We start from the raw sequence: 57,246 nt of genomic DNA, 5'->3' as shown, positions 1-57,246 counted from the left end.
AGCTTGAAAAGGCGATAAAGGAATTCTCTATGAATTTAAAAGAGAAAACTTGCTTAGATATTGGAGCATCAACTGGCGGTTTTACTGATTGTATGCTGCAAAATGGAGCAAAAAAGGTATTTTCCATAGATGTAGGCTATGGTCAGTTTGCATGGAAACTTAGAACGGATCCAAGGGTCGTTTGTATGGAGAGAACTAATATCAGATATGTAACTCCAGAGGATTTAGGAGAAGCTGCAGATTTTGCATCAATTGATGTATCTTTTATTTCACTTAAAAAGATTATGCCTGCAGTTGTTTCATTACTTAGTGATAATGGAGAAGTAATTGCACTAATAAAACCTCAATTTGAAGCAGGAAAAGAGAAGGTTGGTAAAAAGGGTGTTGTAAGAGAAAAAAGTACTCATGAAGAAGTCATAACATCAATTACTAATTATTTATGCGATGAAAACTTAAATATATTAGATTTAAGTTTTTCTCCTATAAAAGGTCCAGAAGGTAACATGGAATTTTTAATATATTTTACTAAAAATTCAGAAGTTCAAAGTAATTTTAATCTAGAGAAAATCAAAGAAATAGTAGATAGAGCACATAATGAACTTTAAAATAGATTGGAGATTTTATGAAAAAAATAGGGGTAATCATTAATCCTTCAAAAGACAAAGACGGAAAGATATTGGATGAAGTTGTTACAAAATTAAATAAAGCATATGAAAATTCACAGGTGCAAGTGGCTTATAATTCAGAAAATCTTTTAGACAAATTAGATGAGGATTTAGATTTGCTTGTCGTATTAGGTGGAGATGGAACTTTGATAGGGGCGTCTAGAAGGCTAAACGGATATATTAAGTGTCCAGTTATAGGAATAAATATAGGAAACTTAGGATTTTTAACATCTGCAGATATTACTGACTTAGATAATATAATTGATAAGCTTAAAAAAGAGGATTATTTTATTCAAGATAGAATTATGTTACAAGGAAGTCTTTTAAAAGATGGAGAAGAATTTACTCGAATAGCGCTAAATGATTTAGTAATTGCTAGAGGAACCCTATCCAGAATGGGAAAGTTTACGATTTTTGTTGATGGAGTTGAATTTACATCTTTTAAAGGAGATGGAATAATTGTTGCATCTCCAACTGGATCTTCAGCATACTCATTTTCTGCAGGCGGTCCACTAATTTTTCCTACGTTAGATATAATACTTTTAACCCCTATATGCCCACATACAAAGAATATGCACCCAATTATCTTAAAAAGCAGTTCGGAAATAACTATTTTAAGTGAAAGCTATGATGAGGAGATATATCTTTCGATAGATGGACAGAAAGCTATAAAGCTAGACAAAGAGCAACAGGTTAAGATAAAAAAATCCGATAGTAATTGTAAGGTACTTTTATTTAATGACTATGATTATTTTAAATTACTTAAGACTAAACTTTTAAATACAAATAATTATTGTGAAGGTGATAATGATGAAATCTAATAGACATCAGAAAATACTTGAGATTATTAAAGAGGTAGATATAGAAACTCAAGAAGAATTAGCAGAAGCATTGAAAGATGCGGGGTTTGATGTAACACAAGCTACAGTATCTAGAGACATTAAACTTTTAAAATTAATTAAGGTGCAAAGTTCATCTGGAAGATATAAATACGTTATGCCTACCAATGATAAAAATTCAATAGTTGATAAGCTTACATCCATATTAAAAAATTCTGTTTTACATGTAGAAAATGTAGATAAGATTGTAGTAGTGAAAACCATATCTGGTTCTGCAAATGCTGCAGCAGAAGCGTTAGATACATTAGATTATAAAGATATTGCTGGAACAATTGCAGGAGATAATACGATTTTCATACTTGTTAGAACAATTGAAAATGCGGAAGAGATTGTAAGTAGTTTAAGAAAGTTAATTAATGAGTAAATTGTAAGGTGGTGTAGGATGCTATTACAATTAAGTATTAAAAATTTTGCATTAATTGAAGAAATGACAGTGGATTTTTCATACGGATTTAATATAATTTCAGGTGAAACAGGTGCTGGAAAATCTATTTTGATTGATGCGATAAACTTTGTATTAGGTGGAAAATTTAATAAGGATATTATCCGTACTGGAGAAGAAAAGGCTTATGTTGAAGCAATTTTTTCAGTAGAAAATGAAAAAGTAAATGAAATTTTACATGAAAATGGTGTGGATATAAACGAAGTAATAATAATTTCTAGAGAGTCATTTATAAATGGAAGAAGTATTACTAAAGTTAATGGCAAGAGTATAATTATATCGAATTTGAAAAAAATATCTGAGAGGATTATTGATATACATGGACAACATGAGAATCAAAACTTATTAGATAAAAGTAAACATATTACTTACTTAGATAGCTTTGGTGATGATAGCTTATATAAACTTATAGAAGATTATAGAGAACTAAGAAGTAAGAGCTTAAATATTGAAAATGAAATACGAAAATTAGTTGGTGTTGAAGATAAAGACAAACTAATTGATTATTTAAAGTATCAAATAAGTGATATTGAAGAGGGAAAATTAAAAGAAAATGAAGAAGAGGAGCTTAAAGAAAAGTTAAGTGTATTATCTAATGCAGAAAAGATACGTTTAGCACTAAATAGCTCATATTCTCTTTTGAAAGATCAAATGGATGGTAAATCAATATTAGATAATATAAGTCATGTTGTACAAGAATTGACAAGTGTAGAAAAGCATATTTCTAAAATAAAAGAAATAAATGAAAGCATTAATGAGGCATTTTATTTATTAGAAGAAAACTCTAGAGAAATAGGTGCTCTTCTAGATAATGTTGTTTATGATGAAGATGAGTTATCTTATATAAATGAAAGACTTTACAAAATAGCTGGGTATAAAAAGAAATATGGCCCTTCAATTGCAGAGATTTTAGCTTATTATAAGAAAATTAAAAAACAATATGATGACATGATAAATATTGAAGAAAAGGTAAAATTATTAGAACAAGAAAACAATAAAATAATTGAAGAATTACATAAAATAACGGATAAAATTAGGACAAAGAGAATAACATTTGCAAAATACCTAGAAGAAAAAATATCGAGGGAATTGAAGTTTTTGGGCCTTGAAAAATGTACCTTTAAAATAGATGTAGAAGAAGATAAAAACTTTAACTATAAAGGAAAAGATATCGTTACGTTTTTAATTTCTACAAATATTGGAGAGCCTTTGAAGTCTTTAGATAGGATAGTATCTGGAGGAGAATTATCGAGAATAATGCTAGCTTTGAAAGCTGTATTTGTTGAAAAGGATAATATTGAAACAATAATATTTGATGAAATAGATACTGGAATAAGTGGAAGAATAGCACAGGCTGTTGGTGAAAAAATATATGAAATTTCGAATAGGCATCAGGTTTTATGTATCACTCATTTACCACAGATTGCATGTTTATCTGATAGTCATTACTATATAACTAAAGAAGAAAAAATGGGCAAAACTTATTCAAATATCAAGATTTTAAGTAAAGATGAAAAAATTAATGAAATAGCTAAGATGATTGGTGGAGCTGAAATTACTAAGGTTACCATCGAACATTCAAAAGAAATAATAAAAATGGCTGATGCGTTAAAGGATAAAATGGAAATAAAAAATGAATAAAATTAGTAAAAATAGCCAAAATAGAACTGATAACATTGTTATCAGTTTTATTTTTTAGAAAATTTAAGGCATAACTATAATATTTTTGACTTTATAACAAAGTTATCACAGCATATTGTAATCTATACAAGGGTAATTTAAAGATAGAGGCGAAAGGAGGAGAAAAAATGAAAAATCAAAAAAAATCATTGAAAAATTTAGTTTTCGCTCCCCTAATACTTCTATTAATGGTTAATTTAAATATAGGAAGTGGGATAAATAAGAGTTTATTTAGTTCATCTACTGATAATTCTCAAATGGCATTCTTACCAACTGATGCCGGAATAAATAATAAGCTAACAAGTTCACTAGATAGCTTAACAGTTAATAAAGTAAGCTTAAAAGATTCTGATAAAATTCAAGTTTATCCTGGAGGTGTCCCTGTAGGAATAAAGCTATCCTCAAAAGGTGTATTGGTAGTAGGTTATTCAGATATACAGATTGATGAAAACAAAGTAGTATCGCCAGCTAAAGAAGAAGGAATAGAAATAGGTGATGTAATATTAAGAATAAACAATGAAGAGGTGGAAGACTCACAAGATCTAATAAGAAAAGTAAGTAATAGTAGGGATGATAAGTTAGATTTTGAGATAAGTAAGTCGGGAAAAAAGATAAATAAAGAAATAACTAGAGTTAAATCTTCAGTAGACAATAAGTATAAAATTGGTTTATGGGTTAGAGATTCAACAGCTGGTGTAGGTACGTTAACATTTTATGATAAGAAAACCAATAAATACGGAGCACTTGGCCATGCGATTATTGATGGAGATACTAATTCGATTATAGAAATAAAAAGTGGTAGTCTACTTAAATCATCAATAATAAACTTAAGGAAAAGCGAAAAGGGTGCCCCAGGTGAATTGAGAGGAATTTTTGTTGAAGAAAACGAACCACTAGGCACAATAAATCAAAATACATACTGTGGAATATTTGGAGAATTAAAAGAAAACAATCAGTATATAAGCAATAAACCTATGAAAATAGCATTAAGAAATGAAATAAAAGAAGGTAAAGCACAAATTCTTACTACAATTGATGAAAATGGTCCTCAATTGTACGACATTGAAATAAGTAAACTACTTGTTCAAGATAAACCTGGTCCAAAAAGTATGATAATTAAGGTAACAGATCCAAAATTACTAGCGAAGACAGGTGGAATAGTTCAAGGAATGAGTGGTTCACCAATAATTCAAAATGGAAAGTTAATAGGAGCTGTAACACATGTGTTAATTAACAATCCTGAGGTTGGTTATGGTATATATATAGAATGGATGCTTCAAGATTCAGACATATTAAAATAATATAAAAGGTTCATATGTAAATATAAAATACATATGAACCTTTTATATTTCTGAAGAATATTTAATAGAGTAATTTGTACAATTTTTATAAAAATATAGTAATAATTTTTTAATATATGTTATAATTTAATTAAAACAGCAGTAATTCAATAAAAAAATAAATTTTTATTATAATTTAGAAGGAAACTAATAACCTTTGTCGAATAATATTAATGTAAAATTATGGTAGATAAATTGAAAGGAAGAATGTTATGCAAAACTCAAAAATATCAGTTTTAATAGCAGATGACAACAAAGAATTCTGTAATATTTTAAATGACTATCTATTAAACCAAAGGGATATTATTGTTACAGGTATCGCTAAAGATGGAATAGAGGCTTTAAAGTTGATCCAAGAAAAGAAGCCAGATTTGGTAGTTTTGGATATTATTATGCCTCATCTTGATGGACTTGGAGTATTAGAGAGGTTAGGAGCAATGGATTTAGATCCAATGCCAAGAATTATTGTATTAAGCGCAGTTGGACAAGATAAGATAACTCAAAGAGCTATTACTCTAGGTGCAGATTACTATGTAGTAAAGCCTTTTGATATGGATGTTTTCACTAAGAGAATAAGACAAATGTTTAATAATACAATCTCAAGTGAAGATGTTAAAAAGAAGATGCCAGTAGCAGAATCTCAAGAAGTAAAATTAGAAACTAAAAAAGAACCAATTGATCTAGAAACAGAAATAACAAATATAATACATGAAATAGGAGTTCCAGCTCATATTAAAGGGTATATGTATTTAAGAGAAGCAATCACTATGGTTGTTAATGATATGGAATTATTATCTGCTGTGACAAAGGAATTATATCCATCTATTGCGAAGAAGTATAATACTACTGCTTCCAGAGTAGAAAGAGCAATAAGACATGCAATTGAAGTAGCTTGGGGAAGAGGTCAAGTAGATACAATTAACAAGCTATTTGGGTATACAATACACAACGACAAAGGCAAGCCAACAAATAGTGAATTTATAGCAATGGTAGCTGACAAGCTAAGACTTAAAAACAAAGTAAGTTAAAAAGTAATGCATAGCAATTTTTTAGAGGGTATGAGTGCTAGGATAAAAAGCAATAATTATTAAAATAAATCTAAATTTTGCAACATAATTTGAGAATATAAGAGAAAAACATCCCTTGTTGTCTTAGTTAGTTAAATAATTGATTAAGAAAATATGGGATGTTTTGTTATATGATAACAAAGAAAATATAATAGCTGTGTTTAAAATATTACCTTTAAATGTAATTATTATTTTATTGATGTAAGTCAATTAATAAAAATGATAAAAAATGTTGATGTTTTACCTTTTTAGGATTAAAATAAAATAGCTAAAATTAACTGTGCATAGTTTATATGTGTATATTTTATAAAAAATATAGTTACAAATGATGTTTAAAATTACAACAGATGAAGTCAAAAGAATAAAGGTGGAGGAAATATGGCATATAACGTAATTGATTTAATAGATAAAGCAATTGTAATTGATAAGAGAAGAATAAAAATGTACGAAAATATAGCTAACGAGAATGCTGATGTTTCTTCTATAAGAGTTATATCAAAGGTATTAATTAAACAAGTTAAAAAGACTATCGAGTATTATGAAGCTATTAAAGAGGAAGCTAAGAAATTGGAATTAGATGAAATCGATTTTTATGTTTATGACAAAATAGCTTTCATAATTAATGAATTCAGTAAAAAGCTTGATATACCAGAAATTCATAATGTAAATGAATTTTTGTTATCTTCTCTTAATCTTAACAAAGATCTTAAAGCATTATTTATAGACGTTCAAGGAAGATTTGTAAAAAACGAAAAGGATGTAAAATCTGAAACATACAGAATATTGTCGTTAACGATAAAAAATAAGGAGAAACAGATTAAGGCTTTAGAAGAACTTATAAAACATTAAATTATAAAGATTATTGATAAGATTAAGCGAATAATATATAAGTATAAAAGGGAGGGATTTTTATGGCTGTAAAATTAATAATGGACAGCGGCAAGGAATATGTTTTAAGTAATGAAAATATAACTGTATCTGATATTATAGATATTTGCTATGAAAAGGAAGAAGTTAAAGATGAAGCTGGAAATGTAATGTCAATTATTAAAGAAACTAATAAGTTTTTTAATATAGATATGAACACTGCGATTCATACTAGTCATATTTCTTCTATTGAACAATTATAGAAAAAATAACAGCATAAGTTAACGTTTTAATATTAATAAGAATAAAGTATTTGGCTATAGTTAAGGAGAAAAGTTATGGATTTAATAGAAAAAACATTAAAAACTACATTAATACATAAGGGTAGCTTTTTAGTTTATGAAAATGTTGAAGTACTATTACCAGATGGAAATATTGCTACAAGAGATATTTTAAGACATCCAGGGGGAGTAGCTATCATAGCATTCACTGAAGATAATAAAATTCTTTTAGTAGAGCAATATAGAAAACCATTAGATGAAATAACATTAGAAATTCCAGCAGGAAAAATAGATAAAGGTGAAGATCCTTTACATACTGCAAAAAGAGAGCTTGAAGAAGAAACTGGATACAAGTCAGATAATATAGAATTTTTAGGGAAAATTGCAACCGCACCTGGTTTTTGTGATGAATATTTATATATATATTCAGCTAAAGAGTTAAGAAATGGAATTAAGCAAGGTGATGAAGACGAATTTATTAATGTTAAAGAGTATTCTTTAGAAGAGCTAAAAGATATGATAAAACAAGGAATAATTAAGGATGGTAAAACCTTAGCAGCATTATTATATACGATGATTTAACCTATTTTAAAATACAGACTCAAATTATGAGTCTGTATTTTTTTTTAGGAATTTATAATATTTTAAGGTTGTGATAAAAAAATAAGTTTGAATAAATCACCTTAGCTATTTTTTTATTATGTAGAGAATAAATCTTCAAGGGTACTCATAAAAATAATTATGGTAACAAGGAGGGGTATGATGAGTGAAATAAAAAATTTAATGGAAGATAACATAAGAAATAATAAAGTTGCATATTTAGCAACCTTTCTATTTTTTTCAATAGGTGTAGTTTTAGGTGCCTATACTATTAAATACATGGGAGAAAATAATACAACTGAATTAAATAAATATTTTTCAACATTTATATCTTCATTAGGAGATAAGTCAATTAATTATAATGAAATTTTTCTATCCTCATTTAAAAGCAATTTTACGTTGTTTGGAATAATTTTTATATCAGGAATATTTATATTAGGTTTTCCATTTTTATTATTAGCTAATCTGTGGAAAGGGTACACGGTAGGGTTTACATTTTCATTTCTATTAACTACCTATGAATATAAAGGTATTGGACTAGCTATTGGTGCAGTAATTCCCCAAAACATAATTATAGTACCGATAATGTTATTTTTTAGCTCTATGTTCTTAAATATGTCTATAGGAAAGTTAATAGCTTTTAGGAATAAAAGTAAAAAAATATCTTTTGAAATAAGAGAGTTTGGGAATATATTGATAGTTTTTTCCATATTATTGGGTATAGGAATATTTATTGAAACTTTTGTCAGCCCTAATTTGATAAAACTTATTATTACCCAATTTTACAGTTAAAATATGTTTTAGGGTTTAAGCTCAAATATTAGTTTATGGCAACATAAAAATTTTCTAGCCCTCAATTTTTATGCAACATAGACTGAGATTTATAGCTAAAACTCTTAAGATCTTTAATTCAATCAATTTTATGGGAGAGTAAAATGAAGGAGATATTAAAAAAATATGAGGAATATTTACGGGAAAGTTCAAAAAGCAAGAATACGGTTTTAGCTTATGTAACAGATATTACCCTGTATAATAAATTCTTAAGAGACAGAAAGATTGAATTGTTAGATACAGATGAAAAAACTATAACTAATTATATTAATTTTTTGGTACAAGAAGGTAAAAGTGAGAGAAGTATAAATAGAATAATTATTTCTATAAGAAACTTTTACGGTTTTATGAAAAAGAGTTCATTGATTAAGGAAATACCAGAAATTAATTATAAAACAACAAATTTAACTAAAAGAATTCCAGAAATATTGACAGTTGAAGAAATTGATAGGATAATCAATATTGTAGAGAACGATAGTATTAAAGGTATTAGAGACAAGGCTCTCTTAGAAGTAATGTATGCAACTGGTATGAAGGTTAGTGAGTTAACTTCATTAAAGTTACAAGATATTAATATGGAACTCTCATATGTAAATTGTACAGATAATAGAAATACTGAGAGATTAATTCCGATAGGTTCATCTGCAGTAAAAGCTTTAAAAGTTTATTTGGCTGAAAGAGATAGAATTAGTTATTTAAATTCTCCATATGTTTTCATTAATTTAAATGGGAATAAGCTTACAAGACAAGGTGTTTGGAGAATAGTAAAGTCATATTGTGAAAGAGCAGGGATAAGTAAAACAGTAAATTTAAATACTTTTAGACATTCCTTTGCAGTACATTTGTTGCAAAATGGTGCAAACGTAAGAGCGGTACAAAAACTTTTAGGCAATCAAGTATTAACTTATATGGATACCTATTATGAAATAATTAATTCTGATAGACTTAATATAATTTATAAAAGGTCACATCCAAGAGCATAAATGGGACATTTAATTTGTCCCTTTATTAGATAATAATATGTTAGCGATTACACATAAGGAGGAATTATATATGAGAATGTACGATATTATTCAAAAAAAGAGAAACGGAAATGAGCTTACAAAGGAGGAAATAGATTTTTTCGTAAATGGGTATACTGATGGATCAATTCCAGACTATCAGGTATCTGCATTACTTATGGCAATATATTTTCAGAAGATGAATAAAAGAGAGACAGCTGATTTAACAATGGCAATGGTAAATTCAGGAGATATTTTAGACCTTAATGCTATTGAAGGAATTAAGGTAGATAAGCATTCTACTGGAGGGGTTGGAGACACTACTACTATGGTTTTAGGACCTCTTGTGGCTTCGTTAGGTATACCTGTAGCAAAGATGTCTGGTAGGGGTCTTGGACATACTGGTGGGACTATAGATAAGTTAGAATCCTTCCCAGGTTTTTCTATGGATTTAAGTAAAGATAAATTTATAGAAAATGTTAATAAACATAAAATTGCATTAGCAGCTCAAACAGGAAATTTAGCCCCAGCAGATAAGAAATTATATGCATTAAGAGATGTAACTGCAACTGTAGATAATGTTTCGCTTATTGCATCTAGTATAATGTCTAAGAAAATTGCAGCAGGTGCTGACGCAATTGTATTAGATGTCAAGGTTGGAGAAGGCGCTTTTATGAAGGATATTGAAAGTGCAAGATATTTAGCAAAAGAAATGGTTGAAATAGGAAAGAATGTAGGCAGAAAAACTGTAGCAATTATTTCTGATATGGATGAGCCACTTGGATATGGTATAGGTAATGCTCTTGAAGTAAAAGAGGCTATAGATACATTAAAAGGAAATGGTCCAAAGGATTTAGAAGAGTTATGTTTAACCTTAGGAAGTTATATGGTTGTTCTTGCAGGAAAAGCTAATACAGTTGAAGAGGCAAAAGAGCTGTTAGTTAAAAATATTGAAAATGGTAAGGCTTTAGATAAATTTAAAGAATTTGTTGAAGCACAAGGAGGAGATTCTCTACTTATAGATAATCCAGAAAAGCTACTTGATGCTAAATACATAATTCCTGTAGTGTCTAAAAAAGAAGGATATATAAATAAGATTCATGCAGAAAAAGTTGGATTAATTGCTATGGAATTAGGTGCTGGTAGGGCTACGAAAGAAGCAACTATTGATCTTTCAGTAGGAATAGTACTTCATAAGAAAAAAGGTGACTATGTAAAGAGTGGAGATATATTAGCTGAAATCTATTCAAATGATAAAATAAAGGGTGATAAGGCTGGAGAAGACTTACTAAATAATTATGAAATTCAGCAAGGTGAAAATGTTTCAAAGACATTAATTTACGATGTGATTACAGAATAATATAATTTTTATATATTAAAAATAAAAAGGCTTTTATAGCCTTTTTATTTTTTGTATTATTATTTTTTTTTTGGTAAAAATACTTTTTGAAGGGAGGATTGCAAATGATAAAGTTCAATAATAAACTAATAGCAAAAATATTAATAGTAACAAGTATTTTTTCAATGATTAGTATTCCAGCTATGGCAGCAGAGCCGGAGTCAGGAATAAATGTTGAAGCAAAAAGTGCAATGCTTATCGAGCCAACTACAGGTAAAGTGATTTTTGAAAAAAATTCTCATGAAAAGTTTGCACCAGCGTCAGTAACTAAAATAATGACTATGCTACTTGCTATGGAAGCTATTGATTCAGGTAAGATGAAATTATCAGATAAAATTACAGCTTCTGAAAATGCAAAGAAGATGGGTGGTAGCACAATGCTACTTGACACTGGCGAAGTAAGAACAGTTGAAGAAATTTTAAAAGGAATTGCAATTGCATCAGGAAACGATGCTGCAGTAGCAATGGCTGAATATCTTGCTGGTACAGAGGAAGCATTTGTGGGAAAAATGAATGAAAGAGCAAAAGAACTAGGTATGAAAGATACAACATTCAAAAATTGTACAGGATTACCAGCAGATGGTCACTTAACAACTGCAAACGATATTTCAATTATGTCTATGGAATTATTAAAACATCCAACAATTTTAAAATACTCTGGAATATATATGGAGACAATATCAGAGGGAAGAAAGAGCCCAATTGAACTAGTTAATCATAATAAACTAGTAAGATTTTTTAAAGGTTGTGATGGATTAAAAACTGGATATACAGCAGAAGCAAAATATTGTATATCAGCAACTGCATCTCGAGAAGGAGTAAGAATGCTTGCAGTAATTATGGGAGCGCCTACTTTTAAAATAAGAAATAGAGATGCTTCAATGTTATTAAATTTTGGCTTTTCAAAATTTGAGGGTAAGAAGGTCCTTGATAAAGATGGAGATGTAGTAAAGGTTCCATTAAATAAAGCAGGAGACAAATTCTTTATTGCAAAAGCTAAAGCTGACTTAATTGTTGTACTACCAAGAGGAGTTAATGAGAAATTAGAACAAAAAATTGTATTAGATGAAAGTAAGAAAGCTTATGCAAAAGGAGAAACCATAGGTACTTGTGAATATTATCTTGGAAAAGACAAAGTTGGTGAAGTTGAGATATATTCAGATAGGGATGTTAAGAAAGGTGGATTCTTTGATAATCTAAAATATAATTTTAAAAACTTATTTAAGGGTGGAGTTTAAAAGTGGAGATCCTAAGCTTTTATAAAGGCTTAGGGTCTTATTTTATTGAATAAATTTAATGAAAAATTGAATAGCTTTAAAAAAATAATATCAACATATTGTAATTTATGTATAATTATGGTACATTGTACTCAATGGGATAGTAATACTTGGAGCTTATAATATTTACATAAATAAAATGAAAGGAGTTTGATTAAAATGAAAAAAGGTCTTAAACTACTATTCCCCATGATGTTAGCGATAGTACTGCTATTTACTATTATACCTGGCTATAGTACTGTTGCAGCCACTTCTCTTAATACTAGACTCTTAGTTGGTTACTGGCATAATTTTGATAATGGTACAGGGATAATAAACCTTAGAAAGGTATCTACAAAATGGGATGTTATTAATGTAGCATTTGGAGAATCAGGAGGAGATAGATGCACAATGCAATTTTCTCCAGTTACAGGGTCAGATGCAGATTTCAAGTCTGACATTGCTTATCTAAACAGCTTAGGTAAAAAAGTTGTTCTTTCTATTGGAGGACAAAATGGAGTTGTTATTTTACCTGACAGTACTTCTAAACAAAAATTCGTAAACTCTATGATTTCAATTATTGACAAGTATGGGTTTAATGGTATTGATATTGATCTTGAATCTGGTATCGTATTAAACGGAGGAGATAATGATTTTAAAAATCCAACTACTCCTCAGATATTAAATCTAATATCAGCAATTAGAGAAATTAGTGATCATTATGGTTCTAATTTTATTGTTAGTATGGCTCCTGAAACTGCATATGTTCAAGGTGGATATACTGCCTATGGGAACATATGGGGAGCATATTTGCCAATTATTTACGGAATTAGGGACAAGCTTACCTACATTCATGTTCAGCATTATAATGCAGGTAGTGGAGCAGCTCTTGACGGTAGAACTTATACTCAAGGGACAGCTGATTATGAAGTTGCCATGGCAGAGATGTTACTTCATGGATTTCCTATAGCAGGAAGTTCAAGTAATGTATTTCCTGCACTTAGACAAGATCAAGTTATGATTGGTCTTCCAGCATGCGCTGCAGCAGCTCCAAGTGGAGGATATATAAGCCCAACTGAAATGAAAAAAGCACTAGATTATATAATCAAGGGTGTTTCATATGGAGGATCCTATAAACTTGTTAATTCAAGTGGATATCCTGGATTTAGAGGACTAATGTCTTGGTCAGTGAATTGGGATGCAAAAAATAATTATGAATTCACAAATAACTATAGAGCATATTTTGATGGTGTAAACCCACCACCTGTAGCTACTATCCCAGCAGTACCAACAGGCTTATCAGGAACTTCAGTTAGCTCATCGCAAATAAATGTAAGTTGGAATCTTGTTTCGAACGCAACTAGCTATGACATTAGCATAGATGGTAATATAGTTACTAATGTAACCAGCCCATATCAAAATAAAAATTTAGCAGCAGTTTCAACTCATACTTATATGGTAAGAGCAGTGAATTCTGCAGGTGCAAGTGCGTGGTCATCATCAATTTCAGTTAAAACGCAAGAAGGCAATACAAATCCAGGTGGTGTACAAGCATGGGTTCCAAATACTGTATATAAGGCTGGAGATTTAGTAACCTATAATGGAATAACTTATATTTGTTTACAAGGGCATACTTCTTTAATAGGCTGGGAACCATCAAATGTTCCAGCTCTTTGGAAAGCACAATAAATTTAAAAGTCCAGCAAGTTTATTTGCTGGACTTTAGTTCGCATTTGAGAAGTAGTGTAAATTATACGTTTTTTGAATTAGCTTATAATATATATTTAAGAATGTCTGCTAAATCTTCAGTATCGATTGAATACTGTGCTCGCTTTCTTACGTCTAAAGAACTATTTATTGCTATGGATTTTCCACAATAATCAAACATTGGAATATCTGTTGAACCATCTCCAATAGCAATACACTCTTCAGGTTTTATACAATTATTTTTACAAAAATCCTGTAAACATGAAATCTTTTGTTCAGCCGAAATATAATTGAGGATTTTACCAGTAAATATCCCTTCAATTACCTCATAATCACTGCCATAATAATAGTCAAACCCCCAAATATTAGAAGCAACTTTGGCAACTTGCTTTGGACCTACAGTAATAACAATACTTTTGATATCTTGCTTATTCAATGATTCAACTACACATTTGATATTTTTTAAAGGCTTTGCTATTTTCAAAAAAGATTCAGCTATTTTACATTCTTCAAGACCTAATAGTAATTTTGCTCTATGATAATCTGCTAAAATGTAGTCAAGAATTCCTTCCTCTTCCTGTTGTTGAATGAGAGAGTGTTCTTTTTCTTTACCATTTAAAATACATGGTAACATAACAGAATGGATTTCTTTAATCAGAGTATCATCTAAATCAAAACAAACAAGTTTTGGTTTTATCATTTAGCATACACCTCCTATTAATATATATCATGTTAACTTCACAAAATTTTGTAATTTGTACTAGTTCATATATTTAATAGTACCATAATTTTGTAAAAATATAATTGCCTGTGAATTTATACATAATTAGTTTTAAGATTTTTATGGATATATAAGAATAAATAATTTGAAATTTACGCAAATTATTATTGGAGGTGATATATTTGGATGCAAATAATGAATTATTAAACTATATTTATCAAAATGCTGAGATGGGTGAAAGTACAATAAAACAATTAATTCCTATGGTAAATGATCAGGCATTTAAAAATAATCTGCAATCACAATTAAATGAGTATAAAACAATATTTGATATAGCAGATAGGAAGCTTAAAGAGCTAAATCGTGAGTCAAAAGGGATTGGAACATTAACTAAGGTATCTACATACATAATGATTAATATAAATACTCTTGTTAACAAAACTCCATCTCATATTGCAGAAATGTTAATTAGAGGTAGTACTATGGGTATAATAGATATAACTAAGAAAATAAAAGATTATCAAAATCAAGATAAACAAATTCTTGATATTGCAAATAGATTATTAAAATTTGAAGAGAGAAATGTTAATGAATTAAAAGGATTTCTATAAAGTCGAATATTATGGCAAAAATAAAGAAAAAGTTTATTTTATATATATCTCCCATTTATTCAGCTAGTAGTACTGCTAGCTGTTTTCTTTTATATGCATATATTATTGAAAAATAGAAAAACTAATATGGAATACAGAATACATTTGGGAGGTGTATAGATGTTTAAGCATGAGAAGAACTTGTTAAGAGACGTTAGAGTAGAGAAACCAAATCCTCAATATGCTGTATTAATGCAGGAACAATTAGGTGGTGCAAATGGGGAATTAAAAGCTGCTTTACAATATATCTCACAAAGCTTCAGAGTGAAAGATCAAGCAATTAAAGATTTATTTTTAGATATAGGAGCAGAAGAATTAAGTCATATGGAAATGGTATCTGAAACAATAAATTTATTAAATGGGCATGATGTTAACTACAATGGAGTAGAGGTTGGGGAAATCCAATCACATGTATTATCAGGCTTATCTCCTGTATTAATAAATTCTTCAGGTGCTCCATGGACAGCTAACTATGTATCAGTTACAGGAGACTTAGTAGCTGATTTACTCTCTAACATAGCATCAGAACAAAGAGCAAAGGTAGTTTATGAATATTTATATAGACAAATAAATGATAAATATGTTAAAGAAACTATAGATTTTCTATTGAATCGTGAAGAGGCACATAACGCCTTGTTTAGAGAAGCATTAAATAGGGTAAAAGATACAGGTTCAAATAAAGATTTTGGTGTTACTGAAGATTCTAAGCTTTATTTTGATTTATCAAAACCTGGAAAATATTTTGACTCTACGGAAGCAAAAAAACCTGAATTTGTATAATAAATTAATTACATAAAATTTACATAAGTGAAAGGGTGAATAGAATGACACTATTAAGATGGTTAGGTGCTATTGTTGTTGCAGTATGGCTTTTAGGTTTTATCTTTAGAATTGGAGGAGTACTCATACATTGGTTACTTCTAGCAGCTGCAATTGTATTTATAGTAGATTTATTTGTTGGAAGAAAAGAAAAATTATGATTTATAACTGAAAGACTTACTTTTTAAAGTGAGTCTTTTTTTATTTAATTTGCTATTATAATATGAATAATTTGGCAGGAGATTCAAATACTAACATCGTAATAGTGAAAGGAGGAAAATCATGAATAACACAATTAATGATTCGAGTTTACTTGAAGGAATAAATTCTTATTGGATTGATTCAACGAACAAAACTAACTATGACGAAATAAAAGAAGATGTTAGGGTTGATGTGGCCATTATAGGTGGAGGAATAGTGGGTATTACTTCTGCTTATATTCTTAAAAAACAGGGGCTTAAGGTGGCAGTTATAGAGGCTAGTAGAATTGGAACAGGAACTACAGGTCATACTACAGCAAAAGTTACTTCACAGCATAATCTAATATATTATAAGATAATTAATTCCATGGGAGTAGAAAAGGCAAGACAATATGCAGAAGCCAATGAATCCTCTATTGATTTTGTAGAAAGTATTAAAAATGAACTTAATATAGATTGTGATTTTGAAAGAGCACCATCTTATGTGTATACAAATGATGAAAGCTATATTAACAAAATAGAAAAAGAAGTAGAAGCTGCATCAAGACTTGGAATAAAAGCAAAATACACAGAAGAATTACCATTTAATTATAAAATAAAAGCAGCTGTAGTTTTTGAAAATCAAGCACAATTTCATCCTAGAAAATATTTGTTGCCTATGGCAGAAAAGATACCGGGAGATGGAAGTTATATATTCGAAAATACCGAGGCATGTGAACTTGAAGAAGGTAATCCCATAAAAATATTAACTAGAAATGGTAAGAAGGTTACAGCTCCGAAGGTTATAATAGCGTCTCATTTCCCATTTTATGATGGATTAGGTTTATATTTTGCAAGGCTCAGACCTGAAAGGTCTTATATAGTAGGAACGAGAATAAATGAGAAATTCCCCAATGCAATGTTTATAAATGCAGAAAAACCAACACGTTCTTTAAGAGCGCAGAGGGATAAAGAAAAACAACTAATTTTAGTTGGGGGAGAAAGTCATAAAGTAGCACATGGAGAGGATTTTAATAAGCATTATGACAACTTAAAAGAGTTTGCAAAGTCTATCTTCTCTGTAGAAGATTTCCCTTACCAGTGGTCAACTCAGGATTATATAACAATTGATGATGTACCATACGTTGGAAGACTTACAATGACAAAAGAAAATATTTACGTTGCAACAGGGTTTGGGAAATGGGGCATGACTAATGGAACTACAGCAGCAAGAATAATAACTGATATGGTACTTGATAAAAAGAATCCTTGGAAAGATGTATATAATCCATCAAGAGCTTTTACAATGAAAGCGTATAAAAATCTAATTGTTGAGAACTTTGATGTTGCCAAAGAACTTATTGCAGGGAAGATAAAACAAGGTGAGGATGGATTAAAACTTGAATGTGGTGAAGGAAAAATTGTTGAACTAGATAATAATAAATATGGGGCGTATAAGGATATGGAAGGCGATATACATATAGTAAATATTACTTGTACTCATGTTGGATGCGAATTAAAATGGAATGATGCTGAGCACTCATGGGATTGCCCATGTCATGGATCAAGATTTTCTTATGATGGTGAAATTTTGGAAGGTCCAGCAACACATAAGTTGATGCACTATAAAGAAGGAAAAAATACAATAGATCCTAATTTGTAAAATACAAATACCTGCATATGTTTACAATGCAGGTATTTTACTATTTATTCTATTTTTAATTATATCAATAAGCTCATGAACTGAAATATTATTAAATTTATTAAGTTCAACTTCTATATCATTTTCAATAAATTTTTTTATGGTTAAAAAGGTCTTAAGGTCGCCAATAATTATAGCACCAGTAATATGATTATTTTGAAGAAGAACTTTATAATATCTATTTTTGCTAGCATCAGTCTCAACTAAGATAAGACTATTAGATTTTTCTTCTACATCTCCAATTGAATATAAAGACATATTAAATGTATCTAGGGAAGTTATTGGAATAGGGAGCTGAAATACAGTATGTTCATTACATATGTTAAGTCCTGCAACCTTCCCTTGTTTAGTGGAAATATCCCAAAGTCCGTAAATCCTATTATTATATTCACAAATATCGCCAGCAGCGTATATATTGTCAAAAGAAGTTTGCATTTTCTCATTAACTATAATGCCTTTATTTATTTTTATATTTGTATTTTGAATAATGTCTATATTAGGTAAAATTCCAATTGAGTAAATCACCATATCACAATAGGCCTTTATCCCTGATTTTGTTACATATCCTTTGACTCTATCTTCTCCAAGTATTTCATCTATTTCAGTTGAAAGCATAACATTAACACCATTGTTCTCCAAAGTTCTCTTAAGTTTTTCTGAAGCAAATATGTCAAGCTGCCTAGGCATTAGTCTAGGGGCAAGTTCAAGAATTGTAACTTTTTTCCCGAAATTACTTAAAGCAGTAGCCATTTCAAGGTTTTGAATTCCACCGCCAATTAATAAAATGGAATCACTTTTTTTAATAAAATCGATGATTTTATATGCATTATTTAGGTTTCTTAATGTAAACACCCCTAATTTATGTATTCCTCGAATTTTAGGTATTATGTTATCTGCACCAGTAGCCAAGAGTAATTTTGAATAAGAAACAGTATTTTCATTACTAAGAATGATTTCATCATTCTCCGGAGATAATTTTATTACTTTTGAATTTAAATGAAGCTCTACATTATTATTTTCATACCAATCTTTTTTTTGTATTAATATTTCATCTTCATTTAAGTTATTTAAGAGCTTTTTAGATATTTTGGGACGATAATATGGGAAATAAGCTTCATCACTGTATACATGGATCTCATTATTAGAATCAATAGAGCGTATTGCTTTAATAGCTGAGACTGCAGCAGCACCACAACCGACTATAACAATTTTTTCTTTCAAGGAAATCACCTCTTATTTAAGAAATCTACTATAGTATTCCAATTTTTATATAGAGATTATGCATAATAATTAGAAAAATATAGAATATTTAGTCAAGGTTATGTAACTATGGTTACATATTAAATAAGAAAAATTTGTTATTATTAAACTAAAGTGTGATATGAATCATATTAATTCATGACCTTAAGAATTTATAATTACTTTATATAAATAAGATTTAGATATTTGGAGGCAACGGATGTTAAATTTTAAAAAGAGAAATACTGAACCAGTATATCTAGCTAAAGAACAAGATACAATAAAAAGTGAAACAAAGATAAATGACGATGCAATTGAATTTATAGATTCAGTTAATAATCTAATTTCAAAGACTGTGGATCAACATCATATAGTAAATAAACAACATGATGGACTTGCTGAACTTGCAAGTGATATTAAAGTACATATGAATAGAATATCTAATCTAACAGTTACAACTAATGAATCAACTGATAAATTATATTTGGAAAGCAAAAATCTTGATAAGCTTACTAAAGATACAGTGAATAAATCTAATGAAGGTAAGCAAACTATTGAAGAAATGGCTAAAATAATTAAATCTCTAGAATTTGAAAATAGAAAGAGCATGGAGAGTATAAATGAGCTAGTTGTTAAGTTTGGAAAAGTAAATGAGGTAGTAGGCCTAATTACAAGTATAGCTACACAAACGAATTTGTTAGCATTAAATGCTGCAATAGAAGCAGCTAGAGCAGGAGAACAAGGAAAAGGGTTTGCAGTTGTTGCAGGTGAAGTAAGAAAGTTAGCTGAAATGACTAAAACAAGTATTACAGATATTTCAAGCTTAATTGAGAGCATTGAAGCTGAAACGAGAATAGTGCTAGATAACTCAAATAAATCAAATGAAGCGATAGAAATGGGTGTAAAGGCATCAGAAAAAGCTGTAAACAAAATTGAAGAAAGCCTAATTGCAGTTACAAAGGTGGATAGTGAAGTTAAAGAAGTAATGGAAACATTAATAGTTCAAAAGAAGCACATCGAAAATATGAGCTCAGAGATAAGTGACGTAGATGAGATACTTAATGTAACAGCAGACACAATTATTGACCATATAAACGAAGCTAGTATAGTTGATAAACAACTAGCAGAAACAAAGGAAAAGGTAGGGTTCTATGGTTTAAAAATAAGAAATATTTAGGAGGTTAACTATGGATGCAATTAGTTTAATGGTAGATGAACATAAATATATTAAAAGAATGCTTGTTGTAGTTAGAAAGGTTTGTGTTAGAATTCTACAAGGTGAGGACATATCATATGACGACTTTTCTAAGATAATTGATTTTGTAAGAAATTACGCTGATAATCATCATCATGGTAAAGAGGAAAAGATTCTTTTCAATAGAATGGTAAGTGAAATTGGAGGAGTAGCTGATAAATTAGTTAATCAAGGTATGCTAGTTGAACATGACTTAGGAAGGCTACATATGAGGGAACTAGAGCTTGCTTTAGATAGGGTTAAAGCTGGTGATGAGGAGAGCAAACTAGATGTAATTGCTAATGCAATATCCTATACTCACTTACTAACAAGACATATTGAAAAGGAAGATAACACAGTATATACTTTTGCACAAAGGAAATTATCAAAAGAGTCATTGGAACAAATAAATAAGGAATGCGAAGATTTTGAAAATAAAGCTATAGAAGATGAAGTTAGTAAACTATATATAGATATTTTAAAGAGCTTAGAGGCGAAATATCTTTAGTTAATTTTAGTAGACCTATTCGTAGGTCTATTTTTTTATGCGTTAATTACAACGCGATACACTTAATTTTGTGGGAACTTACAAAATTAGTATATAAAGGTAAAAAATTGATTTAGCTTATAAAATAACATGTTATAATATGGCTGTAGAAACAATTGTAAAGGGGTAAGCTTATTCATAACAATATAATATTATTTCATAGCTTTGAGAGGTGGTTATTTTATGAAGAAATTGCCTAGTGTTGCATATTTTTGTATGGAATATGCTCTAGATACTGAAATGAGAACCTATGCAGGGGGATTAGGTATTCTTGCTGGAGATTATTTAAAAGGAGCAAAAGAATATAATTACCCTATTGTTGGGATAGGAATCAATTGGAAACAAGGGTATTCGGATCAGGTTATAGGAGCCGATAATAAACCTTATGATGCTTATCATAATTATAAGTATGATTTTTTGAAGGATACTGGAGTTAAAGTTACTGTGAAAATACGCCAAAGACATGTTGTATGTAAGGTGTGGTTAGTTGATAAATATGATAATGCACCTATATATTTATTAGATACTGATTTACCAGAGAATGAAGATGCGTGGATAACAGGACAACTATATGGCTGGTTTGGTGAGGAAAGAATAGCACAAGAGATGGTACTAGGAATAGGTGGAGTTAAAGCCTTAAGGGCTTTAGGAATAGAAACAGATATATATCATTTTAATGAGGGACATGCACTTTTTGCTGGATTTGAATTAATAAGAGAGAAAATGGATGGTGGACTAACTTTTAAGGAGGCACTAAAAAAGACAAAAGAAGAGATAGTATTTACTACACATACACCTATAATTCAAGGAAATGAATCTCATTATATAGATAGATTGATGTATATGGGTGCCAACTGTGGATTAACTATAGAGCAATTAATAGAGATTGGCGGTTCACCTTTTAATATGACAGTAGGAGGATTAAGACTATCAAAAATATCTAATGGAGTAGCTCAGCTTCATAAAGACACTGCAAATAATATGTGGGCGATGGTAAAAGGAAAATCAGAAATAATCGGGATAACAAATGCTATTCATTTAAAAACTTGGGTTGACGATAGAATGCTTAAAGAAGCTAAAGAATTTAACATAGATGAAGATAGCAAAAATAATATATGGAATGCGCATATGCTTAATAAAGAAGCATTAATAGAATTTGTATATGAAAGAAATGGAGTTAAATTAGATAAGGATAAGTTACTAATTGGATTTTCAAGGAGAGCAGCACCATATAAAAGAAGTAATTTGATTTTTTCTGATAAAGAAATAATTGAGCCATTATTAAAATCAAGGAAGATACAAATTGTCTTCTCAGGTAAAGCACATCCATTAGATGATACAGGTAAAGAAATAGTAGAGAATATAGTTAAAATGTCAAAGCTTTATCCCAATTCAGTTGTATTTCTAGAAAATTACGACATGACTATTGGTAAAATGCTAACTAGGGGTTCTGATATATGGCTTAATAATCCAAGGAGACCATTAGAAGCAAGCGGAACTTCTGGTATGAAGGCAGCTATGAATGGAGTAATTAATTGTTCAATATTGGATGGATGGTGGCCAGAAGCCTGTGAAGATGGTGTTAATGGTTGGCAGTTTGGAGATGGCTTTGAGAGTGAGGATTTTGAGGAATTAGATAAGCATGACAAAGATGCTTTATATAAGGTGTTGCTTGAAAAAGTTATTCCTACTTATTATGATAATAGAGAAAAGTGGGTTAATATGATGGTGGCCAGCATTAATAGTACTAAGGAATATTTTTCTGTAGAGAGAATGCTCAAAGAATACTATGAACTAATGTATAAAAAATAAATGTTAAAGTCTAGCTTTTATGCTAGACTTTTTTACTGTTAATGATTTTCATAATATAGTATTATAGTAATATATTTACATATGAATTAACATAAGCTATATTTATATATATTTTAGGGGGCGAAAAATATGAATAATGAAATAAGTAACCATAATACATTTCTTTCATCTTTTTATAAATACAAATATATTCTTACAGAAGGGGCTATAGTTGAGAGATTAAAGAAAGAATACAATATTAAATTAGATGAAGAAATCATGCATGCAGGGTTAATTTATAATGATAAAAAAGCCACTGTTCTTAGAAATATATATATGGAGTATATAGAGACCTCAGAGAAATATGATTTACCAATTATGCTTATGACACCCACCAGAAGAGCTAATAAAGAGAGAATATCAAATTCATCTTACTATGATAAAAATATTATAAATGATAATGTTGATTTTCTCAAAGATATTAGAGAAAAGTATCCTACACATAAAAATAAAATATTTATAGGGGGACTAATGGGGTGCAAAGGTGATGCATACAATTATGAAGAAGCACTATCAGAGGAAGAGGGTTATAGATTTCATCTTTGGCAAGCAAAAGAGTTTGAGTCATCAAAAGTTGATTATTTGTTTGCAGGTATAATGCCAGAAGTTTCTGAAGCTACAGGGATGGCAAAAGCAATGGAAAGCACGAATATACCCTATATTATTAGCTTTATGATAAGAAGGAATGGGGCATTATTAGATGGAACAACAATCAATCATGCTATGAGTGCTATTGATTTAGCAACAGATAGAAATCCACTTGGATATATGGTTAACTGTGTACACCCTAATATACTAAGAGAGGCCTTGCTAGAAGATACAAATAGGACAAACCTAGTTAAAGAACGTTTCTTAGGTATTCAAGCAAATGCATCTCCTCTTGAACCTGAAGAGCTGGATAACCTAACTACTATAAAATCAGATTCACCAATAGATTTAACATTAAGTATAGAAAAGCTTAATAATAAACATAAGATAAAAATTATTGGTGGATGCTGTGGAACGGATAATAGACATATAGAGGAATTTGCAAAAAAGATAAAGACTTGGTAGTTAAATTTAACATAGTTTATTTGGTAGAAAATTCATAATCTATATTATAATAAAGATATACGTAGAATTATTGGTAGGAGGAGTGTTAGAATGAGTAAAAGAAAAATAATTGTTTCAATAATAGGAATTGCAGCAATAATAGGAATCTACTTTGGGGTAAAAGGTATTAAGTCATATATGGATTTAAAAACATATCAAAAGCAAGTTAATGATATAATAATTTCTGAGGTAGATCTTACAAAAGTTCCAGATGGTACTTATGAAGGAAGTACAGAAACCTTATGGGTAGCAGCTGAAGTAAAGGTTACAGTAAAGAGTCATAAAATAACTAAAATTGATCTTGTAAAACATAAATATGATAGAGGAAAGCCAGCAGAAGTTTTAGTGGACAAGGTGGTAGAAGATCAAAAGGTTAAGATAGACACAGTATCAGGTGCAACTGTTAGCAGTAAAGTAATACTAAAGTCTATAGAAAATGCATTGGAAAGTGCAAGTAAGTAGAAAAATAACTATTGAGAGGAATGACTTAAATGAAAAAGATATTAGTTACAGGAGCAGAGGGATTTTTTGCTTCAAGATTTATTGAATATTATAAAAATGAGTTTGATATAGTTGCTTTAAATAAGAAGAATTTAGATATAACAAATGAAGAGAGCATAGAACAAATAAAATATATAAATCCTGATTATGTTGTACATGCAGCTGCTATATCAGATACGGGATTTTGTGAAAGAAACCCAGAACTATCTTATAAAGTGAATGTAGAAGGTTCAATAAATGTAGCTAAAGGTTGCGATGTATCAAAAGCAAAACTAATATATCTAAGTTCTGATCAAGTATATAATGGAAATATTCAAAGTGGGCCCTATAGGGAAGAATGCATAGCATTCCCAAATACTGTTTATGGAAAGTATAAGATTGAGGCAGAAAATCATATAGAGAAAATAGTAGATGATGCAGTAATTTTAAGATTAACATGGCTTTTTAGTTTGCCAGAGAGAAATAAGAAGGTTAATTCAAATATAATTTGGAATATCATAAAAGCTACAATTAAAAATGAAAGCATAAGTTTGCCAGCAAATGAGTATAGAGGTATTACTTACGTTTATGATTTAATACAAAACTTTCATAAAATAATTGATGCCCCAGGTGGAATATATAATGCAGGTAGTGAAAATAACTTTAGTACTTACGATATAGGGAAGATTATTATAGAACAAATAGGATTAAGTAATAGTGTAGAAGATATCTTAATAAAAGATACAGATAGATATAAAGATAGTAACAGAGATTTAAGAATATCAAATAAAAAGCTAAATAACCTCGAGATAAGCTTTACTGATACGCAAGAAGCAGTTAGCACTTGTTTAAGAGAATTTTCATATTTAAGTTTAAAATAAACACAATAATTAAGTGGCCTATAGATACTAATGAAACAATAATTAGGGGGTAGTTAAATTGAAAAAGTTTATATTAATAATACTGCCAGTACTAATTTGGATAGCATTAGTAGGTTGTGGAGCAAAGAAATTGAATACTATAAAAGTAAATACAGATTTTAAAAGTAAAGAGGAATTAATAAAAGAGGCTGTATCAAACTTTTATTTGAAATCAGATGCTAAAAATAATGGAGAATTAATAATTTATAATACAAAGACTTATAAAAATAATTATCTAGTATTAGCAGAAAAATATTCAGGTGATGGACATAGGTCTACGAATTTATTTATTATTGATGATAAATTTAGTATCACTAGATGGACTAGCGGAGAAACGCCTATTAGTAATTGTTTTAGTATTAATAAGTGTATACTTGATAAAAGTACTATATTATTTGGAACTTTTAATAATTCTAAATGGGATCCAAAGCAAGATATAAAAATTCCAGTCCAAATTAGTAACATAGATATTAGCTTTAAGAGTGGGCAAAATATAAAAGAAGATGTTTCTAATGAAACAGGGTATATAATAGCTCTTGATTCTATAACAGAAGTTCAACAGTTCAATCTTTTTAATGAAAAGAATGAGTTGCAAAGCAACTTAGATGAGATTGGAAACATCTATATAACTGAGCTAAATGATTTTAAAATTAAGCTATAAAAAGTAATGATTGCAGAAGTAGAGGTGATATATTATTTACAAGCGTAACAGAATTATATATGGCATTATTATAATTCTAGTAATAGTTTTAGGACTAATGACAAGAAGATTTAAAAGTTTATACTTGGGAGATATTTTATGGGCTCTTATGATCTTTTTTATTGTGGGCTTTATTTTTATTAAAATAAAGCTGAAAACTGCAATATTAATAGCAACCTCTTTCTGTTTTATAATAGAATTTAGTCAATTATATCATGCAGATTGGATTGATAAGGTTAGGCAAACTACTTTAGGTGGGTTGATATTAGGTTATGTATTTTCTTGGATGGATTTAATAGCCTATGGAGTAGGAATAGTAGTTGGAATTGTTCTAGAGATTCTAATTTTTAGGATTAATAAAGATAAATTAGGAGACATAAGACAATAATTTATAATAAATATTAAAATAGGAATTCTTAAAGGCTTTAAGGATTCCTATTTTAGTGTAGGTGTAAATATTATATTATTGAAATTCTTGAAGAAGTTTATCAGCAAAGTTTTTTCCAAAAGCAATACAATCTTCAAGTTCTTTATCATCAGGCATGTATTTAATTTTCAACTCATCTTGTAGTACTTTTATATTTGCTTTAGATAAATAATCAGAGAGAATCTTTGGAGATTCACCACTCCAGCCATAACTTCCAAAAGAAGCTCCTACCTTATTAATAAACTTTAGACCAATTAAATCTTCAATAACTGGCAAAAGAGATGTGAGAAGCCCATTATTTACAGTAGAAGAACCAAGTAAAATTCCTTTGGATTTAAATATTTCAGCTATGATATCATTTCTATCTGCAGTGGCTGCGTTGAGTATTTTATAACTTACACCGGAAGCTTCTAATCCTTTAGCAATAAATGCTGCCATCTTATATGTAGCACCCCACATTGAGTTATAAACAATTACCACACTTTTTTCTGAATTACCTTTTGCCCATTCATAATATTTATCAACTATCATCATAGGATCTTTCCTCCAGATGATACCATGACTTGGTGCAATCATGTCCACTGGTAATCCTAATCCTTTAATTTGATCAATTTTCTTGGTTACAAATCTACTAAATGGAGTTAGAATATTTGCATAATACTTGAGGGCCTCTTGATTTACTTCAAATTCGTCTACCTCATCATTAAAAATGCTTGAGGAAGCAAAGTGTTGTCCAAAGGCATCATTAGAAAATAATATATTTTCACCTGTAAGATATGTAAACATGCTGTCAGGCCAGTGGAGCATAGTAGCTTCGATAAAAACAAGTTCATTTTTGCCAATGCTTATCCTATCGCCTGTTTTTACAACTTTAAGGTTCCAGTCTTTATGGTAATGTCTTTTAGAAGTCTCTACTCCTCCTTTTGAAACTATTATAGTTGCATTAGGTATGTATTCCATTATAGCTGGTAAGGCACCAGAGTGATCGGGTTCAAAATGATTCATTACTACATAATCAATTTTTGATATATCTGTTACCTCTCTTAAATTTTCAAGAAATCTATCAGTTAAGGGTTCCCATACTGTATCAATGAGAACAGTTTTTTCATCTTTAATTAAATATGAATTATATGTGCTTCCACGGTGGGTTGACAATTCATATCCGTGAAAATGACGTACTTTCCAATCGGTAGCCCCTACCCAATATACTCCTTTTTTCAATTCCTTCATAATTATATCCTCCAGTCATATATTTATGAAGGTAGTATCTGCATTGGCTAGTAAAAATATGCAACAGGTATGTGTTAACTTATTTTATATCCTTAATTATTTCTATAAAGTCATTAATAGAGGTAAATGAAGATTCATTATAATTAACTTCTGTTTTATTTTCTATGAGTTTTTTCATAATCATGGCTCTTTTTTGGTCACCTAAAATAATTGCACCAATAATCTTGTTATCTCTAACCAAAACCTTATAATATTTTTTATTTTCGCTATCTATTTGAGTAAATAAATTTGTTTCAATAGATTCTTCAATATCACCAATTGAGTATATAGATAAACCAAAGGCATTAATTAAAGAAAATTGTATTGGAGGGATAAAAATATTAGCCTGGCCACAAATATTTGCACCAGCAACTTTACCTTGTTCACCTGAAACATTCCATAATCCATAAATTCTACTATTAAATTCGGATACATCGCCAGCTGCAAAAATATCTGATATATTTGTTTCCATTCGCTCATTAACGATGATACCATTATTAATATTAATGGATGTATTGTTAATTATTTCGGTATTTGGCTTAATTCCTGTAGAATAAATTACCATATCACAAGCTGACTCAATTCCAGATTTAGTTTTAAATCCTTGAACTTTTTCATCTCCTGTAATTTCTTCAATTTGCGTATTTAATAAAATTTTAACCCCTTGAGTCTCCATTACTTCTTTTAAGTAATTAGATGAATAGATATCAAGTAATTTAGGCATTAATCTAGAAGCAAATTCTGCGATTATAACTTTTTTACCTTCTCTTGATAATATATTAGCAACTTCTAGATTTTGAATTCCTCCACCAATTAATAGGATAGTGTTACACTCATTAAGGTAATTTAATACATCAAAAGCATTGTCTAAATCTCTAAGTGTAAATGCTCCAGTTTTATTTATTCCTTTAATAGGGGGAATATTATTAGTTGCACCTGTAGCAATCAGCAATTTATCATAAACCACAGTCTTACCATTTTCCAAAGTTATAGCCTTTTTATCAGGTTCAATTGATATCACTTTATGGCCTAAATGAATTTTAACGTTATTAGAATCATACCAATCCTTCTTGTTAAGTAAAAGCTTGTCTTCACTTAATCCATCTAAAAGACCTTTAGAAATTTTAATTCTATAATAAGGATAAAAGTTTTCTTTTCCTAGTACTAAAATTTCGCTATCAGAATCTATTTCTCTAATGGCTTTTATTGCTGAAAGAGCAGCTGTACCACTGCCAATTATAATAATACGATCTTTCATAGAAATCACCTCATATATTAGTTTGTATAGTTTAAATAAAAATCTTAAAATAGTTTTTCAATTTCAGAGGAGGGAATAGGCTTACTAAATAGATATCCTTGAGCAATATTACATTTATTTGTTTTTAAAAAAGAGAGTTGTTCATTGTTCTCAACACCTTCTGCCACAACTGTGAGATTTAACCTTTTCCCTAAATTTATCATTGAAGCAGTAATCAACTCCTCATTTGTATCATTAGCAATATCATCAAGAAAAGTTTTATCTATTTTTAGAGTATCAATTGGTAGATGTTTTAAGTAGCTAAAGGAGGAATACCCTGTTCCAAAGTCATCCATTGCTACTGAAACTCCTATTTCTTTTAGCTTAGATAACTTTCTTGATGCATACTCAAAAGACTTAACTGCTATACTTTCAGTAATTTCAAGTTCTAGCCACTTAGGATCTAACTGAGTTTTGTTTAATATATCTTTTATTGTATTAATAATACTAGGGTGCTCAAATTGATGGGTAGATAAATTTATTGACATTCCTATAGGGGAATAGTTTAATTGTTGCCATATTTTGTTTTGTCTACAACCTTCTAATAGAACCCATTCTCCGATTGGAAGAATTAATCCGGTTTCTTCAGCGATAGGTATAAACTTAGAAGGTGGTATGATTCCTTTTTTGGGGTGAAACCACCGTATTAGTGCTTCCACTCCAATCATTTTGTTAGTCATTATGTCAACTTTTGGTTGATAAAAAAGTTTAAATTCATTATTTTCAATTGCATTTTTTAAATCCTCAATAATTTCAAGCTTTGTAGATCTTTCTATACTCATTTCTTCATTAAATATAAGACATTGGTTTTTCCCTTTGTTTTTGGCATTATACATAGCAATATCGGCATTTTTTAATAAAGTTTTTGCATCAGTACTATGCAAAGGGCATATGGATATTCCGGCGCTTGCAGTTATAAAAAGTTCTTTATTATCTATGGGTAGAGAGCCATTTAGGTCATCCAAGAGTTTATTGATTTTATAGAGTGAATCATTTGGACTTTTTATATCAGGTAAGATTATTAGAAATTCATCTCCGCCTAATCTTCCTGTATGGGCTTCATTACCTAGATGTTTTTGAATTTTTGAACTAACTTCTTTTAAAACAAGATCTCCAATATCATGGCCTAAAGTATCATTAATAATTTTGAAATTATCTAGGTCTATAAATACAATTCCAGTTTGAGTATTATTTTCCTTAGAAGTTTCTAATTCTAAATTTAAGAGTTCATTTATATAGCTTCTGTTTGCTAGACCAGTTAATGAGTCGTAGTGAGCCATTTTATGTATTATTTGATGAGCAGTTGTGCATTCGAAAAGATTATGTAATATTGTGACCTTGTTATAAATTTCTCCATTCCTTTTCTTAGTAACTAATACTGACTTATTAATACAATCATCTTCACAAATTAAGTTTGTGCTATCTTTAGAATTTTCATCTTGGGAATTTTGATATATAATTTTAGATATAGTCTTTAAAATTGAGTCGGAAGAAAGACTTCTTAAATTCTTTTCATCTATATTTGTAATACTATTAACTATGGAATTAGTTGAAATGGTGTTTCCATTATTATCTGAAATAATAACCCCATCGCCAATATGAGATAAAATTAAATTCATTAATTTCTTTGAATTTTTAAGTTCATAATTAAGTAAAACGTATTGTACATACATATATATAATTAGAGCAATTGATATAAATAATATTAAGTAGTTAAACATGGTATACTCCCCCTAATTTGTTAAAACATTATTTAGTAGATTGTTTACTAGTTTATTATGGAAATGAATAAATTAATATGATTCAAGTCACATTTTATTCAATTATTACCTATTAAGCCTAATAAAAAATCACATAAAAAAATTTAAATTGTTATTGACATTAACGTTACGGCAAGGTGTATATTAAGTTTGTAAGGAGGCGTAAACATGGAATACACAGTGCAGAAACTTGGAAAATTAGCAGGAGTAAGTACCAGAACATTAAGGTATTATGATGAGATAGGTATTCTTAAGCCGGCAAGAATAAACTCATCAGGATATAGAATATACGGTTTAGCTGAAGTAGATAGGCTACAACAAATTCTTTTTTACAGAGAACTTGGAGTAAGCTTAGAAAATATAAGAGATATTATGACTTCACCTTACTTTGATGGAGCAAAAGCACTGAAGGAACACCGTGAAAAGCTTCTTGAAAAAAGAGCACAATTAGATTTGTTAATTGAAAATGTTAATAAAACTATTGCTCAAACTGAAGGAGGAACTATAATGTCTGATAAAGAGAAATTTGAAGGATTTAAACAAAATTTGATAAATGAAAATGAAAAGAAATATGGAAAAGAAATTCGTGAAAAATATGGTGATGATACAATAAATAAGTCTAACCAAAAATTGAAGAATATGACCCAGGAGGAGTATGACGAAATAACTAAGCTAACTAATGAAGTTTTAGAAACTCTTGAGGAAGCTATTAAAACTGGAGATCCTGCTGGAGAATTAGCTCAAAAAACTGCTGATTTACATCGTAAATGGTTAAGTTTTTATTGGGATTCATATAGCAAAGAAGCTCATGCAGGTATAGCTCAAATGTATGTTGATGATGAAAGATTTACAGCATACTATGATAAGATAACTAAAGGAGCAGCTGAGTTCTTAAGAGATGCAATTTTAATTTATACTGGAATGAAAAAATAATATATCAGTTTAAAAAAGGGCGAAAACATTTAGTTTTCGTCCTTTAAATTTAATTATTATTTTTCAGAAACATAATCATAAGTTGGTTGTGTTTGTAAGAAGTAACCACTTCTAACTTCTGCAGACCAGTTTTGTAGAGCCTCTTTCCATTCAACACTACTAAAGAAAAAGTCAATTCCTTTTGAAGAATCCCAAATTAATACTCTGAAAGGAGCAACTCCACCAGTCTCAAATACATCTTGACTAGCTTCTGTACTTTCAGTAATAAATAATTGAGGTAGACCACGTTGGAAGGCCATTGCAGGTTCAATAAATGAGAAAGCGGAGCCTGTCCAGTATTCTCGGCCTATTTCATTAGCATAAACAGTTGCACCATTGGTATCGATAACTCTTACCTTTATTCTAGCAAGATTTAAGGTTATCATCCCAAAACTAGAGTTAACAACTCTTCTTATGCTTATCATAGTTGATTCAGGATATTGTTCTGTGTTTGGAAGAGTTCTTGGGAAAAGTAGTACTTTTTTTAGCTCCTCCATTAATCTAAGAAGGAATCTTATTTGAAGATTATTTAAAGTAGTACTTGTTGGATGGCTTAAAAATACTGGTACTTGATAAAATCTATTTGTTTTTGCTACAAGTTCTGGATTAGGAACAACAGTTGAGGGAGTTTCTACTTGTTCTACATTAAGATCAAATTGTAAATTAGACATATTATCACCTCAGTATAGTATATTCAGCAAGTGATTATTTGTGATTACATAAATAATAAGTGTTAAGCATGAAAAAATGTAAATTGTACAAATGTTAATTTAAGTGATAAATTTATTATATAAAGTTAATTTGAAAAGGGGATTACTAGCTACTAATGAGGATAAATAAATTATTAAGTAATTATGGATATTGTTCTAGAGTTGAAACCAATAGGTTTATTAATGATAAAAGAGTAATTATAAATGGTGAACTTGCGATGCCAGGGCAATGGGTGGAGGAAACAGATACAATACTTTTAGATGGGGTACCTATTAAAAGAAAAGATAAAGTATATATAGTTTTGAATAAACCAGTAGGAATAACTTGTACTGCTGCAAAAGATGTTAAAAATAATATAATTGATTATATTAATTATCCTGAATATATTTTTCCTGTTGGAAGACTGGATAAGGAATCAGAAGGATTAATTATTATGACAAATGATGGAGAGCTAGCAGATAAAATATTAAACTCAGAGAATAGCCATGAAAAAGAATATATTGTTACAGTTGATAAAACAATAGATAATAATTTTATTAATGGGATGTCTGAAGGTGTTAAACTAGGCGAAAAAATTACAAAGCCATGCAAAGTAAATAAGATAGATGACAATACTTTTAGAATTATTTTGACAGAAGGATTGAATAAACAGATACGAAAAATGGCAAAAACCTTTGGTTATACAGTTATAAGATTAGAAAGAATAAGAATTATTAGCATAAAGATTGATGGCATAGATATAGGTAAGTGGAGAAACATAACTGAAGATGAACTTCAAGAATTAAGAGAACATATTAGATGAAATATTTAAATAAGATCCAGGTTCAAAATTGAATTTTTGAACCTGGATTTTAAATTTATTTAATGTACCATTTAGTATTAGTTTCATAATATAAAATAGTAATTATTTTGAAGGGAAAAAAATTATGTTCCAAGATGATATTAGATATGCATTTAACGATTTATATGATGGAATTATTAGAGAAGAAGATGTTAGTAATAGGTTCTATTTGATTGGTGAAGGCGAAGTATATGTAAGACCGGATATGGCAGAAGTAGTTATTGGTGTAATAACAGAGAATATGGATATAAAGTTAGCTCAAGAAGAGAATACAAAGATAACAAATAGTGTTATAGAAAGCATTAGACAGCTAGGTGTAGATTTAAAGGATATACAAACTCAAGATTATAATATAAATATTAGAAATGATTATGTGGATGGGAAACAAGTGTTTAGAGGTTATGAGGTAAGAAATAACTTAAGGGTTCTTGTAAGAGATATAGATAAAATTGGAGAGGTAATAGATACAGCAGTTGCTAATGGAGCAAATAACATAGGAAATATTGGTTTTCTTGTAGCTGATGAAAACAAAGTATATTTAAGTGCATTAAAATTAGCAATTAAGGATGCTCAAGATAAGGCCATGGTTATGTCGGGAAGCTTAAATGTAAGGTTGGATGCTATACCTATTAAAATAACAGAACAAGCTGTTAATAGAATAGCCCCTATGAATGCTGTCTATAAAGCAAGTGCCTCAGCACCAATTGAAGCAGGACAATATAGTGTAAAAGCCAATATTGAAGCTATATTTCAGTATTTTAAATAACATATAAATTTTCAAGGAGTGAAATTATGAATTATTATGGAATAATAATTGGCATTGGGGCATTTTTTATAATTGGTTTTTTACATCCAATAGTTGTAAAATCTGAATTTTATTTTGGAAAGAGAATTTGGCCATTATTTTTAATAGCCGGGATTATATGCTTAGTTGGGTCAATAAGCATTAAAGAAGTAATAGCCTCAGTTCTACTAGGAATATTGGGATTTGCTCTTTTTTGGGGTATAATGGAATTATTCGAACAAGAGAATAGAGTTAATAAAGGCTGGTATCCTAGAAATAACAAAAGAAAATAAACTAAAGTTAGCCTTGGATATTATTTAAGTGAAAAATAAATACTATAGTTTGTAGAATAATTTATAATATCAGGGAGCAAAAATTATGGATGATAAATATGAAAACTTAAAGATAGCAGAAAAAGGTGCACGTGTTAGTATTTTAGCATATATAGCTCTTGCAATATTCAAATTAGTTGTTGGATATCTTTCAAAATCTGAAGCACTAATGGCTGATGGACTCAATAATACAACAGATATAATAGCATCATTAGCTGTTTTAATTGGACTTAGAATATCAAGAAAACCAGCAGATGAAAATCATGCTTACGGACATTTTAGAGCTGAAACTATAGCTTCTTTAGTGGCATCCCTTATTATGATAGTAGTCGGGCTAAATGTTCTTTATACTGCTGCTAAGTCAATTATATACTTTAAAGGAGAAAAACCAGATATAGTTGCTGCTATTACAGCAATTATTTGTGCAATAGCTATTTATTTTGTTTATAAATATAATAAGAAAATTGCAGTTAAGATAAATAGTGCTGGACTAATGGCAGCGGCCAAAGATAATCTATCAGATGCATGGGTAAGTGTAGGAACTTCAGTTGGTATTTTCGCCTCTCAATTTGGTTTTCCATGGATAGATCCACTAGCCGCAGTAGTTGTTGGAATACTTATAATAAAGACTGGTTGGGAAATTTTTAGAGAAGCCTCTCATAATCTATCTGATGGATTTGAAAAAGAAGAATTAGATAATATATCTAAAAGTATAAGCACTGTTAATGGGGTTAAAAGTATTAAAAGTGTAAGAGGGCGAGCTCACGGGAATGTAATTCTTTTAGATGTAATTGTTACTGTTGATTCAAAATTAACTGTTGTAGAAGGGCATAGTATAACAGTAGAAATTGAGAAAATGTTAATAGATAAATTTAATATAAGTGAGGCTATAGTACATGTAGAACCTGATATTTAGATGGTTAAGGTCATTTTAAAGGTATTGAGATACTTTTAAGATGACTTTTTTATATTACTTAAAATCAGGCTATATTAAAAGATATACAAAATATTGTAATTGTATATTTTAATACTGTATAATAAAACAAATAGACAATTGTTAATTATTGTAATATAAGCAGTTGTATTTGGAGGGGAAAATGCTGATAGATAAGAATTTTAAATCATGGTCAAAGGTTCGTAAATTAGGGAAAAATAAGTATACTTTATTGTGGATGCTGTATTTTGTAATCTTGATTAATATGTTTATTGGAATAGGAAGACTAATGGAAGGTAAGATCATGTTTAATATCCCAAATATCATTATAGATACTTTATTTGGTATTATAGGTGGTATAATAATTGGTAAATTTTCATGGAATAGTTCCGAAATAAAGTACCTGAAATATATTAATGAGAATAGAGAAGTTGAAAGGAAATAGTTTAATGCTAGGAATAATTGATAGTATACAATGGATTTGTCTATTTATAGAAGGATGCTTATTTTTATATATGTATTACAATTATAGAAAGAATAAAAATAAAAATGATGAAATAGTGATGAAAAAGAAGAGTGGTCAAATAATAATGGTAGTATTACTAATAGTAAATGTTATATTGGTAGTAACGAAGATAATAGATGTAATAGCACTTTAGAAATAAATTATAAAATTAATTATTTAAGTTATTTTCATTCGTCCTGAAAGTTCTGTTGAAAAATGTTAATAGGTAAGTTTAATACAAGAGAGGCTATTGTACATATAGAGATTGATGTTTAGATGTTTTGAGTCATTTTAAAGGTATTGATTAACTTTTAAAATGACTTTTTTTATATTTTCACGTCCAAATTAATTCAATTATCCAATTAAATTATGTTAGAGGTTTAAATAAATTAATTTATTATACATAAATTAAGGATTAATTGTTTAACTAGGAAAAATATTAACAAAATATAAATGGATTAATGGTAAAATTTAACGTTTATTACAAATTTTCTATCACTTGTTACAAATTAGACACAAATATTTAATAATATTGTAAAGTATCTATATAGAATTGCATTTGTGAGGTAAGTAAAGATTAAAGACTATGTTATAAGAGGGAGATTTAGTTTTGGGATATAAAAAATATTTGGTCAAACAACATGATATGACAGACTGCGCAGCAGCTTGTCTTGCAACAATTAGTATGTATTATAAAAAAGAAATCACTATAACAAAACTTAGAGATATTTTAGGTACAGATATTAAGGGGACTAATATGGTTAGCAGCGAAATTAATGGGATTAACTATACAGATAGTTGCTAGACAGATTGGTGCTAAAGTGTTGACAGCTACTAAAGTTGGACTTTTAGGAACAACTTGGACAGGGACATATGCAGTTGCAAAAAATATAGCTGGTTGGTAAATTCAATTAACCTACAAAGGAGTTTTCAAAAATGAATAATGAAAGAAAAGCTAAGCTTATACTTTTTATTGCTCAATCAGTTGTTGCAATAATAGCTTGTTGTATTATTATATTTTTAGGGGCATACAGAAAGGATAATACGTATTTTTATTTATTAATACCAATATTTATTTTTAATGCTATATCTATTTTTATATATTTTATTGACAATAAAAAAAATGAAGTAAGATAGTAGAAATTTATAATTATAGCAATAATGATTGTAGTACAATAAATATTTATAATAAATTTGTATATATCAAGAGAGAAATTTCGTTTCTCTGAAGCAACTAAAAAAGATAGTGATATAGCTCTTTCTAAAGAGACTCATAGATCTAAAAAATTTCCAGAGACAAGTTTATGCGTAAGTATAGGCTTTGTCTCTTTTTTAATTAAATGAAGTTTTAGAGAAATTATCACCTATATTCTGTAGCATGCCACGCACATCTATCCTGTGGAAGTTCGAGTGAACTTCATTAAACTCCTTTTAAGTGGTTGCATTAGATTCTTTAATTACAATTACCAACTAGCTTTGTATATGTTGACTGTGAAGAAATGGAAAATATGTTAACGTAATTTTAATATCATCTGCACCGGACAATTTGACCGATGCAAAATTTAAATATGAAGAGTACTTAATGAAACCAGGTACAAATAGATTTAGGAGAAGTGAATAAATTAATTAACAACAGAGGTTGTAGGGACATTTAAGTTTTAGAGAAAGAGATAGGTGCTTTAGGGCATCTATTTTTTTATTCTTTTATATTAAAAACGTAACGCTTAGTGCAATTTTTCCTACGTTCACTGCAAAATCAACATAAAAGTACAAGTATATGTTAAGTTTGTTTTACAGAATTAAATTATCAAAATAAGTATGGGTTATCAACTATGGTAAGGGTGAACTTTTCAGTTGGAGTATTACACTCCAGCTGAATTAAGTTTAACAAATCCAGGACAGTGCAAAATGGGGGATTGAGTTTTGAGATACAAAAATATTTGGGCAAAAAACATGTGTAAAATTATTTTTGTGATAATTTCTCTAGGCCTATTCATTGGAATGATAGTTATTACAAATGATAATATCAAGGATAAAATTGACACGAGCAAATTAGTTCCGATGATGAGTGTTCTTTCAATTGCACTAATTGTGGTACTACTCATAAGGTTAAGAATAAAAAAATCATAGTCTAAAATTAGGATATCTGGTGAAGAATGGTTATTAAGCTCAATGTTCTTTTAAAATATGTTTTTAAAGAGGTAATTATGAAAAAAGATATTAAACTTGTAAGCTGCGTTATAATGCAGGCTTTAGTATTATTAACTCTATTTATTTTAGTAATCTTATCATTAAAGTATAATTTTTCAGTTGAGAAACCAATGTTATTACTTTTATTTCCCCAACTAGTAATTTAAAAATTTGTATTTGACAATTTTATGATTAAAAAGGAGATTAATGATGATTATAAATTCGATAATTGGAATGGTAATTACTATAATTACAACATATATATTATTAATTAACTATAAAAGAATGATGATTTTTAGTTATAAAAAGTTAATCTCAATAATATTGATTATAATTTTATTGTCTATTATTATAAGTTGCAAATCTTTGTTAGGTTATTTCAATATTGTGACTCAAGTGGTTAGTGGGATTTTAAACCCTATAACAATTGCTATGCTTCTTTACATTTTTATTGGTAAGAAACAAAGTAGAAATTGATTGAAAGGAAATAGTTTTAATGTTAGGAATATTAATTGACAGTATACAATGGATTTGTTTATTTATAGAAGGGTGTATATTTTTATATATGTACAACAACTATAGAAAGAATAAAAGTAATGAAATAGTGATGAAAAAGAAGACTAATCAAATAATCCTTGTAGTATTACTAATAGTAAATGTTATATTGGTAGTAACAAAGATAATAGATGTGATAGCACTCTAGAAATTACGCTATAAAAGTAGATATTTATTGTGAGAAAATGGAGATTAGGTATTTGGAAGGTTATAATTTATCGTATTTAAAAGCTTGGATAGTAATTGTCAACTATTTGATAGGGGTCTTTGGATTTTATAAAAAGTTTGGTTTATTTCTAACTAATAAATTTCAGAATGCAGAAGCAACAGTGGTAAGTCCTTTGATACAGTTTATTTTATATTGCATTATTATTAGCATATCTGTATGGGGGATGTTTCCGTTAATAAAAGATGGTTTTTATAAGTTTAAGAAATCATATTTTAAAGAAGTTTTTTCGATATTATTAGTTGCAGGTACTATAATAGGGGTGATATTTATTATTGTTTCATCACTAGGTATAAACATTTCTTTAAATATAATGAATAAATATGAAGAGAAGAATATTTTATTAACTATATTTGGAGCAATTGTGTATGCCCCAGTAGTTGAAGAATTGGTTTTCCGTGGAGCAATCTTAAATTTGATAAAATTTGAAAACAAATATTTAGCTCTTTTTATTATCGCAATTATTTTTAGTTTTGGACATGTTAAGGAATATAGTTTTAGTTTTGGATCCATATTATATTTTGTTGTATATGTAATTTTAGGCTTTTCATTTGGAGTCTCATACATTTATACAAAGTCAATATTAGGTGCAATATTGAATCATTTATATTGGAATTCACTTACTCTATTGATTATGATTATAAAACTAATTATTTAAGTAAATATAATAGTAAAAGCTCTGCAATTGCAGGGCTTTTTTACTTTTCGAGACAATCAATTAGTTTTCTTGCATTTTTGATTTACTCAATTACTTTTTGTATTATTTCTAATGCTATAAATATAGAACAACATAGTTATTATAATAGCTATGCCTTTAATTGGTTTAGATAAATTCATATAGGTTAGAATTAATATTACCATTAGTGGTAATAGGTTAATCAACTTTTTCATAATAAACGCCTCTATACTTTAAGGACTAATTCTTATTTTTAATTGCTGTAATAGCTCGTCTTACATAAAGTATAAAAACAACTATGAGTATAGATAACTGTATTATATTTAAAATATTAATAAATCCTTTATTTATAAGTTTTTCTAAAAATGCTAATCTACAAATTTCTATGAAGAAAAATAATGATATAAGTAATAGTTGTATATTCTTTTTTTTATACCATAAATATGAGAATATGAAAAATATAATAAACTTTATAAGTATATTCATATAAAAGCTCCTTACGTATATTGAAATATTAGTTATATAGCTAAAAAGAAATAAGATACTTTGATTTTTTTGTCTTATTAAAAAATAGAAGCCCAAGTAGTAATAAGGATAGCCCCACAACTAATTTATAAATGTTAAAAGTCCCACTGATAGTACTTGGTATATCTGGAATAAATATAGACAAAATAAAGTATAGGTTATTAATTAAATGTATTGATATACTCATCAATAACGATCTTGTTTTAATGTAAATAAATCCTAAAATAAGTCCTAAGAAGAAAGTAGTCATTCCTTGTTGAAAATTAAGGTGAGAAATAGCAAAGACTAATGCAGATACAACAATGCTTGTATATATATTGTATTTAACAGATAATTTCTCCAAAAGCATTCCTCTATATATTATTTCTTCATAAATAGGTGCAAATAATACCGAAGATATGAGCGCATATGTTGGGTTTGCAAGCAAATTGTTTGATCCATCAATAAATGTTTGACTAAATTGTACATTTGATAATAATAGATCAATACTAGTACTATAGGTTAGTATGTAGCCAATCAATAAAAGTACTCCAAAAAACAATTGCCATAAACTTATTTTCTTTTTAAATCTCTGTTTAAAGATACATTTTAAGTTACTTTTCTTAAAAAAATACCTTAGTATTATAAATAAAGCAAGTCCCCTTCCTAATAGCATAATATAATTGATTAATATAGGAGAGTCATCCAAACCTGATAAAAAAATTATACTATTGATTAAGAGTGTAAATATTAAACAAAAAAATTCAATAGATATTGTTATAAGAAAGACAATTAGAAAGCCTTCAGCAATAGACCAACCTTTATCTTTATTTGATAAATCCATACTTCTTACCCCATTTTAATTCTCATTTTTATACCACATTATGTAAATATGATACCATATAAAAGTATAATATTACATATTTATCCTAAAGGTATAAAGATACGACTTTAAAGTATTGGAAGTAAAATTTGTATTAGAGTAATATTAAATTAGACATACTAAGGATATTTATTTTATTTATGAACACCGCTTAATTTAAGTAGGTGTTTATTTTTATTAAATTTATAGAATATATTGACAATAGTGTATATACTGTATATATTATAATATATACAGTACTAACAAAGGAGGTAGAATTATTGAAAATATTAATTTCAAATAAATCTGATTTACCTATATATGAGCAGATAAAAGTTCAGATAAAAGAGCAGATTTTATCAGGAAATATTCCTGAAAATGAATTTTTACCCTCAATAAGACAATTAGCAAAAGAATTAGGCATAAGTGTTATTACAACTACAAGAGCTTATTCAGACTTAGAAGCTGAAGGCTTTATAGCGACAATACAAGGTAAAGGTAGTGTAGTTTTACCTAAGGATAATGAGATGGTAAAAGAACAGTACTTAAGACGAATAGAAGAGTCCTTTTTATCAGCTATTGATGATGCCAAGATTGCAAACATATCTAATAAAGAACTTATAGAAATATTAGAAAATTTGATGGAGGAGTGAGAAAGGTGAATGCACTTGAAATAAGAAATTTAAGTAAGAACTTTGGAAACTTTAAACTTGAAAATATCAATTTAGAATTACCTAAAGGATATATTTTAGGATATATTGGCCAAAATGGAGCAGGTAAAACAACAACTATTAAGCTTATTATGGAACAGTTAAAAAGAGACAGCGGACAAATAACTGTTATGGGGAAAAGTTATATTGATAATGAGGAAGCCTATAAAGAAATGATAGGTTATATAGCGGATGAATGTTATTATCCAGAGTGCTTCAATATAAATGATATTTTAGGTAGTTTAAAAGATTTTTATCCAACCTTTAATGAAGAGAAGTTTATATCTTACGTTAATTTGTGGGAACTGCCAAGGAAGACAGCCCTTAGAAAATTTTCAAAAGGTATGAAGCTTAAATTAATGTTTGCTACAGTTTTGTCAAGAGACACTAAACTTTTAGTGCTTGATGAACCTACTAGTGGACTTGATCCGGTTATAAGAAGTGAAATTCTTGAAATCTTACAGGATTATATATCTGATGGGGAAAGAAGTGTTATGTTCTCAACACATATAATGAGCGACTTAGAAAAGATAGCAGACTATTTATATTTTATAGATAAAGGAAAAACTATTTTTTATGACTCAAAAGATAATGTAGTGGAGAGCTATTTAATAGTTAAGGGTGGAAGTGAAGACTTAACTGATGAAAGAGAAAAGAAGCTAATTGGTTGTAAGAAATCAAATATTGGCTTTGAGGGATTAATTCATTCAAGTGATGCTAAGTATTTTAAGGATGGGTTTTTAATTGAAAAGCCAAGAGTGGATGATATTGTAGTATTTCATATAAAAGGTGTTAGGGGGAAAAGATAATGAAATCTTTAAGCTTTTTAAAACTTGATTTTAGAATGATGAAAGGTATTTTTAGATATTTTTTATTATTACCTGCGATATTTCTAATTTTCTTTATGAAAGAGAATCCTATATTAGGAATTGGTTATATGTTTTTCTTTTTGGTAATAGTTGGAACAGTGCCATTTTCAGCAGAAGTAAATGAGGAATGTACTAAAATGTATTATATGTTACCCTCAAAGATATCCCATATGGTGCTAGGAAGATTTTTATATTTATCTAGTTTAATAATAATTATATGGGGAATAAATGGAGGGGTAATTTGGTATTTCTATTCTAATAATTTATTAAGTAATTTAGAGTTATCAATTGTATGCATTTCAGGGGTTGCTGCTTCAATTATATGTTTAATTCAATATCCTATTTATTATAAATTTGGCTTAGAGAAAGGTAAAATGTTATCAATGATAATATATATGGTTCCTGCATTTATAGTCTTTCTACTACCAACATTTTTAAGTGGCAAAAATGCAGCTATGGTTGACTTAATTAATAAAACAATATCTATTTCACAAGAAAAACCATATATCCTACCTATTCTTGGAGGTTTGATTGTAGTATTAGTAGGGGTTTTATCATATATAGTTTCCTGTTCTATATGCAAAAATAAAGAATTATAAAGTAATATTAAGCTTAAACTAAAAAATATGGTTTAAGCTTTTTTCAATTTATGGAATTTCATGATACAATTTAATTAGTACTTTTATAAGTTTAATTGGGAGGGATTTTTAAAGATATGAATCCAATTGCAAATGTATTAATAGTTGAAGATGATAGTGATATTAATAGTTTACTTACAAATATATTAACTAGAGAAGGTTATTTAGTAAGAAGTGCATACTCAGGCACAGAAGGGAAAATGTGTATAGAACAGTATGATTATGATATTATGCTGCTTGATTTAATGCTGCCTGGAATAAGTGGTGAGGAACTTATATCTGAAACAAGAAAGCTTAAAATAATGCCAATAATTGCAATCTCTGCAAAAACAGCACAAGAGGACAAGATTAATGTTTTAAAACTAGGTGCAGACGATTTTATAGTTAAGCCTTTTGATATTCATGAAGTTTTAGCAAGGGTTGAGGCACAATTAAGAAGATATAAAGAATTCTCAATGCCGAAGATCTCAAATAGCAAATTAACTTATAAAAATATCGTTTTAGATACTGAAGCAAAGCAAGTACTTGTAAAAGATAAAACTATAGTTTTAACGGTTATGGAATATAAAATATTAGAACTTTTAATGAGTAATCCTAAAAAGGTATTTACTAGGGCAAATTTATTTAAAGCTTTATGGGATGATGAATTATATGGTGATGATAATGCTGTAAATGTACATATGAGCAATTTACGTTCTAAATTAGCTCATGAAGACAGTGAAACAAAATATATTCAAACTGTTTGGGGAATAGGCTTTAAGCTTCAAGAATAACACTTAATACTTTCTTAATATTTAATTAAGCTTATATTATAAAATGTATTTAATAATATAACTAAAGAAAAGGAGGAGTAAGTTTATGAATGAAGTAGTTTTAAAGACCCATAATCTCACAAAGAGATATGGAGATCAATATGCATTAAATAATGTTAATATGACTATTGAAAAAGGACAAATATATGGATTTATTGGACAAAATGGTGCAGGAAAGACCACTTTAATTAGATTAATTACTGGACTTATTCATAAAACAAGTGGAGAAGTGGAGCTTTTACCAGAAGCCTCAGATAATAATATAGAAGAAGCAAGAAAGATTACAGGAAGTTTAGTTGAAAGCCCAGCCTTTTATCCTAATATGACTGCAAGAGAAAACCTCGAAGTATCAAGATTAGTTAGAAATATTGCAGGGAAAGAATCAATTGATGAAGTATTAGAGCATGTTGGATTGAAGGATGCTGGAAAGAAAAAGTTCAAGAATTTTTCATTAGGAATGAAGCAGAGGCTTGGAATTGCAAATGCCCTACTTGGAAATCCAAAGTTTCTTATTCTTGATGAGCCAATAAATGGTTTAGATCCAGTTAGTATTGTAGAAATTCGTGAATTATTAAAGAAAGTAAATAAAGAAAAGGATGTAACTATTTTAATATCTAGTCATATACTAAGTGAGCTTTCCGAGCTAGCAACTCATTATGGAATAATTGATAAGGGAAATTTAATAGAAGAAATTTCAGCTAAAGACTTAAGAGAAAAGTGTAAGCAATATATTGAAATTCAAGTAAGTGATCCTAAGAAGAGTGTTGTTTTACTTGAAAAAGAATTTGATATCACAGATTATATGGTATATCCAAATAACCTTGTTAAGGTATATAGTCATTTAGACTTTGTAGGTAAGATAAATACACTCCTATCAGTAAATGGCATTATAGTAGATAAAATTGGACTAAAAGGCCAAAACCTAGAAGAATATTTTATTAATACTATAGGGGGTGTTAGGAATGACTAGACTAATAAAGGCAGAAATATATAAAGTTTACAAAACAAGAGTAATTAAGGTTTTATGCGTTATCATGATACTCCTAGCAGTTATGTTACTTGGAATTTCCAAACTTTTATCTTCAGAAGATTTCATTAAAAGTAGTTTAAAGGGGATGCCAGAAGCACAACAAGAGCAATTAATGAATCAGCTACAAAGTACAAATAATGACGATGCATCCATAGTTCAGCCTGGTGGTGGAACAGGATTTCATATAGCAGCTAAGGATATTTTTCATCCAAAGGGAGGGGAGATATATTATGCATCTTACGGAGTAGGAGCAATAGAAGTAATAATGTCTATATTAATTGGGGCGGTAGTTGCAGGAGAATATTCGTCTGGAACCATAAAGAATATATTAGCTTATGGTAAAAAGAGAGAACATTATTATCTATCAAAGCTTATTGCAATAGCTATAGCAGTTGGAGTGCTACTTGGAATAATGGTTAGCATTGCATCCATAGGAGCAGGAATTATGTATGGATGGGGAAGCGGTGTAGGAATAATAGAAGTCTTAAAGACATTTATTGCAGCCTTAATAGTAGGAACCTCTGTATCTTCATTAATAATGCTAATAGCAACTTTGGCAAAGAGTAATGGAACAACAATAGGGATTGGTATAGTTTTATTTACAGTAGTTCCAACTATAATATCAAATTTCTATGGGAAATATAATTGGTTTGATAGACTTTATGAAATAACACCAGCATATAACTGGGCAGTAATAACATCTACCCATGCTACTAGTGGAGATTTCACTAAGGCAATAATAGTAGCTATAATCACTATATTAATTGCTACATTAAGTGGTATAATGATATTTAAAAAGCAAGATATTAGATAAGATAATTTTGAAAGGAGAGGGTAAAATGATTTGGATAACAGCTATATTGATAATATTTGTAATCATTTTGCTCTCTTATATTTTTAGGCTAAAGTATGATATTAGGTATATCACAAAGCAAGTTAGTAAAAGTAAAGGTGAATACTCTAATGTTAGAATGACAGGCTTAGATAAGGACGTTGAAAACCTTGTTGTAAATATAAATAATCTATATGAAATTCAACAAAAGATAAATGTGAAAATTAAAAGTGATGAAGAAAAGCTTAGAGAAAGTATAGCTAACTTATCACATGATTTAAGAACTCCTTTAACTTCTATAATGGGATATATACAATTAATAAAAGATGGTAATATATCTAAAGAAGAAAAGGACCGGTATTTAGAGATAGTAGAAAGAAGAACAGGAACTCTTCAAAGCCTAATTACAAGTTTTTATGATTTATCTAGAATTGAGGGTAAAGAGTATAAATTTGATTTAAAGTCAGTTAGCCTAGGAGATATGCTATGTGAAACTCTGGCATTATTTTATGAGGATTTTATTAATAAAAACATCGAACCAAATGTTAATATTGAAGAAAATGTTCCTAGAATTATTTCTGATGAGAAAGCAGTAATAAGGATATTTTCTAACCTAATTAATAATGTTTTAGAGCATGGAAAGAATAGAGTAGATATAAACCTAAGACAAGAAAATAACTATATTATAACAGAATTTAAAAATGATGCTCCGAATTTAAATGAGGAAAATGTCACTCATATATTTGATAGATTTTTTACAGCAGATTTAGCTAGGAGTGAAAAAAATTCAGGATTAGGTTTATGTATTACTAAAGCTTTATTAGAACAGTTAGGACATGAAGTGGAAGCTATTTTATACGATGGAGTTTTAACAATTAAGATAAAATGGAAGATTAAATTTAATAATATTTAAAAGCAGGTATTTCAAAACAAATTTGAAGTACCTGCTTTTATTTAATTAATGAACAACAAGATTATTTATCCATTTCTTAGAAGCAATTCTAGGAAGTCCTACTATAAATTTAGCAATCTCCTCCATGAATACAAATATATAAACTTTTTCTATAGGAAGGTGAAAGTATAGTCCAGTTAAGGCGACTAAAGGAACTCCTACTAACCACATACCACCTATGTCTAAGAAGAGACAATACTTTGTATCTCCACCACTTCTTAAGATTCCAACAACATTTGTATAATTAAATACCTTAAAGCATAAAAAGATTCCTAAAACATGTAACATGGAATTTGAATAATTATGAACTTCGGCAGATACATTATAAGCAAAAAGTATTGAAGGTGCACCTATATATATTAAGACACCCATTAATATACCTAGAAGAGGATTTATTATAATAAATCTATTAGCATATAAAAATGCACTCTTTTCATCTTTTTCCCCGATTTTATTACCAATCATAATTGCAGCTGCATTTCCAAAGCCAAAGAAAATTACCATTGCAAGTCTATCAATTGTACTTACTATATTAGTTGCTGCTATTACTGAAGTTCCCATATGAGCATATATTACAGAGTAAACAGTTACGCCTAATGCCCATAGGCTTTCATTTAATATAACAGGTATAGTAATTTTAAAGAACTTTTTAATAAACTCAAGAGATAAATCAGATAGTTCTTTTATGGAAGCAGCTACTGGTGTTTTAAGTTTATATACTATAAATAGCATCATGGCAAATTCAAGTAATCTTGCTATTAGTGTAGCAATGGCTGATCCATAAACGCCCATTCCTTTATAGCTTCCAACACCATATACTAAGGCGAAATTTAACACGGTGTTTATGCCAAGAGCAATTACACTTACGATCATTGGAGCTTTTACATGACCAATACTTCTTAAAGTAACAGAATAGGCAAAGGAAATAGCAGTAAATATATAACTTAATGAAATTATTCTAAGATAATTTCCACCCATATTTATAACTTCTGGGTCATTTGAGAAAATGCTTAAAATTGTATTTGGCATAATGAGTGCGAAAAGTGTAAAGATAGCGGATGCAATTATTGCAGTAATTAGACATAACCCAAGAACTCTTTTTATGTTGGTTGTATCTTTCTTACCCCAATATTGAGCTGTAAATATAGAAGCACCGCTTACTACTCCAAATAAAACTAAATTTAATAAGAAAAAGAATTGATTTGCAAGGCCAACACTAGCAATAGCAACTTCACCTAATCCACCGATTATTATATTATCGAAAAGATTTAGTGAGGATAATATAAAGTTTTGGGTAGCTATAGGTAATGCTAATTTAATAGTTTCTTTAAAAAACTTTTTATCAGAAAATAACGTTATTAATTTCATCATAATCCCCCTTTTTAATAATGAAATAAATCTAATTAAAGTAAATGGATAGCATTATAAAATTCTATCCATTGAAATTTTGAATATTAGTTTTTAATATTTCTATAATTTCTTTATATGTAGTTAGGGCCTTAACCCCTTCATCTGTAAGAGAATATACTCCCTTTTCAATCTTTTCAAACCATCCATAGTGATTATTATAAACTATGGAGTAGGTTTTTTTAGCATCAGCACCAAGTTTTTTTAACTTAGCTGCAGACAGCGGACCAAACATATGTAAACAGCAGGCAATATATAAAGCATCTTCTTTATAGGAAGTCATAAGTTTTTCTCCAGTGCTTCCTCCTACATTCATATCTAAATGTCTGCCATTGAATTCTTTTATAAGCTTATCACGTTTTCTTTTATTTTGTCTAATACTTTTATCTCTATCAAAAGCTTCGGGATGAATAGCTATTTCAATGGTTTTTCTGCTTGAAACTAATATTAAACCAAGTTCTAATCTTTTAATTAAATGACAGATATCTCTCCATTTAGAGAAGCTTGTACGTTTTTTAGGCTTTGGAATAGCTATATATACAAGATCAGCTGTCTTTTGCCTCTTTGCGCCTTGAACTAAAAGATCAACGCTTAAATTTTTCTTTAGCTCTATTATAATGAGCTCATCACCCTTCATGGCGCAAACATCACAATTATTAACTTCACTTCTTACTTCATATCCTTTACTTATAAAAAAATCTCTGACAGGGATATACATATCTCTTTCAAGAACAATATCACTCATTTTTATGTCTCCTTTTGAAACTTATACATAGGGTTTTAAGTTCAACTATTAACTTATTTATGTAAGTATAAGTTAAGTTTCCTATCAAAAAACCTATACAATCCATTTTAACTAATTAACAAGAGTTACTCAAGGAATATAGATAATATGATATAATTAATTTTGGGTAATTGATTATGGAGGGTAAGATATATGAAAAAATTAATAATAATAAACGGTGCAATGGGTATAGGCAAAACTACTACCTGTAGAGAATTGTATAAAAGTCTTGAAAATTCAGTATGGCTTGATGGTGATTGGTGTTGGATGATGAATCCATTTGTAGCTAATGAGGAAAATATCGAAATGGTACAGAAAAATATAAACTATTTACTTAATAGTTTTCTAAATAATTCTTCCATAGAGTATATAGTTTTTAATTGGGTAATTCACTTAGAGGAAATATTTGAAAGTATTTTAAAAAGTCTCGATAATATAGAATATGAAGTTTATAAAATTACACTTATGTGTTCAGAAGAAGGTTTAAGAAAGAGGATAGGGAAGGATGTAGAAAATAACTTAAGAGATGAAGACTGCATAAATAGAAGCTTAGACCGTCTTAAACTATATAATGATATGGATACAATTAAGATTGATACAAGTAATCTTACTGTAAGTGAAACAGTAGAAAGAATTAAAGAAATTATAAGTGAGTAAAAGATTTATGTTTAGTGCCATTAAATTACATTCATAATTGTTAAATAACTAATGAGATGGTATTATATAAATTGGTCATAAATAATTTAGGAGAGATATTTAATGGAAGCTTTAAAAGTAAAAATTGCGGACTTTGAGGGTCCTTTTGATTTATTGCTTCATCTTATTAGGAAAAATAAGATGGACATATATAATATAAAGATTTTTGAAATAACTAATCAATACTTAGAGCATTTGCAAAGTATGAAGGAGATGGACTTAGAAATAACTTCGGAATTCATAGTTATTGCTGCTACCTTGATAGAGATAAAATCAAAAATGCTTCTTCCTAAAGCAAAGGATGAAAATGAAGACGATCAAGATCCTAAATTATCTTTAGTTGAAAAGCTTGTTCAATATAGAAAGTTTAAAGCAGCAGCTGAGTACTTACGGGAAAAAAGCTTATATACAGGGATAGTTTTTTCGAAGAAACCTGAGATTATTCCTGAAGAAAAGTCAGACGTATCAAATGAAGATCTTCTTAAAAATGTTACGATGCTAAGCTTATATAAAATATATAATGAACTAATGGAAAGAGTAAGAAATAGAAAAAATGATGTTTCAGACTCAAATATGAGTAAAACCGTTCAACTTGATAGATATAGAATGGAAGATAAAATGACAGATTTAAGAAATTACATACTAGAAGGGAAAACATATTCCTTTGATGAGCTAATAAGTTCAAGTGAATGTAAAATGGAAACAGTAGTTATATTTCTAGCACTACTTGAGTTGATTAAGGAAAAGGTTGTAAATGTATACCAGACAGGCAGTTTTGGTGAAATTCTTATTAAAAGGAGAATAGATAATGAGTAGTATTGACATAAATCAGTTTGAATTTAAGCAGGTTTCCAAAAAAGAAACTTTAAAGTCTATTATTGAGGCATTATTATTCACTGCTGGAGAGCCATTACCAGCGAGAGATATTGCAAATATAATTGAATGCAGCTTAGATGAATGTGAACTTCTACTTAAGGAAATGGAGAAGGAATTTGAAGATGAAGTAAGAGGCATTAAACTAATATCTATCCAAAATGCGTATCAATTTGTAACTAAGCCTCAATATAGTGATTACATACAAAAATTATTAAAGAAAAATATCAGGCAATCTTTATCTCAAGCTTCTTTAGAAAGTTTAGCTATAATTGCATATAAGCAACCAATCACAAGAATCGATATTGATGATATAAGAGGTGTAAAGAGTGATTCGGCACTTCAAAAGCTTCAGGAGAGAAACTTAATAAAAGAAGTAGGAAGATTAGATGTTCCAGGAAGACCGATTTTATATGGAACAACTGAAGAATTTTTAAGAGCTTTTGGACTACAAGATTTAAAGGAAATGCCATCTATAGATCTTTTTGTAGCAGCAGATGAGGAAGAAGAAGAAATTAAAGAAGAATTTGAAACTATGGAGTAAATATAGGGTTTTAAGTTCAACTAATAATATATTCATGCATGAACTCGTACAAGAATATGTTAAGTTTCCTATAAAAAACCATATATAAGAGCATCATAAAAATTAATTTATGATGCTCTTATTTTATTCATTTTTAGGAGTTTCACTTGAATAACAATTGCTTTTTGGTTGTTTGTTCATACTTTCTTTTATAATTTCAATAATTTGAGGAATTGTATCTACGATTCTATCATAAGTATTATTTACATCTACAGGTAAGAGTCTAATAGAATTATCTCTTAAGACCAAAAATGCTACAGGTTTAACAGATACTCCAGCACCTGAACCTCCACCAAATGGAAAATCTGAGTTTGTAGCTTTATTAGTTTTTTCAGCACCAAATTCACTTCCACCAGAAGCAAAACCAAAGCTTACTTTTGATATAGGTATTATGAAGCTACCATCGTTAGTTTGAACTGTATCACCTATTACTGTATTAACATCTATCATTTGAATTAGATTTTCCATGGTACATCTCATTAAGTTTTCAATTGGATGACTATTGTCCATATGCTTCCCTTAAAGGGGACACCTCCTTTTTAATATTTTTCAAAATTTTAAAACCAATAATAGTTATTTTAACTAAATTTACATAAATTATTCCTTTTAATGAAAAATATAAATAGAAACTATTATTAAATTTAGGTGTTATTTTAATTTTGTAATTTGTAACGTTTAAAAACCTAATTAATTGACCATGAATTACATATGCTAGTGGTGTAATTAATCCATTTAATATTGCAGTTGGATAAGCATCTGATAAATCATAATCTATTTGGAGTCTATATTTTAATATAGGTTTATAGGTCGATTTTTTTAACGAATTAACTATATTTATATAATCTAGTTTATATTTTCTTGTTTCTTTCTTCTTTTCATTTGCTTTTGGTTTTTCTTTTTTTATTAATGAAAAAATATCCTTATCCAAAATTAGTTTTTTATATAGAAAGACTTTAATCTTAAATTCATCAATTTCAACTCTAAATTTAATTGGAATAGGAAATAATATTATAATTAGAAATAAAGTAAAAAGGGCATAAAACATATAATTCACCACCTAGGATTTAATAATTATTTTAACCAATTGTTCCATAATTATACATATAACGAATGAATTAAAATTTGTTTTATATGCAAAATATAAATGGGGTGATTATATGAAGTATAAAATAGGTTCATTTATATTAATATTTATATTAGTTATACAGCAAAACGTATTTGCAAAAGTTAAACCTACTATAAAAGAAAAAGTAATGAGAATAGATGCAAGAGCAGCAGTAGCTATTGATGGTAAAAGTGGGGCTGTATTATATGAAAAAAATGCACAAAGTATAGTACCTATGGCTAGTACAACTAAAATCATAACTTCCCTAGTAGCAATAAATAGAGGAAAGCTTGATGAAAAGGTAGTGATAAGTAAAAGTGCTGCTAATATTAAAGGCTCAACTGTTGGATATAGAGCAGGAGAACAAATTACACTTAGAGAATTGCTTTATGGGCTTATGTATAGATCAGGAAATGATGCAGCAATTGCTATAGCAGAGCATATTGGAGGAACCTTAGATAACTTCTATATTTATATGAATGAATGTAGTAGAAATATTGGGCTAATTAATAGTTCATTTAATTCTCCGCATGGATTAGATACTGAAAATCATTATTCTACAGCATATGACTTAGCATTAGCTACAAGAAAGGCTATGGAAAATGAGGTATTTAGAGAAATTGTTGGAACTAAAGAAATTAAGAAAGATAAATATAACTTTACTAGAGATTACGTTAATATAAATAAGATTTTATTACTTATACCTGAAGCAAATGGTGTAAAGACTGGTTATACTGGTGGAGCAGGGAAATGCTTAGTTTCTTCAGTGAGATATGAAGACAGAGATATAATTATCGTAGTACTAAACTGTCCAAATAGATGGAACGAAACTAATGAAATTTATCAATATGTGAAAGCTAATTATAGCGAATGCAAAGATTTATTTAAAATAAGTATACCAAGTGAAAAACTAATAACCTCTGGATTATTAAATTTGCCTGAGGTTTCAATGGAAGTACCAAAGGAAGGAATTGATTCTGAAATTTATTTTATAAAGCCAAAAGAAAATATTTCAAAAGGTGACTATATTGGCTTTGTTAGGATAAAAAGTAAAAAGGATGGTAAGGAGATTTATAGAAAGAACCTATATTCAAATAGGAACTTTAAAAAAGATAGTTTTAATGATTTAGTTAGTTAAATATTAAAACAAAAATATACATATATGGTTTTAAGTTCAACTAATAACTCATTCATGCCTGAAAATGTCCAGAGGCCGACATTTTCAAACAAGAATGAGTTAAGTTTTCTATAAAAAACCCTATAAAACCTGTCTGCATAGGAAAAAAATTTCAAAAAGTTACTTCTATAAGTATAAATATTTAGATTTTTGTTGTAGAATGGTAAGTAAGTTAAGTTTGCTGAATGCATTTAATAAATGAATTTAAATGTACTCACTAGGCTTCAATATTATTTAAACTATAAGACAGGGGGTAATTTATTTTGAAAGAAGTAAATATTGATTGGCAGAACTTGGGGTTCGCTTACATGAAAACTGACTTCCGTTATATTTCTACTTGGAAAAACGGAAAATGGGATGAAGGAAACTTAGTGGAAGATAATATGCTAAAAATTAGTGAAGCTTCTACTGCACTACACTATGGACAACAATGCTTTGAAGGGCTAAAAGCATACAAAACTAAAGACGGTAAAATTCAACTTTTTAGAGCTGATGAAAATGCAAAAAGAATGAATAGAAGTTGTAGAAGATTACTTATGCCTGAAGTACCAGTAGAAAAGTTTATTGATGCTGTAAAGCAAGTTGTAAAGGCAAATGAAGCTTATGTTCCACCTTATGGGACTGGAGCAACTTTATATATAAGACCTTTTGTAATTGGTGTAGGAGATAATGTAGGTGTTAAACCAGCTCCAGAATACTTATTCTGTATTTTCTGTTTACCAGTTGGTCCATATTTTAAAGGAGGAATGACTCCAGTAAATTTTATGATTGCAGATTATGATAGAGCAGCTCCTTATGGAACTGGAGGAGAAAAAGTTGGAGGGAATTACGCTTCAAGTTTAATGCCTCATGAGATAGCTGCGAAGAAAGGATATGCAGATTGTGTATATTTAGATCCTGCAACTCATACAAAAATAGAAGAGGTTGGTTCAGCTAACTTCTTTGGAATTACAAAGGATAATAAATTTGTAACTCCTATATCACCTTCAATACTTCCAAGTATAACTAAGTATTCATTACTACATGTAGCAAAAGAATATCTAGGATTAGAAACAGAAGAAAGAGATGTTTTTGTTGAAAACCTAGACGAGTTTAAGGAAGCTGGCGCTTGTGGTACAGCAGCAGTTATAACTCCAATAGGTGGTATAGAATATAAAGATAAACTTCATGTATTCTATAGCGAAACTGAAGTAGGTCCAATAACTAAGAAATTATATGATACACTATATGGGATTCAAATAGGTGATGTTAAAGCACCAGAAGGTTGGATTTTTGAAGTGTAGAATTTTATAGACTTAAGAGAGATGATTTCTATTTTTTAGTAGAAGTCATCTTTTTTTATATATAATTAAAAATCATATTACATCTCATGGTAAAACACTTAGTTGAAACTTCTAAGAGTTGAAGTGACATGTAAATTCTTTAATGCATTATATATATGAAGGTTATCTTATTAATGAATTTTTCCCAGTGCACAGTAAATACTATAATTATTAAATTATAGAGGTGTGTTAGATATGAAAAAGAGATTTTCGATAATAACAATATTAATATTATCCTTGTTTTTAGTAGGCTGCGGAACTGTAAAGTTGAATTCATTTACTAATATAAATAAAGATGGTTCAGGAGATTTCAAGTTTCAAGTATTATATGATAATGTTGTAGCCAGACTTCTTGGTAGAGATTTCATTAATGTTGATGAGATGAAAAAACTTGGATTTGAAACATCTAAGTATGTAAAAGATAATAATAATGTTGAGGAAGTTAGCATTAAGTTTAATAATTTAAATGATGTAAATAAGTTACTTGCAGATAAAAAATATGCTACTTTAAGCGTTAATGAAGCAAAAGGTGTTACAGAAAACCAAGTTACAATAAATCTTAGTGTTAATAGCTCGCTTGTAGATGATGCAATAAATCAAACTGGTGGAAGTAGTGCTTATGATGCAACCTTAATTAACTATGTTAAAAACGTAGAAATTACTAATCAAATAACTGTTCCAGGAAGAATAGTAAGTAGTAATGCTACAGATAAATCAGGAGATTATACAGCTATATGGAAATATAAATTAGGACAAATAGATCAAAATACAAAAATAACTCTTACATACACTACTGATGGTATAGTAAAGAAAAATTATATTTTACCTATAACTATTGTCGTAATTCTTTCAATTGCAATAATTGCTGCTATAATTTATAAGAGAAAAATTGCGAAATAAATCTGCTTTAAGGATAGATTTTACAGAAATATTAATAGGACATTTTTCAGTGAAACGATTTGCTGAAAAATGTCCTATTCTTTTTTAAGACCAACAATGATTAAGTAATTATAATAAAAATTCAGAAAAGATTGAATTAAGAGAGCAAGAATGATCAAAAATGGAAAGGAAATACATGTTATAATTTACTTAAATAGGAGGTGGGGTAGATGATACATAGTGATATAGTGCAGAAAGCTTTGGAGTATATAGAATTAAATTTATACAAAGAGCTAACTATAGACGAAATTTCTAGCGAAGTTGGATATTCAAAATATTATTTTATTAGAGTATTTCAAAAGGAAGTTGGAACTTCTTTATACGAATATATTAGAAAAAGAAGACTTTCTCATGCAGCATCTTTTTTAAGAACTACTGAATTTTCAATTTTAGAAATTGCTCAAACACTTTGCTTTGAATCGCAGGAAGCATTTACAAGAGCATTTAAAAGTATATATCAATTACCTCCAGGTAAATATCGTTCAATCAATAAAAACTTAATTATAGGAGGATTATTTATGGATAAGCAAAATGAAATTAAAAATTGGATTGTTACTGGAGGTGCTCCAGAAAAATATGTGGCATGCATTGATTCGGAAACTTTTCATATGGGTTCAAAATCAGCAACGATTTATTCTGTATCTGATGATATTTATGACCAAGAATTTGGTACCATTATGCAGCAAGTTAGTGCGAAAAGTTATCATGGCAAAAGAATGTGCTTTAAAGGTTTTGTAAAAACTAAAGACGTAGAAAAATGGTGCGGATTATGGTTTCGTATAGATGGAAAGCAAGGAGAACTGTTGAAATTTGATAACATGCAAAGTAGAGGGATTAGTGGAACAACAGGGTGGAATCTCTATTCTTGTGTATTAGATGTACCTTCTGGTGCAGAAATTCTTAACATTGGAGTGTTATTAACCGGAAAAGGTCAAATTTGGTTAGATAATGTCAGCTTAGAAGAAGTGGATGAAACTGTACCTACAACAGACTTTGTTGCTGAAGAAATCTTTCCAGAACATATATTGAATTCTGATTTTGAAGAAGCATGTGTATGATTATAGTTAAGAACTTTTTTAATTAAAGAAAAATAGTAGTTATTGCAATAGTTTTAATAGATGCTATAATTTATAAGAGAAAATTGCGAAATAAGAGGTAAATCAAACATGCTAAAGAAAACACATTTAGCTATGGGGATTGCCACTACAATAACTTTTATTACAAAAGATAACATGCTAATAGCTCCATTAGCATTAGTAGGATCCATAGCACCAGATTGGGATATATATCTTGGAATGAAGCATAGAACCTTAACTCATTCACTAATTGCATTAGTAGGTAGTTCCTATTTACTATATACATTTAATAAACAGTTAGGTTTACTTTGGGGAGTTAATTATTTATCACATATAGTATTAGATTCCCTAACCAAAAGAGGGGTTCCATTATTATATCCTTTCAGAAAAAATTATCAAGGACTTAAATTATTTAAAACTGGTGGAG

The 57,246-nt window shown here is 28.9% G+C and carries 66 protein-coding genes and 1 pseudogene (2 of these 67 cut by a window edge); 55 read left to right on the top strand and 12 right to left on the bottom strand.

The window, feature by feature from the left end; all coding sequences use genetic code 11:
* From L1S47_RS06940 to L1S47_RS06875, 14 genes are all read left to right on the top strand, one after another.
* A protein-coding gene (locus tag L1S47_RS06940; protein ID WP_238882782.1) for a TlyA family RNA methyltransferase crosses the window boundary here: on the top strand, positions 1 to 605 show its 3' portion. It extends 205 nt beyond the left edge of the window; the window shows 605 of its 810 coding nt (coding positions 206-810); its start codon lies off the left edge, out of view; it ends in the stop codon at positions 603 to 605.
* A 17-nt stretch (positions 606 to 622) separates the two neighbouring features.
* Positions 623 to 1,486 carry an NAD(+)/NADH kinase gene (locus L1S47_RS06935; protein ID WP_238882781.1) on the top strand — a complete coding sequence of 288 codons (864 nt, stop codon included), beginning with the start codon at positions 623 to 625 and terminating at the stop codon, positions 1,484 to 1,486.
* Entirely contained in the window at positions 1,476 to 1,928 is a 453-nt protein-coding gene (locus tag L1S47_RS06930) for an arginine repressor (protein WP_238882780.1), read from the top strand. Before L1S47_RS06935 ends, L1S47_RS06930 begins: the two co-directional genes overlap by 11 nt.
* Positions 1,929 to 1,946: 18 nt before the next feature.
* Positions 1,947 to 3,647, top strand: coding sequence for a DNA repair protein RecN (gene recN / locus L1S47_RS06925; protein WP_238882778.1), 1,701 nt, complete (start codon positions 1,947 to 1,949; stop codon positions 3,645 to 3,647).
* Between the two features lie 167 nt (positions 3,648 to 3,814).
* Positions 3,815 to 4,987, top strand: a complete 1,173-nt coding sequence (spoIVB, locus tag L1S47_RS06920; protein WP_238882777.1) for a SpoIVB peptidase — start codon at positions 3,815 to 3,817, stop codon at positions 4,985 to 4,987.
* A gap of 251 nt (positions 4,988 to 5,238) precedes the next feature.
* Positions 5,239 to 6,054, top strand: coding sequence for a sporulation transcription factor Spo0A (gene spo0A, locus L1S47_RS06915; RefSeq protein WP_202766379.1), 816 nt, complete (start codon positions 5,239 to 5,241; stop codon positions 6,052 to 6,054).
* 417 nt (positions 6,055 to 6,471) lie between these two features.
* Entirely contained in the window at positions 6,472 to 6,942 is a 471-nt protein-coding gene (locus tag L1S47_RS06910; protein ID WP_238882775.1) for a hypothetical protein, read from the top strand.
* Positions 6,943 to 7,004: 62 nt separating this feature from the next.
* Positions 7,005 to 7,223 (top strand): hypothetical protein, encoded by a 219-nt coding sequence (locus tag L1S47_RS06905; RefSeq protein ID WP_202766377.1) that lies wholly within the window; start codon positions 7,005 to 7,007, stop codon positions 7,221 to 7,223.
* Positions 7,224 to 7,298: 75 nt separating this feature from the next.
* Positions 7,299 to 7,823, top strand: coding sequence for an NUDIX hydrolase (locus tag L1S47_RS06900; RefSeq protein WP_238882774.1), 525 nt, complete (start codon positions 7,299 to 7,301; stop codon positions 7,821 to 7,823).
* A 180-nt stretch (positions 7,824 to 8,003) separates the two neighbouring features.
* Positions 8,004 to 8,633, top strand: coding sequence for a stage II sporulation protein M (gene spoIIM / locus L1S47_RS06895; protein ID WP_238882772.1), 630 nt, complete (start codon positions 8,004 to 8,006; stop codon positions 8,631 to 8,633).
* Between the two features lie 143 nt (positions 8,634 to 8,776).
* Positions 8,777 to 9,655, top strand: coding sequence for a tyrosine-type recombinase/integrase (locus L1S47_RS06890; RefSeq protein ID WP_202766374.1), 879 nt, complete (start codon positions 8,777 to 8,779; stop codon positions 9,653 to 9,655).
* Between the two features lie 70 nt (positions 9,656 to 9,725).
* Positions 9,726 to 11,033, top strand: a complete 1,308-nt coding sequence (locus L1S47_RS06885) for a pyrimidine-nucleoside phosphorylase (RefSeq protein ID WP_238882771.1) — start codon at positions 9,726 to 9,728, stop codon at positions 11,031 to 11,033.
* Between the two features lie 104 nt (positions 11,034 to 11,137).
* Positions 11,138 to 12,310: a D-alanyl-D-alanine carboxypeptidase family protein gene (locus L1S47_RS06880; protein ID WP_238882770.1), complete on the top strand. Its 1,173-nt coding sequence runs from the start codon at positions 11,138 to 11,140 to the stop codon at positions 12,308 to 12,310.
* A gap of 198 nt (positions 12,311 to 12,508) precedes the next feature.
* Positions 12,509 to 14,017: a carbohydrate-binding protein gene (locus L1S47_RS06875; protein ID WP_238882769.1), complete on the top strand. Its 1,509-nt coding sequence runs from the start codon at positions 12,509 to 12,511 to the stop codon at positions 14,015 to 14,017.
* 82 nt (positions 14,018 to 14,099) lie between these two features.
* Here L1S47_RS06875 and L1S47_RS06870 read toward each other — a convergent pair whose 3' ends face one another.
* Entirely contained in the window at positions 14,100 to 14,735 is a 636-nt protein-coding gene (locus tag L1S47_RS06870) for an HAD family phosphatase (protein WP_238882767.1), read from the bottom strand.
* A 194-nt stretch (positions 14,736 to 14,929) separates the two neighbouring features.
* Between L1S47_RS06870 and L1S47_RS06865 the strand changes: the two genes are divergently transcribed.
* The 4 genes from L1S47_RS06865 to L1S47_RS06850 all read left to right on the top strand — a co-directional run bounded on the left by L1S47_RS06865 (position 14,930) and on the right by L1S47_RS06850 (position 18,067).
* Entirely contained in the window at positions 14,930 to 15,367 is a 438-nt protein-coding gene (locus L1S47_RS06865) for a hypothetical protein (RefSeq protein ID WP_373689037.1), read from the top strand.
* A gap of 159 nt (positions 15,368 to 15,526) precedes the next feature.
* On the top strand, positions 15,527 to 16,186 hold the full coding sequence (locus L1S47_RS06860; protein ID WP_238882763.1) for a manganese catalase family protein: 660 nt from the start codon (positions 15,527 to 15,529) through the stop codon (positions 16,184 to 16,186).
* A 44-nt stretch (positions 16,187 to 16,230) separates the two neighbouring features.
* The gene (locus tag L1S47_RS06855) at positions 16,231 to 16,386 is read left to right on the top strand and encodes a lmo0937 family membrane protein (RefSeq protein WP_202766368.1); all 156 of its coding nucleotides are present in this window, start codon (positions 16,231 to 16,233) and stop codon (positions 16,384 to 16,386) included.
* A 121-nt stretch (positions 16,387 to 16,507) separates the two neighbouring features.
* On the top strand, positions 16,508 to 18,067 hold the full coding sequence (locus tag L1S47_RS06850; RefSeq protein ID WP_238882762.1) for an FAD-dependent oxidoreductase: 1,560 nt from the start codon (positions 16,508 to 16,510) through the stop codon (positions 18,065 to 18,067).
* Positions 18,068 to 18,088: 21 nt separating this feature from the next.
* Here the strand turns inward: L1S47_RS06850 and L1S47_RS06845 are convergent, their stop codons facing one another.
* On the bottom strand, positions 18,089 to 19,327 hold the full coding sequence (locus L1S47_RS06845; RefSeq protein WP_238882761.1) for an NAD(P)/FAD-dependent oxidoreductase: 1,239 nt from the start codon (positions 19,325 to 19,327) through the stop codon (positions 18,089 to 18,091).
* A 238-nt stretch (positions 19,328 to 19,565) separates the two neighbouring features.
* On the opposite strand from L1S47_RS06845, the gene L1S47_RS06840 reads away from it, so the two are divergent.
* The 8 genes from L1S47_RS06840 to L1S47_RS06805 all read left to right on the top strand — a co-directional run bounded on the left by L1S47_RS06840 (position 19,566) and on the right by L1S47_RS06805 (position 26,557).
* Positions 19,566 to 20,522, top strand: coding sequence for a methyl-accepting chemotaxis protein (locus L1S47_RS06840; RefSeq protein ID WP_238882760.1), 957 nt, complete (start codon positions 19,566 to 19,568; stop codon positions 20,520 to 20,522).
* Positions 20,523 to 20,532: 10 nt separating this feature from the next.
* Positions 20,533 to 21,087: a hemerythrin domain-containing protein gene (locus L1S47_RS06835; RefSeq protein WP_238882758.1), complete on the top strand. Its 555-nt coding sequence runs from the start codon at positions 20,533 to 20,535 to the stop codon at positions 21,085 to 21,087.
* A 222-nt stretch (positions 21,088 to 21,309) separates the two neighbouring features.
* Positions 21,310 to 22,938, top strand: a complete 1,629-nt coding sequence (gene glgP / locus L1S47_RS06830) for an alpha-glucan family phosphorylase (RefSeq protein ID WP_238882757.1) — start codon at positions 21,310 to 21,312, stop codon at positions 22,936 to 22,938.
* 129 nt (positions 22,939 to 23,067) lie between these two features.
* Complete coding sequence (locus L1S47_RS06825; RefSeq protein ID WP_238882755.1) at positions 23,068 to 24,030, top strand: homocysteine S-methyltransferase family protein; 963 nt, start codon at positions 23,068 to 23,070, stop codon at positions 24,028 to 24,030.
* A gap of 90 nt (positions 24,031 to 24,120) precedes the next feature.
* Positions 24,121 to 24,531: an FMN-binding protein gene (locus L1S47_RS06820; RefSeq protein ID WP_238882753.1), complete on the top strand. Its 411-nt coding sequence runs from the start codon at positions 24,121 to 24,123 to the stop codon at positions 24,529 to 24,531.
* A 29-nt stretch (positions 24,532 to 24,560) separates the two neighbouring features.
* On the top strand, positions 24,561 to 25,430 hold the full coding sequence (locus L1S47_RS06815) for a sugar nucleotide-binding protein (protein WP_238882751.1): 870 nt from the start codon (positions 24,561 to 24,563) through the stop codon (positions 25,428 to 25,430).
* Between the two features lie 58 nt (positions 25,431 to 25,488).
* Entirely contained in the window at positions 25,489 to 26,130 is a 642-nt protein-coding gene (locus L1S47_RS06810) for a hypothetical protein (RefSeq protein WP_238882749.1), read from the top strand.
* Between the two features lie 31 nt (positions 26,131 to 26,161).
* Positions 26,162 to 26,557 (top strand): DUF2809 domain-containing protein, encoded by a 396-nt coding sequence (locus L1S47_RS06805; RefSeq protein WP_238882829.1) that lies wholly within the window; start codon positions 26,162 to 26,164, stop codon positions 26,555 to 26,557.
* Between the two features lie 75 nt (positions 26,558 to 26,632).
* Here the strand turns inward: L1S47_RS06805 and L1S47_RS06800 are convergent, their stop codons facing one another.
* The 3 genes from L1S47_RS06800 to L1S47_RS06790 form a co-directional block, all read right to left on the bottom strand.
* The gene (locus L1S47_RS06800) at positions 26,633 to 27,826 is read right to left on the bottom strand and encodes an MBL fold metallo-hydrolase (protein ID WP_238882747.1); all 1,194 of its coding nucleotides are present in this window, start codon (positions 27,824 to 27,826) and stop codon (positions 26,633 to 26,635) included.
* Positions 27,827 to 27,905: 79 nt separating this feature from the next.
* Positions 27,906 to 29,123, bottom strand: coding sequence for an NAD(P)/FAD-dependent oxidoreductase (locus L1S47_RS06795; protein ID WP_238882745.1), 1,218 nt, complete (start codon positions 29,121 to 29,123; stop codon positions 27,906 to 27,908).
* A 44-nt stretch (positions 29,124 to 29,167) separates the two neighbouring features.
* Positions 29,168 to 30,883 (bottom strand): GGDEF domain-containing phosphodiesterase, encoded by a 1,716-nt coding sequence (locus L1S47_RS06790; RefSeq protein WP_238882743.1) that lies wholly within the window; start codon positions 30,881 to 30,883, stop codon positions 29,168 to 29,170.
* Positions 30,884 to 31,090: 207 nt separating this feature from the next.
* Between L1S47_RS06790 and L1S47_RS06785 the strand changes: the two genes are divergently transcribed.
* A complete protein-coding gene (locus tag L1S47_RS06785; protein WP_238882741.1) occupies positions 31,091 to 31,855 on the top strand; it encodes a MerR family transcriptional regulator in 765 nt (254 codons plus the stop codon).
* 56 nt (positions 31,856 to 31,911) lie between these two features.
* Here L1S47_RS06785 and L1S47_RS06780 read toward each other — a convergent pair whose 3' ends face one another.
* A complete protein-coding gene (locus tag L1S47_RS06780; protein WP_238882739.1) occupies positions 31,912 to 32,565 on the bottom strand; it encodes a hypothetical protein in 654 nt (217 codons plus the stop codon).
* A gap of 155 nt (positions 32,566 to 32,720) precedes the next feature.
* Here L1S47_RS06780 and L1S47_RS06775 point away from each other — a divergent pair, with 155 nt between their 5' ends.
* The 13 genes and pseudogenes from L1S47_RS06775 to L1S47_RS06720 all read left to right on the top strand — a co-directional run bounded on the left by L1S47_RS06775 (position 32,721) and on the right by L1S47_RS06720 (position 39,630).
* Complete coding sequence (locus tag L1S47_RS06775) at positions 32,721 to 33,407, top strand: pseudouridine synthase (RefSeq protein WP_238882738.1); 687 nt, start codon at positions 32,721 to 32,723, stop codon at positions 33,405 to 33,407.
* 124 nt (positions 33,408 to 33,531) lie between these two features.
* Entirely contained in the window at positions 33,532 to 34,212 is a 681-nt protein-coding gene (locus L1S47_RS06770) for an SIMPL domain-containing protein (RefSeq protein ID WP_238882736.1), read from the top strand.
* A 26-nt stretch (positions 34,213 to 34,238) separates the two neighbouring features.
* Positions 34,239 to 34,523: a DUF4491 family protein gene (locus L1S47_RS06765; protein ID WP_238882734.1), complete on the top strand. Its 285-nt coding sequence runs from the start codon at positions 34,239 to 34,241 to the stop codon at positions 34,521 to 34,523.
* A gap of 85 nt (positions 34,524 to 34,608) precedes the next feature.
* Positions 34,609 to 35,478, top strand: coding sequence for a cation diffusion facilitator family transporter (locus L1S47_RS06760; protein ID WP_238882732.1), 870 nt, complete (start codon positions 34,609 to 34,611; stop codon positions 35,476 to 35,478).
* A gap of 181 nt (positions 35,479 to 35,659) precedes the next feature.
* A complete protein-coding gene (locus L1S47_RS06755) occupies positions 35,660 to 35,941 on the top strand; it encodes a hypothetical protein (RefSeq protein ID WP_238882730.1) in 282 nt (93 codons plus the stop codon).
* Positions 35,913 to 36,155 (top strand): hypothetical protein, encoded by a 243-nt coding sequence (locus L1S47_RS06750; RefSeq protein ID WP_238882729.1) that lies wholly within the window; start codon positions 35,913 to 35,915, stop codon positions 36,153 to 36,155. Before L1S47_RS06755 ends, L1S47_RS06750 begins: the two co-directional genes overlap by 29 nt.
* 456 nt (positions 36,156 to 36,611) lie before the next feature.
* A pseudogene (locus L1S47_RS06745) lies at positions 36,612 to 36,764 on the top strand (cysteine peptidase family C39 domain-containing protein); the annotation flags it as partial.
* Positions 36,765 to 36,777: 13 nt separating this feature from the next.
* Positions 36,778 to 36,906, top strand: coding sequence for a hypothetical protein (locus L1S47_RS20555; RefSeq protein ID WP_275297794.1), 129 nt, complete (start codon positions 36,778 to 36,780; stop codon positions 36,904 to 36,906).
* Positions 36,907 to 36,937: 31 nt separating this feature from the next.
* On the top strand, positions 36,938 to 37,138 hold the full coding sequence (locus L1S47_RS06740; protein ID WP_238882727.1) for a hypothetical protein: 201 nt from the start codon (positions 36,938 to 36,940) through the stop codon (positions 37,136 to 37,138).
* 786 nt (positions 37,139 to 37,924) lie between these two features.
* Positions 37,925 to 38,131 carry a hypothetical protein gene (locus tag L1S47_RS06735; protein ID WP_238882725.1) on the top strand — a complete coding sequence of 69 codons (207 nt, stop codon included), beginning with the start codon at positions 37,925 to 37,927 and terminating at the stop codon, positions 38,129 to 38,131.
* 77 nt (positions 38,132 to 38,208) lie between these two features.
* A complete protein-coding gene (locus L1S47_RS06730) occupies positions 38,209 to 38,358 on the top strand; it encodes a hypothetical protein (RefSeq protein WP_238882724.1) in 150 nt (49 codons plus the stop codon).
* A gap of 329 nt (positions 38,359 to 38,687) precedes the next feature.
* Positions 38,688 to 38,894, top strand: coding sequence for a hypothetical protein (locus tag L1S47_RS06725; protein ID WP_238882722.1), 207 nt, complete (start codon positions 38,688 to 38,690; stop codon positions 38,892 to 38,894).
* 52 nt (positions 38,895 to 38,946) lie between these two features.
* On the top strand, positions 38,947 to 39,630 hold the full coding sequence (locus L1S47_RS06720; RefSeq protein ID WP_238882720.1) for a CPBP family intramembrane glutamic endopeptidase: 684 nt from the start codon (positions 38,947 to 38,949) through the stop codon (positions 39,628 to 39,630).
* A gap of 86 nt (positions 39,631 to 39,716) precedes the next feature.
* On the opposite strand, the gene L1S47_RS06715 is transcribed toward L1S47_RS06720, so the two are convergent.
* Entirely contained in the window at positions 39,717 to 39,863 is a 147-nt protein-coding gene (locus L1S47_RS06715; protein ID WP_238882718.1) for a hypothetical protein, read from the bottom strand.
* Positions 39,864 to 40,174: 311 nt separating this feature from the next.
* Positions 40,175 to 40,996, bottom strand: coding sequence for a CPBP family intramembrane glutamic endopeptidase (locus L1S47_RS06710; protein ID WP_238882716.1), 822 nt, complete (start codon positions 40,994 to 40,996; stop codon positions 40,175 to 40,177).
* Positions 40,997 to 41,295: 299 nt separating this feature from the next.
* On the opposite strand from L1S47_RS06710, the gene L1S47_RS06705 reads away from it, so the two are divergent.
* The 7 genes from L1S47_RS06705 (at position 41,296) to L1S47_RS06675 (ending at position 46,818) form a co-directional block, all read left to right on the top strand.
* Entirely contained in the window at positions 41,296 to 41,667 is a 372-nt protein-coding gene (locus tag L1S47_RS06705; protein ID WP_238882715.1) for a GntR family transcriptional regulator, read from the top strand.
* Entirely contained in the window at positions 41,664 to 42,533 is an 870-nt protein-coding gene (locus tag L1S47_RS06700) for an ABC transporter ATP-binding protein (RefSeq protein ID WP_238882713.1), read from the top strand. The genes L1S47_RS06705 and L1S47_RS06700 overlap by 4 nt, the downstream gene beginning before the upstream one ends.
* A complete protein-coding gene (locus tag L1S47_RS06695; RefSeq protein WP_238882711.1) occupies positions 42,533 to 43,192 on the top strand; it encodes an ABC-2 transporter permease in 660 nt (219 codons plus the stop codon). Before L1S47_RS06700 ends, L1S47_RS06695 begins: the two co-directional genes overlap by 1 nt.
* 116 nt (positions 43,193 to 43,308) lie before the next feature.
* The gene (locus tag L1S47_RS06690) at positions 43,309 to 44,004 is read left to right on the top strand and encodes a response regulator transcription factor (protein WP_238882709.1); all 696 of its coding nucleotides are present in this window, start codon (positions 43,309 to 43,311) and stop codon (positions 44,002 to 44,004) included.
* Positions 44,005 to 44,089: 85 nt separating this feature from the next.
* The gene (locus tag L1S47_RS06685) at positions 44,090 to 45,013 is read left to right on the top strand and encodes an ABC transporter ATP-binding protein (RefSeq protein ID WP_238882708.1); all 924 of its coding nucleotides are present in this window, start codon (positions 44,090 to 44,092) and stop codon (positions 45,011 to 45,013) included.
* Positions 45,006 to 45,887 (top strand): ABC transporter permease subunit, encoded by an 882-nt coding sequence (locus L1S47_RS06680; protein WP_238882706.1) that lies wholly within the window; start codon positions 45,006 to 45,008, stop codon positions 45,885 to 45,887. The genes L1S47_RS06685 and L1S47_RS06680 overlap by 8 nt, the downstream gene beginning before the upstream one ends.
* Positions 45,888 to 45,912: 25 nt before the next feature.
* The gene (locus L1S47_RS06675) at positions 45,913 to 46,818 is read left to right on the top strand and encodes a sensor histidine kinase KdpD (protein WP_238882705.1); all 906 of its coding nucleotides are present in this window, start codon (positions 45,913 to 45,915) and stop codon (positions 46,816 to 46,818) included.
* A 45-nt stretch (positions 46,819 to 46,863) separates the two neighbouring features.
* Here L1S47_RS06675 and L1S47_RS06670 read toward each other — a convergent pair whose 3' ends face one another.
* Positions 46,864 to 48,225 carry an MATE family efflux transporter gene (locus tag L1S47_RS06670; protein ID WP_238882704.1) on the bottom strand — a complete coding sequence of 454 codons (1,362 nt, stop codon included), beginning with the start codon at positions 48,223 to 48,225 and terminating at the stop codon, positions 46,864 to 46,866.
* A gap of 64 nt (positions 48,226 to 48,289) precedes the next feature.
* Positions 48,290 to 49,009, bottom strand: coding sequence for a DUF2161 domain-containing phosphodiesterase (locus L1S47_RS06665; RefSeq protein ID WP_238882702.1), 720 nt, complete (start codon positions 49,007 to 49,009; stop codon positions 48,290 to 48,292).
* Between the two features lie 192 nt (positions 49,010 to 49,201).
* On the opposite strand from L1S47_RS06665, the gene L1S47_RS06660 reads away from it, so the two are divergent.
* The 3 genes from L1S47_RS06660 to scpB all read left to right on the top strand — a co-directional run bounded on the left by L1S47_RS06660 (position 49,202) and on the right by scpB (position 51,161).
* A complete protein-coding gene (locus tag L1S47_RS06660) occupies positions 49,202 to 49,705 on the top strand; it encodes an AAA family ATPase (protein ID WP_238882700.1) in 504 nt (167 codons plus the stop codon).
* Between the two features lie 102 nt (positions 49,706 to 49,807).
* A complete protein-coding gene (locus tag L1S47_RS06655) occupies positions 49,808 to 50,560 on the top strand; it encodes a segregation/condensation protein A (RefSeq protein WP_238882698.1) in 753 nt (250 codons plus the stop codon).
* A complete protein-coding gene (gene scpB, locus L1S47_RS06650) occupies positions 50,553 to 51,161 on the top strand; it encodes an SMC-Scp complex subunit ScpB (protein ID WP_238882697.1) in 609 nt (202 codons plus the stop codon). Before L1S47_RS06655 ends, scpB begins: the two co-directional genes overlap by 8 nt.
* Before the next feature lie 123 nt (positions 51,162 to 51,284).
* Here scpB and ytfJ read toward each other — a convergent pair whose 3' ends face one another.
* Together ytfJ and L1S47_RS06640 are read right to left on the bottom strand one after the other, a co-directional pair.
* A complete protein-coding gene (ytfJ, locus tag L1S47_RS06645) occupies positions 51,285 to 51,710 on the bottom strand; it encodes a GerW family sporulation protein (RefSeq protein ID WP_238882695.1) in 426 nt (141 codons plus the stop codon).
* Positions 51,700 to 52,245, bottom strand: coding sequence for a DUF2953 domain-containing protein (locus L1S47_RS06640; protein ID WP_238882694.1), 546 nt, complete (start codon positions 52,243 to 52,245; stop codon positions 51,700 to 51,702). The genes ytfJ and L1S47_RS06640 overlap by 11 nt, the downstream gene beginning before the upstream one ends.
* A gap of 112 nt (positions 52,246 to 52,357) precedes the next feature.
* Here L1S47_RS06640 and L1S47_RS06635 point away from each other — a divergent pair, with 112 nt between their 5' ends.
* The 5 genes from L1S47_RS06635 to L1S47_RS06615 form a co-directional block, all read left to right on the top strand.
* On the top strand, positions 52,358 to 53,443 hold the full coding sequence (locus L1S47_RS06635) for a D-alanyl-D-alanine carboxypeptidase family protein (RefSeq protein WP_238882692.1): 1,086 nt from the start codon (positions 52,358 to 52,360) through the stop codon (positions 53,441 to 53,443).
* Positions 53,444 to 53,742: 299 nt separating this feature from the next.
* Positions 53,743 to 54,765, top strand: a complete 1,023-nt coding sequence (locus L1S47_RS06630; protein ID WP_238882827.1) for a branched-chain amino acid aminotransferase — start codon at positions 53,743 to 53,745, stop codon at positions 54,763 to 54,765.
* Positions 54,766 to 54,999: 234 nt separating this feature from the next.
* A complete protein-coding gene (locus L1S47_RS06625) occupies positions 55,000 to 55,704 on the top strand; it encodes a hypothetical protein (RefSeq protein WP_238882691.1) in 705 nt (234 codons plus the stop codon).
* 209 nt (positions 55,705 to 55,913) lie between these two features.
* The gene (locus L1S47_RS06620) at positions 55,914 to 56,801 is read left to right on the top strand and encodes a helix-turn-helix transcriptional regulator (RefSeq protein ID WP_238882689.1); all 888 of its coding nucleotides are present in this window, start codon (positions 55,914 to 55,916) and stop codon (positions 56,799 to 56,801) included.
* A 108-nt stretch (positions 56,802 to 56,909) separates the two neighbouring features.
* On the top strand, positions 56,910 to 57,246 hold the 5' portion of the coding sequence (locus L1S47_RS06615) for a metal-dependent hydrolase (protein ID WP_238882688.1). 62 nt of this gene lie beyond the right edge of the window; only the first 337 of its 399 coding nucleotides appear in the window; it begins with the start codon at positions 56,910 to 56,912; the stop codon falls past the right edge of the window.

It is taken from the genome of Clostridium sp. YIM B02551, from assembly GCF_022324735.1.
In the GTDB taxonomy this organism is placed as follows: Bacteria; Bacillota; Clostridia; order Clostridiales; family Clostridiaceae; genus Clostridium_T; species Clostridium_T paridis.
The sequence above is the reverse complement of the archived record's forward strand: the minus strand, read 5'-3'. Positions and strand labels throughout refer to the sequence as shown.

What these genes read in the sequence shown, in the direction of transcription:
- L1S47_RS06870 (WP_238882767.1), bottom strand. Translation starts at nt 14,735, where the DNA reads ATGATAAAACCAAAACTTGTTTGTTTTGATTTAGATGATACTCTGATT.
- L1S47_RS06800 (WP_238882747.1), bottom strand. Translation starts at nt 27,826, where the DNA reads ATGAAGGAATTGAAAAAAGGAGTATATTGGGTAGGGGCTACCGATTGG.
- L1S47_RS06680 (WP_238882706.1), top strand. Translation starts at nt 45,006, where the DNA reads ATGACTAGACTAATAAAGGCAGAAATATATAAAGTTTACAAAACAAGA.
- L1S47_RS06750 (WP_238882729.1), top strand. Translation starts at nt 35,913, where the DNA reads ATGAGAATAGAGAAGTTGAAAGGAAATAGTTTAATGCTAGGAATAATT.
- L1S47_RS06935 (WP_238882781.1), top strand. Translation starts at nt 623, where the DNA reads ATGAAAAAAATAGGGGTAATCATTAATCCTTCAAAAGACAAAGACGGA.
- spo0A (WP_202766379.1), top strand. Translation starts at nt 5,239, where the DNA reads ATGCAAAACTCAAAAATATCAGTTTTAATAGCAGATGACAACAAAGAA.
- L1S47_RS20555 (WP_275297794.1), top strand. Translation starts at nt 36,778, where the DNA reads ATGGGATTAACTATACAGATAGTTGCTAGACAGATTGGTGCTAAAGTG.
- L1S47_RS06880 (WP_238882770.1), top strand. Translation starts at nt 11,138, where the DNA reads ATGATAAAGTTCAATAATAAACTAATAGCAAAAATATTAATAGTAACA.
- scpB (WP_238882697.1), top strand. Translation starts at nt 50,553, where the DNA reads ATGAGTAGTATTGACATAAATCAGTTTGAATTTAAGCAGGTTTCCAAA.
- L1S47_RS06730 (WP_238882724.1), top strand. Translation starts at nt 38,209, where the DNA reads ATGAAAAAAGATATTAAACTTGTAAGCTGCGTTATAATGCAGGCTTTA.
- L1S47_RS06740 (WP_238882727.1), top strand. Translation starts at nt 36,938, where the DNA reads ATGAATAATGAAAGAAAAGCTAAGCTTATACTTTTTATTGCTCAATCA.
- L1S47_RS06640 (WP_238882694.1), bottom strand. Translation starts at nt 52,245, where the DNA reads ATGTTTTATGCCCTTTTTACTTTATTTCTAATTATAATATTATTTCCT.
- L1S47_RS06795 (WP_238882745.1), bottom strand. Translation starts at nt 29,123, where the DNA reads ATGAAAGATCGTATTATTATAATTGGCAGTGGTACAGCTGCTCTTTCA.
- L1S47_RS06875 (WP_238882769.1), top strand. Translation starts at nt 12,509, where the DNA reads ATGAAAAAAGGTCTTAAACTACTATTCCCCATGATGTTAGCGATAGTA.
- L1S47_RS06670 (WP_238882704.1), bottom strand. Translation starts at nt 48,225, where the DNA reads ATGAAATTAATAACGTTATTTTCTGATAAAAAGTTTTTTAAAGAAACT.
- L1S47_RS06725 (WP_238882722.1), top strand. Translation starts at nt 38,688, where the DNA reads ATGTTAGGAATATTAATTGACAGTATACAATGGATTTGTTTATTTATA.
- L1S47_RS06820 (WP_238882753.1), top strand. Translation starts at nt 24,121, where the DNA reads ATGAGTAAAAGAAAAATAATTGTTTCAATAATAGGAATTGCAGCAATA.
- L1S47_RS06780 (WP_238882739.1), bottom strand. Translation starts at nt 32,565, where the DNA reads ATGTCTAATTTACAATTTGATCTTAATGTAGAACAAGTAGAAACTCCC.
- L1S47_RS06775 (WP_238882738.1), top strand. Translation starts at nt 32,721, where the DNA reads ATGAGGATAAATAAATTATTAAGTAATTATGGATATTGTTCTAGAGTT.
- recN (WP_238882778.1), top strand. Translation starts at nt 1,947, where the DNA reads ATGCTATTACAATTAAGTATTAAAAATTTTGCATTAATTGAAGAAATG.
- L1S47_RS06815 (WP_238882751.1), top strand. Translation starts at nt 24,561, where the DNA reads ATGAAAAAGATATTAGTTACAGGAGCAGAGGGATTTTTTGCTTCAAGA.
- L1S47_RS06790 (WP_238882743.1), bottom strand. Translation starts at nt 30,883, where the DNA reads ATGTTTAACTACTTAATATTATTTATATCAATTGCTCTAATTATATAT.
- L1S47_RS06660 (WP_238882700.1), top strand. Translation starts at nt 49,202, where the DNA reads ATGAAAAAATTAATAATAATAAACGGTGCAATGGGTATAGGCAAAACT.
- L1S47_RS06770 (WP_238882736.1), top strand. Translation starts at nt 33,532, where the DNA reads ATGTTCCAAGATGATATTAGATATGCATTTAACGATTTATATGATGGA.
- L1S47_RS06685 (WP_238882708.1), top strand. Translation starts at nt 44,090, where the DNA reads ATGAATGAAGTAGTTTTAAAGACCCATAATCTCACAAAGAGATATGGA.
- L1S47_RS06635 (WP_238882692.1), top strand. Translation starts at nt 52,358, where the DNA reads ATGAAGTATAAAATAGGTTCATTTATATTAATATTTATATTAGTTATA.
- L1S47_RS06890 (WP_202766374.1), top strand. Translation starts at nt 8,777, where the DNA reads ATGAAGGAGATATTAAAAAAATATGAGGAATATTTACGGGAAAGTTCA.
- L1S47_RS06690 (WP_238882709.1), top strand. Translation starts at nt 43,309, where the DNA reads ATGAATCCAATTGCAAATGTATTAATAGTTGAAGATGATAGTGATATT.
- L1S47_RS06850 (WP_238882762.1), top strand. Translation starts at nt 16,508, where the DNA reads ATGAATAACACAATTAATGATTCGAGTTTACTTGAAGGAATAAATTCT.
- spoIIM (WP_238882772.1), top strand. Translation starts at nt 8,004, where the DNA reads ATGAGTGAAATAAAAAATTTAATGGAAGATAACATAAGAAATAATAAA.
- L1S47_RS06825 (WP_238882755.1), top strand. Translation starts at nt 23,068, where the DNA reads ATGAATAATGAAATAAGTAACCATAATACATTTCTTTCATCTTTTTAT.
- L1S47_RS06620 (WP_238882689.1), top strand. Translation starts at nt 55,914, where the DNA reads ATGATACATAGTGATATAGTGCAGAAAGCTTTGGAGTATATAGAATTA.
- spoIVB (WP_238882777.1), top strand. Translation starts at nt 3,815, where the DNA reads ATGAAAAATCAAAAAAAATCATTGAAAAATTTAGTTTTCGCTCCCCTA.
- L1S47_RS06710 (WP_238882716.1), bottom strand. Translation starts at nt 40,996, where the DNA reads ATGGATTTATCAAATAAAGATAAAGGTTGGTCTATTGCTGAAGGCTTT.
- L1S47_RS06625 (WP_238882691.1), top strand. Translation starts at nt 55,000, where the DNA reads ATGAAAAAGAGATTTTCGATAATAACAATATTAATATTATCCTTGTTT.
- L1S47_RS06695 (WP_238882711.1), top strand. Translation starts at nt 42,533, where the DNA reads ATGAAATCTTTAAGCTTTTTAAAACTTGATTTTAGAATGATGAAAGGT.
- glgP (WP_238882757.1), top strand. Translation starts at nt 21,310, where the DNA reads ATGAAGAAATTGCCTAGTGTTGCATATTTTTGTATGGAATATGCTCTA.
- L1S47_RS06860 (WP_238882763.1), top strand. Translation starts at nt 15,527, where the DNA reads ATGTTTAAGCATGAGAAGAACTTGTTAAGAGACGTTAGAGTAGAGAAA.
- L1S47_RS06785 (WP_238882741.1), top strand. Translation starts at nt 31,091, where the DNA reads ATGGAATACACAGTGCAGAAACTTGGAAAATTAGCAGGAGTAAGTACC.
- L1S47_RS06855 (WP_202766368.1), top strand. Translation starts at nt 16,231, where the DNA reads ATGACACTATTAAGATGGTTAGGTGCTATTGTTGTTGCAGTATGGCTT.
- L1S47_RS06675 (WP_238882705.1), top strand. Translation starts at nt 45,913, where the DNA reads ATGATTTGGATAACAGCTATATTGATAATATTTGTAATCATTTTGCTC.
- L1S47_RS06755 (WP_238882730.1), top strand. Translation starts at nt 35,660, where the DNA reads ATGCTGATAGATAAGAATTTTAAATCATGGTCAAAGGTTCGTAAATTA.
- L1S47_RS06900 (WP_238882774.1), top strand. Translation starts at nt 7,299, where the DNA reads ATGGATTTAATAGAAAAAACATTAAAAACTACATTAATACATAAGGGT.
- L1S47_RS06930 (WP_238882780.1), top strand. Translation starts at nt 1,476, where the DNA reads ATGAAATCTAATAGACATCAGAAAATACTTGAGATTATTAAAGAGGTA.
- L1S47_RS06655 (WP_238882698.1), top strand. Translation starts at nt 49,808, where the DNA reads ATGGAAGCTTTAAAAGTAAAAATTGCGGACTTTGAGGGTCCTTTTGAT.
- ytfJ (WP_238882695.1), bottom strand. Translation starts at nt 51,710, where the DNA reads ATGGACAATAGTCATCCAATTGAAAACTTAATGAGATGTACCATGGAA.
- L1S47_RS06760 (WP_238882732.1), top strand. Translation starts at nt 34,609, where the DNA reads ATGGATGATAAATATGAAAACTTAAAGATAGCAGAAAAAGGTGCACGT.
- L1S47_RS06835 (WP_238882758.1), top strand. Translation starts at nt 20,533, where the DNA reads ATGGATGCAATTAGTTTAATGGTAGATGAACATAAATATATTAAAAGA.
- L1S47_RS06665 (WP_238882702.1), bottom strand. Translation starts at nt 49,009, where the DNA reads ATGAGTGATATTGTTCTTGAAAGAGATATGTATATCCCTGTCAGAGAT.
- L1S47_RS06905 (WP_202766377.1), top strand. Translation starts at nt 7,005, where the DNA reads ATGGCTGTAAAATTAATAATGGACAGCGGCAAGGAATATGTTTTAAGT.
- L1S47_RS06765 (WP_238882734.1), top strand. Translation starts at nt 34,239, where the DNA reads ATGAATTATTATGGAATAATAATTGGCATTGGGGCATTTTTTATAATT.
- L1S47_RS06885 (WP_238882771.1), top strand. Translation starts at nt 9,726, where the DNA reads ATGAGAATGTACGATATTATTCAAAAAAAGAGAAACGGAAATGAGCTT.
- L1S47_RS06715 (WP_238882718.1), bottom strand. Translation starts at nt 39,863, where the DNA reads ATGAAAAAGTTGATTAACCTATTACCACTAATGGTAATATTAATTCTA.
- L1S47_RS06910 (WP_238882775.1), top strand. Translation starts at nt 6,472, where the DNA reads ATGGCATATAACGTAATTGATTTAATAGATAAAGCAATTGTAATTGAT.
- L1S47_RS06840 (WP_238882760.1), top strand. Translation starts at nt 19,566, where the DNA reads ATGTTAAATTTTAAAAAGAGAAATACTGAACCAGTATATCTAGCTAAA.